The following is a 40,429-nucleotide window of genomic DNA, read 5'->3' on the forward strand; positions in this document are numbered from 1 at the left end:
GCCGCTGCCGCGCGCGCGGGCGAAGCAGCGGCCGCCCCGCGTGCGCCCGGCTCGAGCCGGCTGTCGATGAAGCGCTTCGCATCGGTACGCACGCGCCGCGCGTCCGCATGGCGCCACAGCGTCAACGCGGCCGCGATGCAAAGCAGCGCGACCGCGAGCAGCCAGAGCGCGGCGCTATACATTGAAGCCTCCGCCGCCGCGGCCGAAGCCACCGCCGCCGCCGAAACCGCCGCCGAAACCGCCGTCCCCGAACCCGCCGCTCGTCAGCGTCTGACGGAAGCGCGCGAGCTTCGGCGAATGCGGATGGATGCCGAGCGATTCCCAGTGATCGACCTCGTCGCCGTCCGGCGTCACGCGCGCGTCGTAGCGATACAGCTCCTGCGTCGCGATGATGTTGTCCGACAGCCCGGTGACTTCGGTGATCGACAGGATCCGGCGTCGCCCGTTCGACAGGCGGCCGATCTGCACGATGAAATCGATCGCGTTCGCGATCTGCCGCCGCAGGCTCGACTCGGTGCCCTGGAAGCCGGCGAAACCGGCGAGCATCTCGAGCCGGTACAGGCACTCGCGCGGCGAGCTCGCATGGACGGTGCCCATCGAGCCGTCGTGGCCGGTGTTCATCGCCTGCAGCATTTCGAGCACTTCGCCGCCGCGCACTTCGCCGACGATGATCCGGTCCGGCCGCATCCGCAGCGTGTTGCGCAGCAGGTCGCGGATCGTCACGACGCCGCTGCCGTCGAAGCCGCCCGGACGGCTCTCGAGCCGCACGACGTGCGGGTGGTTCAGCGACAGTTCCGCCGTGTCCTCGATCGTCACCACGCGTTCGGGCTCCGGGATGTGGAACGCGAGCGCGTTGAGCAGCGACGTCTTGCCGGAGCTCGTGCCGCCCGACACGAGGATGTTGCAGCGCGCCTCGACCGCCGCTTCGAGCAGCGCGCCGATCTCGTCGTTGTACGTACCGTTGCCGAGCAGGTCGGCCGGCTTCAGCGGATCCTTGCGGAACTTGCGGATCGACACGACCGGGCCGTCGATCGACAGCGGCTCGATGACGACGTTCACGCGCCCGCCGTCCGGCAGACGCGCGTCGACCATCGGATTCGACTCGTCGAGACGGCGGCCGATCGGCGCGAGGATGCGCCGCACGATCCGCAGCAGATGCGCGTTGTCGGTAAAGCGCACCGGCAGCTTCGACAGGATCCCGTGACGCGACACGTACACGTCGTTGTAGCCGTTGATCAGGATGTCCTCGACGGCCGGGTCGGCGAGCAGGTCCTCGATCGGCCCGAAGCCGGCGAGCTCCTTCGTCAGCGCGTCGGCGATCGTCCGCACTTCCGTCTCGTTGAGCGGAATGCGGCGCAGGCGCACGAAGCTGTCGATCTCGAGATCGACGAACTGGTTGATCGCCTGGCGCGACCATCGGCCGAACTCGGCGCCGAGCTCCTCGATACGCGTCAGCAAATGCTCGTGTGCGGCATTCTTGATGTCGTGGAATTGCTGCGTCTGGGAGAACGGCGCTGCGCCGTCGGCGAATTGAATGTCGTGTGCCATCGGTTAGGACCGCTTGGACGAGGGTTGAATGAAACGCTTCAGCGCGGACAGGCCGGATACCGAGCGCGGCGCGCCCGCGCGCACCGATACGCCCGGCAGCCGCGCAGCGAGCGACTCGAGCGCGCGCACGTACGGGTCGCGCTCGGCCACGTCGACGATCAGCCGCCCCTGGTTCGCCGCCTGGCCGATCGCGACGCGCCGCGACGGCAGCGTGCCGACCAGCGACAGCCCGAGACGCGTCGCGATCTGCGCGGGCGTCAGCGTCAGCGCGGCGTCGTACTGGTTGACGACGAGCCGCACACGGTCGATATCGACGCCCGAGTCGCGCAGATCGGCAAGCAGGTCCGCCGCCGCCACGATCGACGCGACGCCCTGATCGCAGACGAGCCATGCTTCGTCGGCCAGCGCGACGATCTGCGCGACGAACTCGCGATTCGTAAAGCCGCCGAGATCGACGACCTGCTGATCGAAGAACGCACGAAACCGGTTCAGCAAACCCGCACACGACGCATACGACACGTCGCGCAGTCCGCCGAGGTCGGGCGGCAGCGTCGTCAGCGCGACGCCGCTCGCGTGCCGGGTCAGCGCGGTATTCACGAACGTGCGGTCGATGCGGCGCAGGTTGTGGACCGCATCGACGAAGTGGAATTCGCACCGCGTATTCAGGAACAGCGCGCCGTCGCCGGCCGGCAAGCCGAGATCGAGCAGCGCGGTCTGACGCGCGACCGGCGCCGCGCCGGCCGGCTCGGCGCCTTCGCCCGGCGCCGCCGCATGCTTCTGCAGCCAGACCGCGAGATTGGCCGCGAGCGTGCTCACGCCCATGCCCGCGCGCGCGCCCAGCAGCGCGACCAGCTTGCCGTGGCGGCTCGCCGGCTCGCCGACGTGCGCGAGCAGGCCGCGCGTCGTGCGCAGCGCATCCTCCGCGGGCGCCGACACGTCGATGAAGTCGCGCACGCCCGCACGCAATGCGGCGAGCGTGCTCTCCGGCTGCGCGAGCGAACCGAGCGCGACGATCGGCAATCCGGGGTGCGACGCGCGTACTGCGGCGGCCGCAATGCTCGCCGCCGTAGTACCGCCCGAAAAATCGATGAACACGAGCGACGGATTGAGCCCCGCGATGCGCTGTGCGAGCACCGCCGGGTCGAGCGTCGCGCGTTCGACCGCGCCGGCCGACACGAGCGTATCGGCGAGCCACCGGACGTGTGCCTCTTGTTGCGACGCGCAGACGAAATAGTCGGTCACGGCAGGTTCACACAATGATTGGGTTCGCGCATTCATGTTCGACATCCCCGATTACGCAACGCGTGCCGATGCATCGCGCCGCCCGACGCTGCGCACTCATTTCGAAAACCCCGGCGCGGCATCCGGCGACGCGGCGCCGCCCAGATACGAGCGCCAGACCGGCCCGTTGCGCTGCTCCGACAGCTCGCCCGGCGTCGCAGGCAGCACGGCGCCCTTCGCGATCGGCGCGACAAGATGCGGCGTCACGATGATCAGCAGTTCCTTGTCGTTCTGCTGGTAGTTCAGATTCTTGAAGAACGTGCCGATGATCGGCAGATCGCCGAGCAGCGGCACCTTGCTCACGTTCGACATCGTCTGCCGGTCGATCAGCCCGCCGATCACGAAGCTCTCGCCGTCGCCGAGCTCGACCGTCGTATCCGCGCGGCGCGTCGTGATGCCCGGCACCGCGACGCCGCTGATCGTCACGCTGTTCACGAAGTCGAGCTGGCTCGACTCGGGTGCGACCTTCAGCGCGATCCGGTTCGGGTTCAGCACCGTCGGCGTCAGCGTGAGGCCGACGCCGTACTGCTTCCACTGAATCGCGGTCGAGCCGAGCCCTTGCGGAGACGGCACCGGAATCTCGCCGCCCGCGAGGAAGCTCGCGCTCTGGCCGGACAGCGCGACGAGCGTCGGCTCCGCGAGCACGCGCGCGAGATTGTTCGCTTCGAGCAGCGACAGATCGGCGAAGATGCCGCGCCCGGCCGCGTTCACGACCAGATTGAATGCGGACGCGACCGGCGCGCCGAGCGTCGGCACGTAGCCGCCGGTGCCCGGGCCGTTTCCGCCGCTGTACGACTGCACGCCGCCCGGCGAGAACGAGCCGAACGAGAAGCCGTTGCTCTGCTTGAAGAAGTTGAATCCGACCTGCTTGAGCACCGAACGGCTGAATTCGACCACGCGTACGTCGACCTGCACGACGTTCTTGCCCGCGACCGTCGAGCGGTCGACGATCGCGCCTTTGGCGGCCGTGTTCTTGGCGACTGCCGCCGCGCGTTCGTGCGCGTCGAGCGACGCCGCGGTGCCGCGCAGCACGGCCGTCCCGCCGTACGCGTTCACGCGCGGCGTGGAACCGTCGAGCACCGCCTGCGCGGCTGCATCGACGACCTCGACGTTCCAGACCGTCGGCTCGTCGCGGCCGCGCTCCCACAGCATCACGTTCGTCGCGCCCGGCGCTTTCGCGACCAGCAGCACCGATCCCGAGCGGCTGCCCTTCATGATCAGCACGTCGGCGACCGCCGGATCGCCGACCGCGACGCGCTGCAACGCGCGGCCGGCCGAAATCTGCCGCTGCGCACCGACCGCGAGCTCGATCGTGCCGCTCGCGCCGGCGAGCGACGCGAACGTCATGGTCCAGACAGCAATCGCGAATGCAAGCAGTGTGTTTTTCATCGTGCGTTAGGCCGTGTCGCGGCCCGTTACGTGTCGTCGCCGATATCGAGCGCGTCGATATCGTTCAGTAAGCCACCGTTTCCGACCGGCCGCCGCGTATCACTTCAATGCTGCCGCCCGCGCTCGGCCCGGCCGCCGGCGGCAGTCGGGACGGCAGCGGCGGCACGCTCACGCTGGCCACCGGATTGCGCGGCGTGCCGGACAACTGCTGCAGCGATACGCCGGCCGCCGCGAGCGCCGACGGCGACCGCTTGTTGTCGGTGCGCACCGCGACCGTCTGCGTCGCGAGTTCGTCGTCGCGCGGATTGCGCAACGCGAGCGTCAGGCGGCCGCTCGCTTCGCCGAGCGTCAGCGCATCCACCTGCGCGGTCGGCACGGCGAGCACCGCGATGCGTACGCTCGACGGCTGGCCGTTGCTGCCGTTCGTACTGCTTCCGCTGTCGCGCTCGGGCGTCGCATCGCCGAACGACAGCACGCGCACTCTCGACAACAGCAGGCGCGCCTGCGTCTGCGAGATTTCGCCGTCGAGCATCGCGCCGCCGCCGTCGCGCTTCAGATTCAGGAATACGTCGACGAAGTTGCCGGGCCGCAACCGGTTCGCGACCGCGTTCGTCTCGTCGACGCGAATGGCGACCGCCCGCTCGCCCGGCTGCACGTCTTCGGCGAGCCCCGACACGAGCGCACCCGCGACGATCGGCGACGACGCGGCAATGTCCTTCGCCGGCACCCGTCCGACGACCTCGCCCGGATTGGCGAATGCGCCGGCGGGAATCGACGTCGTCGACTGCACCTTCAGCGCATCCGCCGCGATCGGCTGGCCGGCAGGCAGCGTGCGCGTCGCGATCACGAACGGCATCGGGTTCGCCGCGACGATCTGCGGGGCCGGCGCCGGAGCCGGCGAGCTGCGTCCGAGCATCCACGCATACGCGCCGAGCAGAACGGCGATCGCGATCAGTAGCCCCGCGATGATCTTCGTCAGGTTGTTGGCCATGTTTTCGTTGGGGTGCCGGAATGTGGGTGCAGGCGAGTCTTCGTCGTCGTGCGATGCGTATGATTCGTGCGATTCGCAGGGGAAAGCGGGCGGCTCGTCATGATGTCGGACTCATAGCATCGACTGCGGAATCTGCACGACCGCCGTGCTGGTCAGCGGCTGCGTGAGGATCGTGCCGACGAACGGCATCGTCGATACCCACGCGTCCGGCGAGTAGCTCACGGTGACGGTCAGGCAGTACGGCACCGGCGCCGAACCGTAATTGCACGGCGGCGCCGCGACGGTCGGCGCACCGACGTTCAGCCAGCCCACGACGTTGCGCGCAGTCGTGCGTGCGTTTGTCATGCGCGCATCGAGATCGGCGGCATAGCTGAGGCCCGCGCGCGCGCCTTCGGTCGCGGCGAACGTCAGGCTCTGCTGAATCACGAAGATCATCCCGAAACACAGGATCGCGTACGAAATGACGAAGAAGAGCGGAAAGATGATCGCGAACTCGACGGCGGTCGCGCCGCGCTGGCTTCGGTATCCGCGTCGCTGTGTTTGCCGTTTCATCGCACGCTCCCGGTTGCGACGAGATAGACGAGCCATGCCGCGGCCGGTACCGCGACGCACGCCGCATACGGTGTCGCCCGATAGCCGCCGAGCGTCAGTGCGGGCGCGCCACGTCGCCACAATGCACCGATCGGCGTGCGCGACAGCAGCATCACGACGAGTGCGTGAATGCCGGCCGCCACGCTCGCGGCAACCCAGAGCCACAGCAATGCATGCGCACCGCACCACGCGCCGAGCACCGCGAAAATCTTCACGTCTGCCGCGCCCATCACGCGCAGCAGGAAGAACGGGAAAAGGCCGACGAGCCCGGCCAGCATGCCGAGCGCCGCCTGCATCGCGGAGATGCCGAACGGATTCGCGCCGATGAATGCGCCCGCGAGCGCACCGGTCAGTCCCACCATGACCAGTGCATTGGAAATACGCCGAAAACGGATATCACTGGCCGCGACGAATGTCATCCAGGCCAGGAATGCCCCGCTGAAAACAAAATGTGCCATCGCATCGCACCCGATTGCGCATGCCGCGACGGGCGGATTGCCATAACGCAATCCGCCCGCTATCGATGAACGCGGCTTTTAATTGACGCCGCCGCAATCAAACTCAGGTGCTGGAGGCCGACTTGAAAATACTGGAGGTCGAGCAGTTATTGGCCGTCGAAGGCGAAGAAATACAGGTGCCCAGGTTCGTGAACATATTGCCGAGACTGCCCCCGATCGACGTCACCCCCGCCACGATGGCCACAGCGATCAGTCCCGCGATGAGGCCGTACTCGATCGCGGTCACCCCGTTTTCTTCCTTTATGAAACGCTTGATGATTGCTTTCATTTTATTCCTCGTGCCTGTATGTACGTTCTATGGCCTTTTATACGCCGTACATCCTCGCATATCCGGCCCTTGCCCCGCGTCGGCCGCTACATGCGCTGCAGCGACAACCAGGTGCGCTTTCTTTATAGGTCGCCCCGAAGGGCATGTCACATGATTTGATGCAAGTTAACATTCGCGATAGTGACCCTCCTCGAACGCCGTGTACCGGACCGTACAACGCTCACACCGCCGCCGATTCTATATCCGATCCAATTCAAGTTCCAACCTCTTTCACCACGTCGGACCGAAAAAACGACCGGCAGCCGACCTATTTGTACGGCGTTTCGGTACGGCTTACACATAGGATTTACGATAGGTTAGATGTGGACGCCTAATCCATCAGTAAAACAGTCCGATCGCGCTGCCGGCCCGCGTGTGCCCGACGTTACGCCGCGCGCGTAACGCCGATGTTCTGACGTTACGTTACGAAACCGCCCACACGATTCTCGCTTGGCCGGACTTAAACAGATTTAACAATCCTTCAATCGCACCGCTTTCCTTTTCCGACAAGGAATTGCGTCGTTTAAAGACGATCGTCGAAACGATGGGCATCAAGATGGCATGACAGTTGCAGAGTAGTCCGCGCAGCACTCAACACAACATGGTTTTAATGCGAGGACGAAATGAACACTCAGCTTATCCCTCATGGCGCGCTCCGGACGACTTTGATCGCGGCCACCGTGGCAGCCATGCTTTCCCTCTCCGCGTGCGGCGGTTCCGGCTCCATCAGCAAGGGGCTCGGCGGCGGCTCGAGCTCGGGCGGCGGCGATTCGATCTCCACGTCGGGCGGCGGGACGTCGGGCGGTACTTCCGGCACGTCCGGGTCGACGAGCGGCGGCACGTCCGGCGGCACCAGCGGCTCGACCAGCGGCAGCACGAGCGGTTCGACCAGCGGTTCGACGAGTGGAACGAGCAGCGGCACGAGCGGCACCTCGGGTGTGTCGTCGAACGCAGTGGGACAGGTCCTCGCAAGCGGCAGCAATCTCGTCACCGGCGTCGGCAATACGGTGTCGGGCCTCGGCAACGTGATCGCCGGGCAATCGCTGCCCGGCGTCAATCCGGCTACGACGCAGGCAGCCGGCGGCATCGTGCAGAACGTCGGCGGCGCAGTGACCGCGCTCGGCAACGGCCTGGGCAACGGCCTCGGACAGCTCGGCGCGACCAAGGACCCGGTCGGCACGACGGTCGCCAGCACGGGCGCGGTCGTCAATCAGATCGGCGGCGCGGTCACGCAGACCGGCAATCTCGTCACCAGTCTCGGCAGCGGCCCGCTGTCGCCGCTCGCGCCCGTCACGGGCGCCGTGGGCGGCCTCGTGTCGACCGTCGGCAACGCCGTGTCGAACGGCGGCACGACGCTGTCCAACGTGCTGTCGACGGGCCCGATCCAGCAGGTGACGCAGACCGTCAGCTCCGCGATCACGCCGATCACGACGATGGTCGGCCAGACGACGCAGACGGTCGGCACGGTCACCGGACTCGGCGCACCGGTCAACACGCTGCTCGGCACGCTCGGCAACGGCCTGAATCAGGCCGGCGCACTGATCGCATCCACCGGCGGCAATCCGGTCACGACCGGTCTCGGCAACACCGTGTCGTCGACGGGCAATACGGTGAAGGTCGTCGGCGGGCTGCTCACCGGCGGCACGGGCGGCGTGACGAATCCGCTCGCACCGCTCACGGGTCTGGTGTCGACGGTTACCGGCACGCTCGGCGGCGCGGCGGGCGGCGGCAGCGGCCCGCTCGCACCGGTCACGGGTCTCGTATCGACCGTCACCGGCGCGCTCGGCGGCGTGACGGGCGGCACAAACGGCGGCCCGCTCGCGCCCGTCACGGGCCTCGTATCCACCGTCACCGGCGCGCTCGGCGGCGTGACGGGCGGCACGAACGGCGGCCCGCTCGCGCCCGTCACCGGCCTCGTATCGGCCGTCACGGGCGCACTCGGCGGCGCGACCGGCGGTGCGGGCGGCAGCAATCCGCTCGCGCCCGTCACGGGCGCCGTCTCGACGGTCACCAACGCGGTCGGCGCACCGGCGCTGAGCGGCGGCACGGGTGCCGTCACGAACTCGGGCTCGTCGTCGAATCTGCTCTCGCCTGTCACGTCGCTGATCGGCGGCCTGCTCGGCGGTACGCGCGGCAAGTAATCCGATATCCATCCATCGACAAGACAGCGAGGAGTCCATCATGTCCCAGCAACATCCCCTGAAGACGGTCGCGCTGCGCCAGTGGCGCGTCCCCGTCACCGCGTTCGCCGCGGCCTGCCTGCTCGCCGCATGCGGCGGCAACAGCGTCAGCGCACCGCCGACCACCGACAACAGCGGGCACGGTACGAGCGGCACGTCGGGTACGAGCGGCACCAGCGGTACGAGCGGTACGTCGGCCGGCACCAAGGGCGTCGTCAGCACCGTCGGCCAGACGGCCAGCGATCTCGGCAGCACGGTCGGCAACATCAGCCTGCCGGGCGTCGGCGACGGCGTGACGAAGGGCGTCGGCAGCACGCTCGCGAGCACCGGCACGATCATCGGCGCGGCAGCGGACGCGCTGAGCAACGGCCTCGGCCAAACCGGCTCGACGAAGGATCCGGTCGGCACGACGGTCGCCGGCCTCGGCAACGTCGTCGGTGCAACGAGCAATACGGTGTCGGGCCTCAGCTCGACGGTCAAGGCGCTCGGCACCGGTCCGCTCGCACCGCTCGCGCCTGTGACGACGCCGGTCGGCACGGTGCTCGACACCGTCGCCAACGGACTATCGGCCGCCGGCACGACGGTCGGTTCGACGCTGTCGTCGGGCGCCGTGCAGCAAGTGACGCAACCGCTGAGCTCGGCGATCACGCCGCTCGTGATCACCGCCGGCCAGCTCACGCAGCAGGTCGGCACGACGACCGGTCTCGGCCAGCCCGTATCGGGGCTGCTCGGCCAGATCGGCGGCGCGATCAGCTCGGCCGGCAAGCAGGTCGCGAGCACGTCGAATCAGCCGCTCGTCGGCGACGTCGGCCAGCTCGTCACCGCGGTCGGCAACACCGTGACGAACGCAGGCGGCCTCGTCAACCCGAACGGCCCGAACGGAGCCGCGCCGATTCCCGGTCTGCTCACGAGCCTCGTCGGCGGGTCGACCGCAACGGTGCAGAACGGCACGTCGTCGGGTTCCGGCTCGACGAATCCGCTCGGCGGGCTGCTGTCGGGCCTCGGCTCGACGCCGCTCGGTTCGCTCACGGGCGCAGTCGGCGGCACGAGCGGCGGCCCGCTCGCGCCGGTCACGAACCTCGTGTCGACGGTCACGGGCACGCTCGGCGGCGCGACGGGCGGCGCAGGCGGCGCGAACCCGCTCGCGCCGGTCACCGGTTTGCTCAATACTGTCACCGGCACGGTGGGCAGCGCAGCGGGATCCGGGGGAACGTCGAGCCCGCTCGCGCCGATCACGTCGCTGGTCGGCGGCGTGTCGGGTTCGGCATCGTCGGGCAGTTCGACGGGCCTGCTTGCGCCGGTCACGGGGTTGCTGGGCACGCTGGGTAGCGTCGGCAAGTAAGAAGGACGGCCGCGCCTTCGCAGCCGGAGCGAATGGCGCGGCGGACGAGCACGGCCGGCAATGCGGTACGCGGCGCACGACACCGAGGTGTCGCGCGCCGACATTAGAAAGATGAGAAGCAAGGCCTACGAGGAAGAACAATGAAATCCAGACTCGACAGTTGGATGCTGCTGCTCGCCATCGCGGCAGCAGGCACGGCACACGCACAAACACGCGTCGCGGGCAACCCGCTCGACTCTCTCCCGCAGATCAACACGCCGAAGGCCGGCCCGAACGTCACCGTGCAGGTCGCGCCGCAGGCGCCGCAACTCCAGGAGCTGCTGTCGCGTCATCTGACGCCGGCCACGTTCCAGGTCGAAGGCGTGAAGTCCGTTCCGTTCGAAGAGATTTCGCGGCGCTTCACGCCGCTCGTCGGCAAGGACATCACGATCGGCGAACTGATCGAAACGGCCAACGGCGTGACGAAGCTGTACCAGGAGCGCGGCTATGCGCTGTCGTTCGCGTTCATTCCCGCGCAGACGTTCGAGAACGGCGTCGTGCGCGTGACGGTCGTCGAAGGCTACGTGTCCGACGTCAAGGTCACCGGCAAGCCGGGCGCGATGGAACCGAAGATCCGCGCGATCGCCGCGCACATCACGGCCGACCGACCGCTGCACCGCGCGACGTTCGAGCGCTACGTGAACACGTTCGGCCTGCTGCCGGGCGTCACGGTAAAGGCCAACGTGCCGCCGCCGCAGACGACCGACGGCGCGACCACGCTCGAACTGGCAGTCGATCGCAAGGCGTTCAACATCAGCACCGGCATCGACTTCAATCACCCGGGCGTGCAAGGTCTCATTACCGCGACCGAAAACGGCCTGACGTCGTTCGGCGAACAGCTGAGCATCTCGGCGCTCGCGCCGCCCGGACGCGACAAGCAGACCTACTTCGCATTCAGCGGTTCGGTGCCGGTCGGCAGCAGCGGCCTCATTACGCGGCTCGACGCGAGCACGTATCGCGGCAAGCCGACCGACAATCCGGGGCTGCCGTCGTACGTCGAACGCACGGTCAAGAACGAGAAGCTCGGTCTTTCGGCTTCGTATCCGCTGTTGCTGAACAACCAGCGCAGCCTGCTCGGCACCGTGTCCGGCTATGCGTCGCACAACGAGGACCGCTACCAGAACCAGATCACCGGCGCGACGCTCGATACCCGCTCGCAGGTCCGCGTGCTGCAGATGCAGCTCGACTACACGAGCGTTTCGCCGAAGCAGACGCAGAAGCTGAGCGTCAACGTCGCGAAGGGCTTCAATATCCTCGGCGCGTCGAAGGCGCAGGACGTCACGTCGGGCACGACGACGACGTCGATCGAGAGTCCGATCTCGCTGACGTTCGTGCGCACCGGCGCGACGTTCACGCAGACCAACGAATGGCCGTTCCGGATCGGTACGTCGGTGTCGCTGACGGGCCAGTACAGCCCCGACTCGCTGCCGACGTCCGAACAGATCTCGTTCGGCTCGACGCGCTACGCACTCGGCTATCAGCCGGGCGAAACGTCGGGCGACTCGGGATGGGGCATGTCGGTCGAAATCAATCGCGCATTCTCGCCGGGCTGGACGTACATGAAGTCGATCACGCCGTACATCGCATACGACATGGCACGCGTGTACCTGCACGCGGGCACGCCTTCGCCGAGCCGCCTGTCGTCGGTCGGCGTGGGCGTGCGGCTGACGGACAGCCGCTATTACAGCCTCGACCTGTCCGTCGCGAAGCCGATCGGCGACGCACCGGTCGAAAGCGCATCGCGCAGCCCCCGCGTGAACGCGGCTTTCTCGTATCAGCTCAACTGATCCGGCACCACAGACAGTGCGTTCGAACGGCACCTCGCGGTGCCGTTTCGATTAGAGTCCCCTCTATCAAACGCAGCGCACCGTTTCACGTATTCTGGCGAAGCCCGCAACATGCCACCGTCCTATGCAGACGGTCGTGCGGGCGAATCGATACGACATGCGAAACAAGGAGGACGACAATGATTCAACTGAATCGCCCGTTGCGCGCGATCGCCGTGGCCGGCGCACTGCTCGCCGGCGCTGCGTCTGCATACGCGCAGGCCGACAGCCCGGTCGGCATCTGGCAGACGATCGACGACAACACGCATCAGCCGAAGGCGCTCGTGCAGATCTCCGAGGACGGCGACGGCACGCTGTCCGGCAAGGTCGTCAAGGGGCTCGGCGCGAACGACACGCCCGATCGCCGCTGCACCGCTTGCACCGACGAACGCAAGGATCAGCTCATCAAGGGGATGACGATCATCAAGGCGATGAAGAAGGACGGCGACCATTGGGACGGCGGCAACATCCTCGATCCCGAAAACGGCAAGGTCTACAAGTGCAAGATGACGCTCGAAGACGGCGGCCAGAAGCTCGTCGTACGCGGCTACATCGGCGTATCGCTGCTCGGCCGCTCGCAGACCTGGATTCGCCAGCAATAACGCCGCGCGCGTCGGAACGCGCAGCTCAATGAAAATCGGCCTGACGACATCGTCGCAGGCCGATTTTCTTTTCGAGCGGACAAGGAGAAAGAGGACGCGTATCAGGCCGCATGCTTGAGCGCATCCGACGCGTAGGTGCCCGGCGCGCGATATGCGGGCGCCGCAGCGTGACGCGCATCGGCCGCCTTCGATTGCGTGTGCTTGCGCATGCGCGTGGCCAGCTCGTTGCACAGATTCACGCCGGCGTCCCCATACAGTTCGCGCATCACGTTCATCAACGCACCTGTGTCGTGCCAGATCTTGAAGCGGCGATGGCACGTCTGATACGACGGGTAGCGGCGCGGCATCGCGGACCACGTCGCGCCGCTGTAGATCACCCAAAGCACGCCGTTGAGCACGGCGCGTGTGTTGGCCAACGGACGGCCGCGCAACTCGGTGCGCGGCTGCATTTCGGGCAGAAGCGGCGCAACGCTGCGCCATTCATGGTCGGTCAGATCGCGGTACGGGGTCATGGGTATCTCCAGCCTTAGGAACCATGACGCAACGATATCGACCGACCTCCGCGATGAATATAAGACGAATCCGAAATTACTGAGACGATCGGTGGATTTGACCGGAATTGACGTTTGAATCGCGCCCGTTCCCGCGATCGCGATCAGGTCAGCGACGTATCGACGATGCGCCGCGGCGTTTCGAGATATTCCTTCGACTGCATCTCGACGATCCGCGATACCGTTCGCGCGAACTCGTTCGCCATCGGCCCTTCGACGTACAGTTGCTCGGCCGGCACCGCCGCCGACATCAGCAGCTTCACCTTGTGGTCATACAGCACGTCGATCAGCCACGTGAAGCGGCGTGCTTCGGACGCCATCCGCGGCGACATCTGCGGCACGTCGGACAGCACGATCGCATGGAAGCGGCTCGCGAGCTCGAGATAGTCGTTCTGCGAACGCGGACCGCCGCACAGCGTCGCGAAATCGAACCACACGACGCCGTCGGCCTTGCGCAGCGCCTTCAGCTCGCGTTTTTCGATATGCAGGATCGGACTTTCGTCGGGCACCGCCGCCAGTTTCGCGAATGCATGGCGCAGCTCGCGATCCGCTTCCGCACCGAGCGGCGTGTGATACATCTGCACCTGCGCGAGCGTGCGCTGGCGGTAGTCGATGCCCGCATCGACGTTGACCACGTCGAGCTTCTCCTTGATCAGCGCGATCGCCGGCAGCATACGGTCGCGATGCAGACCGTCCGGATACAGATCGTCCGGGTCGTAGTTGGACGTCATCACGAACTGCACGCCGTTCGTGAACAGGCGGTCGAGCAGCCGGTACAGAATCATCGCGTCCGCGATGTCGGACACGTGGAACTCGTCGAAGCAGATCAGCCGGTAGCGCTTCGCGACGCGCCGCGCGAGCTCGTCGAGCGGATCGGCCTGCCCTTTCAGCTCCTCGAGCTCGCGATGCACTTCGCGCATGAACTCGTGGAAATGCAGACGCGTCTTGCGCTGCACGGGCACCACCGCGTAGAAGCTGTCCATCAGGAAGCTCTTGCCGCGGCCGACGCCGCCCCACATGTAGACGCCGCGCGGCAGATCCGGATGGATGATGAGCTTCTTGAACGCGTTCGAGCGGCGCGCCTTGTACGCGACCCACTCGTCGTAGCAGCGCTGCAGGCGGTCGACGGCCGCGCGCTGCGCGGGATCGGACTGATAGCCGCGCGTGGTCAGTTCGCGCGCATAGTATTCGGTGACGTTCATCGGATAAACCGGAAAAAACGAAGGCGAGCGGGAAACCCCGCCCGCCTTCGTCATCAGACGGCTGCGCCGGCCGACGGCCGGCCGGCGCTAGACCGCGCTCAGCTGTTCAGCGAGCGCTTGTCGACGGCGAGCGCCGCTTCGCGCATCACTTCCGACATCGACGGGTGCGGATGGCAGATGCGGGCGATGTCTTCCGACGCCGCCTTGAACTCCATCGCGACCACGGCTTCCGCGATCAGGTCCGACGCGTTCGCCGCGATCACGTGCACGCCGAGCAACTCGTCGGTCTTCGCGTCCGCGATCATCTTCACGAAACCGTCGGGCGCGTTCATCCCGAGCGCGCGGCCGTTGATCGAGAACGGGAACTTGCCGGTCTTGATCTCGCGGCCTTCGGCCTTCAGCTGCTGTTCGGTCTTGCCGACCCACGCGATTTCCGGGTACGTGTAGATCACCCACGGAATGCAGTTGTAGTCGATGTGCGGCTTCTGGCCGTCGATCACTTCGGCGACCAGCACGCCCTCGTCTTCCGCCTTGTGCGCGAGCATCGGGCCGCGCACGACGTCGCCGATCGCGTACACGTTCGGCACGGCCGTGCGGCAGTGATCGTCGACGTCGATGAAGCCGCGCTCGTTCGTCTTCAGGCCGATCGCCTCGAGACCGAGGTTGTCGGTGTTCGGCACGCGGCCGACCGACACGATCAGGCGGTCGGCGTCGAGCGTCTGCGCGTTGCCGTCCTTGTCGGTGTAAGCGATCGACACGCCGTTCGCGGTCGTCTTCACTTCACCGATCTTCACGCCGAGGTGAATGTCGAGGCCCTGCTTCTTGAACAGCTTCGCCGCTTCCTTCGCGAGCGCTTCGTCGGCTGCGCCGAGGAACGCCGGCAGCGCTTCGAGCACCGTCACTTCGGCGCCGAGACGGCGCCACACCGAGCCGAGCTCGAGGCCGATCACGCCCGCGCCGATCACCGCGAGCTTCTTCGGCACCGAGTCGAACGTCAGCGCGCCTTCGTTGTCCGACACGATCTTGTTGTCGACCGGGATGCCCGGCAGATGACGCGCCTTCGAGCCCGTCGCGATGATCACGTTCTTCGCGGTGACGACTTCGGTTTCGCCCTCGCCGCTCACTTCGATCTGCACGCCGGCGTCGGTCTTGCCGGTGAACTTGCCGTGGCCCTTCAGCCACGTAATCTTGTTCTTCTTGAACAGGAATTCGATCCCGCTCGTCATCTTCTCGACGATCGCATCCTTGCGGCCGAGCATCTTCGCGATGTCGATCTTCACGCCGTCGACGCTGATGCCGTGGTCGGCGAGATGATGCTGCGCGTTCTCGAACTCTTCCGACGACGCGAGCAGCGCCTTCGACGGAATGCAGCCGACGTTCAGGCACGTGCCGCCGAGCTTCAGCGCGCCGGCCGGGTTCTTCCACTTCTCGATACAGGCAACGGTCTTGCCCAGCTGCGCGGCGCGGATCGCGGCGATGTAGCCGCCGGGGCCGGCGCCGATCACGACGATGTCAAATTCCTTGGACATGGCAATCCTTTCTACTGGTGCGTCCGCACGAGCGCGCGGTGGCGCGCGCGCGTGCGGAGCGGGTCAATGCGGTGAGACTCAGCTTACAGGTCGAGCAGCAGGCGGGCCGGATCTTCGAGCGCGTCCTTCATCGCGACGAGCGACAGCACGGCTTCGCGACCGTCGATGATCCGGTGGTCGTACGACAGCGCGAGATAGTTGATCGGACGGATCACGATCTGGCCGTTTTCGACGACCGGACGCTCCTTCGTCGCGTGCACGCCGAGGATTGCCGATTGCGGCGGGTTGATGATCGGGGTCGACAGCATCGAGCCGAACACGCCGCCGTTCGAGATCGAGAACGTACCGCCCGTCATTTCCTCGATCGACAGCTTGCCGTCCTTCGCCTTCTGGCCGAATTCGGCGATCTGCTTCTCGATCTCGGCGAGGCTCAGCTGATCCGCGTTGCGCAGGATCGGCACGACGAGGCCGCGCGGCGAACCGACCGCGATACCGATGTCGAAGTAGCCGTGATAGACGATGTCGTTACCGTCGATCGACGCGTTCACGAGCGGGAACTTCTTCAGCGCGTGCACGGCCGCCTTCACGAAGAACGACATGAAGCCGAGCTTCACGCCGTGTTCCTTCTCGAACTTGTCCTTGTACTTCGCGCGCAGGTCCATGACCGGCTGCATGTTCACTTCGTTGAACGTCGTCAGGATCGCGTTGGTCTGCTGCGATTCGAGCAGACGCTCGGCGATACGCGCACGCAGACGCGACATCGGCACGCGCTGTTCCGGACGATCGTTGAGCCACGTCGTCGCCGATGCCGGCACCTTCACTTCCGGCAGCGCCGGCTTCGCGGCGGCCTTCGCCGGTGCGGCGGCCGGAGCGGCCTTCGGCGCGCTGCCTGCGGCCAGCGCGTCGCCCTTCGTGACGCGGCCGTCGCGGCCCGAGCCTGCGACGTCGGCCGTGGACAGGCCCTTCTCGGCGAGCAGCTTCGCTGCCGCCGGCGATGCGGCGGTCGACGATGCGCTCGCTGCGGCAGCCGGCTGCGCAGCCGGTGCCGGTGCGGCGGCCGGCGCGACCGCCGGCTTGACTTCGGCGGCGCCGGCCGCTGCTTCGGCCGCGCCCGCCTTCGCTTCGGTGTCGATCGTCGCGATCACCTGATCGGCGACGACCGTGTCACCGTCGTTCTGCAGCACTTGCGCGAGCACGCCCGCGGCCGGTGCCGGCACTTCGAGCACGACCTTGTCGGTCTCGAGCTCGATCAGGATTTCGTCCTGCGCGACTGCTTCGCCCGGCTTCTTCTTCCACTGCAGCATGGTGGCTTCCGAAACCGACTCCGAAAGCTGGGGGACTTTGACTTCTACGATAGCCATGTGATTTTCCTGGATGCTTAATCTGGGTAATGACGAGGTTCGTGCGACGCGTTCGGCCGGCGCGCCGCGTCGAGCGCGCGGCGGGCCGAACGAAACGGGAAAGCGCGCCGCGCCTTCCCGTGTCGCTTGCGCCGGTTATTTCGCGATCGACGCGCTCTTCAGGCGGCCGAAAGCACCTTCGACGAGGGCCTTCTGCTGCTCGTAGTGCTTCGCGTAGTAGCCGACCGCCGGCGAGGCCGAAGCCGGACGGCCGCTGTATGCCAGCTTCTGCCCTTCCTTCATGCCTTCCTTCAGATGGTGCTCGACGTAGAACCAGGGACCCTGGTTCTGCGGCTCGTCCTGCACCCAGACCACTTCCGTCGCGTTTTCATACTTCTTCATTTCGGCTTCGAACTGCTTGTGCGCGAACGGGTACAGCTGTTCGATCCGGATGATCGCCACGTCGTTCGCCTTCGCTTCGCGGCGATGCGCGACGAGGTCGTAGTACACGCGGCCCGAGCAGACCAGCACGCGCTTGACCTTCTTCGCGTCGATGCCGCCGTCGATTTCGCCGAGCACCGGCTGGAACGAACCCTTCGCCAGTTCCGACAGATCCGACACGGCTTCCTTGTGACGCAGCAGCGACTTCGGCGTCGCGACGATCAGCGGCTTGCGGAACAGACGGATCATCTGGCGGCGCAGCAGGTGGAAGATCTGCGCCGGCGTCGTCGGCTGGACGACCTGCATGTTGTGATCCGCGCACAGCTGCAGGAAACGCTCGATGCGGGTCGACGAGTGTTCCGGACCCTGGCCTTCGTAGCCGTGCGGCAGCAGCATCGTGAGACCCGACACGCGGCCCCACTTCACTTCGCCCGACGAGATGAACTGGTCAATTACGACCTGCGCGCCGTTGACGAAGTCGCCGAACTGCGCTTCCCACAGCACGAGCGTGTTCGGCTCGGCGGTCGAGTAGCCGTATTCGAAGCCCAGCACGGCTTCTTCCGACAGCACCGAGTCGATCACCGTGAACTTCGCCTGGCCGTCGGCGATGTTCTGCAGCGGCACGTACGTGCCGTCGTTCCAGCGCTCGCGGTTCTGATCGTGCAGCACCGCGTGACGGTGCGTGAACGTGCCGCGGCCCGAGTCCTGGCCCGTCAGGCGCACTGCATAGCCCGATGCGACGAGCGATGCGAACGCGAGGTGCTCGGCCATGCCCCAGTCGAGCGGCTGGTCGCCGCGCGCCATGTTGCGGCGATCGTTGATCACGCGCTCGACGAGCGGGTGAACCTTGAAGTTTTCCGGAACCGTCGTGATGCGTTCGCCGAGACGCTTCAGCTCGGCGAGCGGCACGGCCGTGTCGGCTGCGTCCGTCCACTTGCGGTTCAGGAACGGCACCCAGTCGACTGCGTACTTGCTCTTGTAGTTCGACAGCACCGGATCGACGGTGTGGTGACCGTCGTCCATCGCCTTGCGGTACGCCTTCACGTAGTTGTCGGCGTCTTCCGCGGTGATCACGCCCTGCTGCACGAGCTTCTCGGCATACAGCGCACGGGTGCCCGGGTGCTGGGCGATCTTCTTGTACATCAGCGGCTGCGTGACGGCCGGCGTGTCCTGCTCGTTGTGACCCAGCTTGCGGAAGCAGACGATGTCGATCACGACATCCTTGTGGAACTGCATCCGGTAGTCGATCGCGATCTGCGTCGCCAGCACGACGGCTTCCGGATCGTCGCCGTTCACGTGCAGTACCGGCGCCTCGATCATCTTGACGACGTCGGTGCAGTACAGCGTCGAGCGCGCATCGCGCGGGTCGGACGTCGTGAAGCCGATCTGGTTGTTGATGACGATGTGCAGCGTGCCGTGCGTGCCGTAGCCGCGCGTCTGCGCGAGGTTCAGCGTTTCCATCACGACGCCCTGGCCCGCGAAGGCCGCGTCGCCGTGGATCTGCACCGGCAGTACCTGCGTGCCGTCTTCGTCGCCGCGGCGGTCCATCCGCGCCTTCGCGGAACCCTCGACCACCGGATTCACGATTTCGAGGTGCGACGGGTTGAACGCGAGCGACAGGTGAACCGGGCCGCCTTCCGTCGACACGTCCGACGAGAAGCCCTTGTGATACTTCACGTCGCCGGCCGGCAAGTCGTCGACGTGCTTGCCTTCGAATTCGGCGAACAGGTCGGCCGGCATCTTGCCGAGCGTGTTGACGAGCACGTTCAGACGGCCGCGGTGCGCCATGCCGATGACGATTTCCTGCACGCCCTTCTTGCCCGCGTGCTGAACCACTTCGTCCATCGCGGCGATGAAGCTTTCGCCGCCTTCGAGCGAGAAGCGCTTCTGGCCGACGTACTTGGTGTGCAGATAGCGCTCGAGGCCTTCGGCGGCCGTCAGGCGATTCAGGATGTGCTTCTTCTTGTCGGCCGAGAAATTCGGCGTCGCGCGGATCGATTCGAGCCGCTCCTGCCACCAGCGCTTCTGCTCCGGATCGCTGATGTACATGAACTCGGCGCCGATCGTGCCGCAATAGGTGTCGCGCAGGCCCTTGACGATGTCGCGCAGCGACGCCTGATCGAAACCGAAGTACAGGTTGCTCGCGCTGTAAGTCTGGTCGAGGTCGGCTTCGGAGAAGTCGTAGAACGCGGGTTCGAGCTCGGGAATGGCGGGACGTTCGCGGCGCTTCAGGGGATCGAGATTGGCCCATTGCGAGCCGAGGAAGCGATATGCGCTGATGAGGGACTGGACGTGGACTTGCTTGCGCGCAGTTGCCAGATTGGTGCCGCTTTCGCGCGGGATGAAGGCATTGGCCTTCGCGCGCTGGGCAAACGACTCGACGATCGGGTGATGCGCCACGTCGCTGGCATTCGAACCGTCCGTCGCAGGAACGTTCTGCAACGCGTCGAAATACTCTCGCCAGTTCTCGGGCACTGACGCCGGATTATCGAGATATGCTTCGTACAGTTCTTCTACGTACGAAGCATTGCCGCCGAACAGATAGGAGTTCAGCTGAAACTGCTTCATTACATCTGACATTTTACGCTCACCTTTCTTCGAGCTTCTCGAGAAATAGCGGGTTACTCAACCTTCCGCGACACGGCCTGACCGTTTAGCGGATTGCGCGAATCAAGTCTTGCTTGGAAGGACCTAAAACTTGCGTGCGCGCAGCATATCACAGAACCGATACCGAAGTTCACCGCGCACGTGCCTGAAAGCGCCGCGCGACGGGGTTTTGCCGGATTGCCGCGAGCCGCTGAAACATTGTTTTGCAGGCCCGCTGATGCACGTCGGCGCAGTAGCAAAAAAGCCGCCCGAAGGCGGCTTTCTTTCGTCATGCGATCGTGCGAGCGGCAATCAGTCGACCGACGCTTCGCGGCTTGCGCGACGACGCTCGTGCTCCTTCAGGAAGCGCTTGCGCAGACGGATCGACTGCGGCGTCACTTCGACGAGTTCGTCGTCGTCGATGAATTCGACCGCGTATTCGAGCGACATCTGGATCGGCGGCACGAGACGCACGGCCTCGTCGGTGCCCGACGCACGCACGTTGGTCAGCTGCTTGCCCTTGATCGGGTTCACGACGAGATCGTTGTCGCGGCTGTGGATCCCGATGATCATGCCCTCATACAGTGCATCGCCCGGCTTCACGAACATGCGGCCGCGGTCCTGCAGCTTCCACAGCGCATACGCGACCGCCGCGCCGTCATCCTGCGAGATCAGCACGCCGTTGCGGCGCTCGCCGACCGAGCCTTCCTTGACCGGCGCATACGAATCGAAAATGTGGCTCATCAGGCCCGTGCCGCGCGTGAGCGTCAGGAATTCGCTCTGGAAGCCGATCAGCCCGCGCGCGGGAATCCGGTATTCCAGACGCGTGCGGCCGCGGCCGTCCGACGCCATGTCGAGCATTTCGCCCTTACGGCGGCCGAGCTCCTCCATCACGCCGCCCTGATGCTCGTCTTCGACGTCGACGGTCAGCAATTCGTACGGCTCGTGCTTCACGCCGTCGATTTCCTGCATCACGACGCGCGGACGCGACACGGCCAGCTCGTACCCTTCGCGACGCATGTTCTCGACGAGGATGGTCAGGTGCAGCTCGCCGCGACCGGACACTTCGAACACCGTTTCGTCGCCCGTGTCGCGCACGCGCAGCGCGACGTTGTGGTTCAGCTCCTTCATCAGGCGGTCGCGGATCTGGCGGCTCGTCACGAACTTGCCTTCGCGGCCCGCGAGCGGCGACGAATTGACGAGGAAGTTCATCGTCAGCGTCGGCTCGTCGACGGTGATCATCGGCAGCGCTTCAGGCGCTTCGACCGCGCAGATCGTCGCGCCGATGCCGACGTCTTCGATGCCGTTGATCAGCACGATGTCGCCGGCTTCGGCCGACTCGACCTGCACGCGCTCGAGCCCCTTGAACGACAGCACCTGGTTGATCTTGCGGTTCAGCACCTCGCCTTCCGGACCGAAGCGCATCACGACCTGCTGGCCCGGCTTGATGCGGCCGCGCGTGATGCGGCCCACGCCGATCCGGCCGACGTACGTCGAATAATCGAGCGACGTGATCTGCAGCTGGAGCGGCGCGTCGGGATCGGCCGGGCGAACCGGCACGTGCGCGAGGATCGCCTCGAACAGCGGGCGCATGTCGCCTTCGCGCGCAGCCGGATCGAGCGATGCGTAGCCGTTCAGGCCCGATGCGTAGACGATCGGGAAATCGAGCTGCTCCTCGGTCGCGCCGAGCTTGTCGAACAGGTCGAACGTCTGGTTGATGACCCAGTCGATCCGCGCGCCCGGACGATCGATCTTGTTGACGACGACGATCGGCTTCAGGCCGAGTGCGAGCGCCTTCTTCGTGACGAAGCGCGTCTGCGGCATCGGACCCTCGACCGCGTCGACCAGCAGCAGCACCGAGTCGACCATCGACAGCACGCGCTCCACCTCGCCGCCGAAATCCGCGTGCCCCGGCGTGTCCACGATGTTGATGTGCGTACCTTCGTATTCGACCGCGCAGTTCTTCGCGAGAATCGTGATCCCGCGCTCCTTTTCGATGTCGTTCGAGTCCATCACCCGTTCGGCAACCTGCTGGTTCTCGCGGAAGGTGCCGGACTGGCGGAGCAGTTGGTCGACGAGCGTGGTCTTGCCGTGGTCGACGTGGGCGATGATGGCGATGTTGCGAAGGGCGCGGGTCATAGAAACCTGAAAATCGTGTGAACGCGCAAACGCGCACGCTCGTTCTTCACGTGCGTGCGCGTTGCAGCTTGGAAAGCCTCAAATTATAGCACGCAAGGATGTCGAGAGCCGCGCGCACCGTGCGACGCAGCATATCGACCGAATCTGCCGCCCTGCTTCGCGCGATTCCCGCCGGCCGCGCTCTGCTACGCTCCCGCGCCGCACGCGCGCCTGCGCCAAAGACCCTTATCTCCATAAGGAAATTCCGGCGTGCAAAGCGCGCCGACACCCGTTCGATTAACATTTGCCGCGGCAAGCAATTGTGCCTATACTGCTGCCTAGTCAACTATTGCAGTCTCAGGGTTTTATGTCGGATTCTTCTTCCCAGTCGCCCGTTTCGCCGCTGTCGTCGTATCAGATGAACGACAGCGTCGGCTATCTGATGTCGCGCGTGAAGTCGCTGATGACGAATCTCGTCACGCAGCGCACGCAGGAAGAGCTCGGCATCACGGGTACGCAGGCGAGCATGCTGTTCATGATCGCGGTCGGCAAATGCTCGACGGCCGCAGAGCTCGCGCGCGAATACGCGATCGACGCGAGCGCGGTCACGCGGCTGCTCGACCGGGTCGAGAAACGCGGCCTGCTGTGCCGCGTACGCAGCATCGAGGACCGTCGCGTCGTGCGCCTCGAGCTGACCGACGAAGGCCGCGCACTGGCCGAGCGGCTGCCCGCGATCTTCCGCAGCGTGCTGGACCAGTTGCTGGACGGCTTTACGCCGGAGGAAGTCGGGTTCCTCAAGAGCATGCTGCGGCGGATTCTCGGCAACTATTGCGAGACCGCCTGCACCGCCAACGCGCAATAGTTGCCATAACAATCACTTTTGACAGATTAATGTAAGGAAATCCTTGCAGTGTCCATCATTCATTCCGAGTCAGGGGTCAGCGCGATGAAAACCTCCCCGTTGTCCGTGCGCGCCGGATCGTGCCGCGCCGCCGTCGCCGCGGCGGTCGCCGCGCTCGCACTGGCCGGCTGCGCAAACTACATCGGCATCAAGAGCGACAAGCAGATCGCGCCCGCGTCGCAATTCGAGACCGCACAGAGTCTTCCCGCCCAAGGCGGTCAATGGCCGTCGCTCGACTGGGCAAGCCAGTTCGGCGATCCGCAGCTGCCGAAGCTGATCGACGAAGCGCTCGCCGGCAATCCGTCGATCGCGCAGGCGCAGGCGCAGGCGCGCATTGCGAAAGCGTCGTCGTATATCGAATCGTCGCGCTCGAACCTGCTGCCGAAGGCGGAAGCGAGCTACTCGTGGACGCGCGAGCTGTATTCGTCGAACGCGCTGTTTCCGCCGCCGTACGGCGGCCAGTGGTACAGCGAGAACAACGTGCTCGCCAGCGCGTCGTGGGAACTCGATCTGTGGGGCAAGAACCGCGAGCGGCTGCGCACCGCCGTGTCGCAGGAGAAAGCCGCCGAAGCCGACATGCAGCAGGCACGCATCACGCTCGCGTCGTCGGTCGCGCGCACCTACAACTCGCTCGCGCAGCTCTATGCGCTGCGCGACATCGCGCAACGCGAAATCTCGAACCGCGAGACGGTCGGCAAGATCACCGAAGGCCGCGTGTCGGCCGGTCTCGATACGAACGTCGAACGCCAGACCGCGCGCGGCAACATCGCGACCACGCAGGCGTCGCTGTCCGATCTCGACGGCCAGATCACGACGGTGCGCTACCAGCTCGCCGCGCTGCTCGGCAAGGGCCCCGACCGCGGGCTGCAGATCGCCGCACCGGTGCTGGATCCGACCGGCGCGGTCGCGCTGCCCGACAATCTGCCGGCGGATCTCGTGTCACGCCGCCCGGACATCGTCGCCGCGCGCTGGCAGGTCGAGGCCGCGATGCACGACGTGAAGGAAGCGAAGGCCGAGTTCTTCCCCGACGTGAACCTCGCGGCCGGCTTCGGCTTCGATGCGTTCGGCTGGGGCAAATTCCTGAACTTCGCAAGCCGTCAGGCGCAGTTCGGCCCGGCGATCCACCTGCCGATCTTCGACGCCGGTGCGCTGCGCGCGCAGTTGAAGGGTCGTTATGCGGACTTCGACCTGTCGGTCGCGAACTACAACCAGACGCTGATCAGCGCGCTGAACGACGTCGCCACGCAGGTCGCGTCGATCCGCGCGATCGACCGCCAGATGAGCGACGCGCAGCGTGCGCTCGACGCGGCCACGCGCGCGTACGACCTCGCGGTGATCCGCTACAAGGCCGGCCTGTCCCCGCAGCTGCAGGTATTGACCGCGGACAGCAACCGCCTCGCATCCGAGCAGACGGTGACCAACCTGAAGATGCGCCGGCGCGACATGCAGCTCGCACTGATCAAGGCGCTCGGCGGCGGCTTCGACGCGACCGGCACGCGCCTCGCCGCGCCCGACGCAGCCGCGCCGGCCAAGCAAGCCGCCAACTGAGCCGGCGCCACCACTACGCAGACACTCGAAATAACGGACGGAGAAAATCGCCATGAGCGACCCTCAACAAAACGCCGCCAGCGCCCAGCCGCAGAACAACGGCAAGCGCAAGCGAATGATGATGCTGCTCGTCGCGGTCATCGTGATCGCGGCGATCGCATACGGGCTGTACTACTTCCTCGTCGCGCGCTTCCATGAGGAGACCGACGACGCATACGTGAACGGCAACGTCGTGCAGATCACGCCGCAGGTCACCGGCACCGTGATCGCGGTGAAGGCCGACGACACGCAGACGGTCAAGGCCGGCGATCCGCTCGTCGTGCTCGACCCGGCCGATTCGCAGGTCGCGCTGCAGCAGGCCGAAGCGAATCTCGCGCAGACGGTGCGCCAGGTGCGCGGCCTGTTCGTCAACGACGATCAGTACCGTGCGCAAGTCGCGCTGCGCCAGTCCGACCTGTCGAAGGCACAGGACGACCTGCGCCGCCGCCTCGCCGTCGCGCAGACAGGTGCCGTGTCGCAGGAAGAAATCTCGCATGCGCGCGATGCCGTGCGCGCCGCGCAGGCTTCGCTCGACGCCGCGCAGCAGCAGCTCGCGTCGAACCGCGCGCTGACCGCGAATACGACGATCGCATCGCACCCGAACGTACTCGCCGCGGCGGCGAAGGTGCGCGACGCCTACCTCGCGAATGCGCGCAACGTGCTGCCCGCGCCGGTCACCGGCTACGTCGCGAAGCGCTCGGTGCAGGTCGGCCAGCGCGTGTCGCCGGGCAATCCGCTGATGTCGGTCGTGCCGCTGAATGCGGTGTGGGTGGACGCGAACTTCAAGGAAGTGCAGCTCAAGCACATGCGCGTCGGGCAGCCGGTCGAGCTGACGGCCGACATCTACGGCTCGTCGGTCGTCTATCACGGCAAGGTGGTCGGCTTCTCGGCCGGCACGGGCTCGGCGTTCTCGCTGCTGCCCGCGCAGAACGCGACCGGCAACTGGATCAAGGTCGTGCAGCGCCTGCCGGTGCGCATCGAGCTCGATCCGAAGGAGCTCGACAAGCATCCGCTGCGCATCGGTCTGTCGATGCAGGTCGACGTGAACATCAAGGACGAACGCGGCGATCAGCTCGTCAACGTGCCGAATACCGTCTACGAAACCAACGTGTTCGCGAAGTACGGCGACGAAGCCGACGCCGAAATCGCACGAATCATCGCCGAGAACGCGGGCGGCAACGCGCCGGCGCCGGCCGCGGCGAAGTCGAACGCCGCCGCGAAGATGATGTAACCGCTCCGCTCCCGGAAATCTACCGACATGGCACAGGCTCCTGTCTCGCACCCGCCCTTGCAGGGCGGGCAACTCGTGATCGGCACGATCGCGGTGTCGCTCGCGGTGTTCATGAACGTGCTCGACACGTCGATCGCGAACGTCGCGATCCCGACCATCTCGGGCGACCTCGGCGTGTCGTCCGATCAGGGCACGTGGGTCATCACGTCGTTCGCGGTCGCGAACGCGATCTCCGTGCCGCTGACCGGCTGGCTGACCGACCGCTTCGGGCAGGTGCGCCTGTTCCTCGCATCGATCATCCTGTTCGTGATCTCGTCGTGGATGTGCGGGCTGTCGCCGAACCTGCCGTTCCTGCTCGCGTCGCGCGTGATCCAGGGCGCGGTCGCGGGGCCGATGATTCCGCTGTCGCAATCGCTGCTGCTCGCGAGCTATCCGCGCGCGAAAGCGCCGATGGCGCTCGCGCTATGGTCGATGACCACGCTGATCGCGCCGGTCGCCGGGCCGATCCTCGGCGGATGGATCTCGGACAACTACTCGTGGCCGTGGATCTTCTACGTGAACATCCCGGTCGGCATCGCGGCCGCGCTGGCGACGTGGACGATCTATCGCCAGCGCGAATCAGTCGTACGCCGCGCACCGATCGACGGCGTCGGTCTTGCGCTGCTCGTGCTGTGGGTCGGCTCGCTGCAGATCATGCTCGACAAGGGCAAGGATCTCGACTGGTTCGCGTCGACGACGATCGTCGCGCTCGCGCTGATCGCGATCGTCGCGTTCGCGTTCTTCGTGATCTGGGAGCTGACGGCCGAACATCCGGTCGTCGATCTGTCGCTGTTCCGCATCCGGAACTTCACGGGCGGCACGATTGCGCTGGCGGTCGGCTACGGGCTCTACTTCGGCAACCTCGTGCTGCTGCCGCTGTGGCTGCAGACGCAGATCGGCTACACCGCGACCGACGCCGGTCTCGTGATGGCGCCGGTCGGACTGTTCGCGATTCTGCTGTCGCCGCTGACCGGCAAATTCCTGCCGCGCACCGACCCGCGCTATATCGCGACCGCGGCGTTCCTGACGTTCGCGCTGTGCTTCTGGATGCGTTCGCGCTATACAACCGGCGTCGACGAATGGTCGCTGACGCTGCCGACGCTCGTGCAGGGCATCGCGATGGCCGGGTTCTTCATCCCGCTCGTGTCGATCACGCTGTCCGGCTTGCCCGGCCATCGGATCCCGGCGGCGTCCGGACTGTCGAACTTCGTGCGGATCATGTGCGGCGGTATCGGCACGTCGATCTTCCAGACGGCGTGGGATCACCGGAACAACTTCCACCACGCGCAATTGGTCGAGCAGGCCAATCCGTACAACCCGACGTTCAACCAGGCCGTCACGCAGATGGGCAATCTCGGGCTCACGCGCGAGCAGGCGCATGGGCTGATCAACAACATGGCCACGCAGCAGGCCGCGCAACTCGGCGTGAACGATCTGTTCTACATTTCGGCGGCGATCTTCGTGCTGCTGATCGCGCTGATCTGGATCACGAAGCCCGAACGTGCGGGCGGCGGCGATGCGGGTGCAGCGGCGTCGGCCGCGCACTGACGCAGCGCGCTCGTGCGCGCGCCCAAACGAAAAATCCCGGTCGAATCGACCGGGATTTTTTTCGTTCCGATGAAACGCGCCGCGCGATCAGGCCGCCGTCACGACGAGCCGCTCCGGCGCGAGCACGCCGTTCGCCTTGCGCGCGACGCCGAGCAGCCGCGTCGCGTCGTACACACGCACGCGCTCGCCGTCGGCCGCGTCGATCGTTGGCAGCGCCGACAGCGGCAAGCGCTGGCCGTGCAGAAACCGCTTCGCACTCGTTTCGTCGAGGCGAACGAGCTCGAGCGTCGACAGCAATGCATCGACCGGCTGCAGCCACGCGTCGCGCGCGACTTCGTCGGCATCGGAAAGCGCGTCGAGCGTCACCGCATGCTCGAGCGTCAGCGCGCCGACGCCGGTTCGGCGCAGCATCGTCAGATGCGCGCCGCAGCCGAGCGCCTCGCCGATATCCTCGGCCAACGTGCGCACGTACGTGCCCTTGCTGCACGTCACGCGAAACGTCACGTCCGGCAGCGTACACGCGAGCAGGTCCAGCGCATGGATCGTCACGGTGCGGCCTTCGCGCTCGACGGTCTGGCCCGCGCGCGCATATTCGTACAACGGCTTGCCGTCGCGCTTGAGTGCCGAGTACATCGGCGGCACCTGCACGATCTCGCCGGTGAAGCGCGCGAGCGCCGCTTCGACGGCCGCGCGATCGCACTCGACGCGCCGCGTGTCGAGCACTTCGCCCTCCGCGTCGCCGGTGGCCGTGCGCACGCCGAGACGCATCGTTGCTTCGTAGGTCTTGTCCGCATCGAGCAAGTCCTGCGAAAACTTCGTCGCCTCGCCGAAGCACAGCGGCAACAAGCCGGAGGCCAGCGGATCGAGCGTGCCGGTGTGGCCGGCCTTCTTCGCGAGAAGCAGGCGCTTCGCGCGGATCAGCGCATCGTTGCTCGACAGGCCGACCGGCTTGTCGAGCAGAAGCACGCCGTCGAGCGCGCGCCGCGGCACGCGCGGACGCGGGGTTGCTGCAGTCGTCATAGGCCGGTCGAGCTCAGTCGTCCTTGGCGGCCGCGTCGGCCTCGTCGTCGTCCTTCGCACGCGTCGAGTTCGCTTCCTTGATCAGCCGCGACATCTCGACGGCCTTCTCGATCGTCCGGTCGTAATGGAAGTGCAGCGTCGGCACCGTGTGGATGTGCAGGCGCTTGAACAGCAGGTTGTGCAGATGACCTGACGCGTGATTCAGCGCATCCTGCGTCGATGCGGGATCGCCGGTCAGCGCGGTGAAATACACTTTCGCGTGCGCGTAGTCCGGCGTGAGCTCCACGCTCTGGATGGTCACGATGCCGATGCGCGGATCCTTGACCTCGCGCATGATGAGTTCGGACAGATCGCGCTGAATCTGGTCGGCGATCTGAACGTTGCGATTCGGGGAAGTACGTTTCCTGGACATGATCGATCCGTGATCTGCTTATCAGGATGAAGCGGCGAGCCTGCGGCACACCGCCATGAAAATGGGCGGGACAGGCCCAAGCCTGCCCCGCCCCATGAGCCGCTGCGCGACGATTACAGCGTCCGCGCGACTTCGGTCACTTCGAAGACTTCGAACTGGTCGCCTTCGACGATGTCGTTGAAATTCTTCACCGACATGCCGCACTCGAAGCCTTGCTTCACTTCCTTCACGTCGTCCTTGAAGCGCTTCAGCGATTCGAGCTCGCCCGTGAAGATCACGACGTTGTTGCGCAGCACGCGAACCGAAGACGAGCGCTTGACCACACCGTCGGTGACCATACAGCCGGCAACCGTACCGATCTTCGGCACCTTGAACACCTGGCGCACCTCGACCATGCCGGTCACGACTTCGCGCTTCTCCGGCGCCAGCATGCCGGACATCGCCGCCTTCACCTCATCCACTGCGTCGTAGATGATGTTGTAGTAGCGGATGTCGATGCCGTTCGCCTCGGCCAGCTTGCGCGCCTGTGCATCCGCACGCGTGTTGAAGCCGATGATGACCGCCTTCGATGCCGTCGCGAGGTTGACGTCGTTTTCGCTGATGCCGCCCACTGCGCTGTGCACGATCTGCACGCGCACTTCGTCGGTCGACAGCTTGAGCAGCGACTGCACGAGCGCTTCCTGCGAACCCTGTACGTCTGCCTTGATGATGAGCGGCAGGTTCTGCACTTCGCCTTCGCCCATCTGCTCGAGCATGCTTTCGAGCTTCGCGGCCTGCTGCTTGGCCAGCTTGACGTCGCGGAACTTGCCCTGGCGGAACAGCGCGATTTCGCGCGCCTTGCGCTCGTCCGGCAGCACGATCACTTCCTCGCCTGCGCCCGGCACTTCCGACAGACCCTGGATTTCGACCGGGATCGACGGGCCGGCTTCCTTCGTCGGCTTGCCGTTCTCGTCGAGCATCGCCCGCACGCGGCCGTACGCCGTGCCGGCAAGCACGATGTCGCCGCGGTTCAGCGTGCCCGACTGCACGAGGATCGTCGCGACCGGGCCCTTGCCCTTGTCGAGCTTCGCTTCGATCACGATGCCCTTCGCCGGCGCTTCGACCGGCGCCTTCAGCTCGAGCACTTCGGCCTGCAGCAGCACGTTTTCGAGCAGATCGTCGATACCGGCACCCGTCTTCGCCGACACCGGCACGAACGGCGAATCGCCGCCGTACTCTTCCGGCACGACGCCTTCGGCGACGAGCTCCTGCTTCACGCGATCCGGATTCGCTTCCGGCTTGTCGATCTTGTTGATCGCCACGACGATCGGCACGCCGCCCGCCTTCGCGTGGGCGATCGCTTCCTTCGTCTGCGGCATCACGCCGTCGTCGGCCGCGACCACCAGCACCACGATATCGGTGGCCTTCGCACCGCGTGCCCGCATTGCCGTGAACGCCTCGTGACCCGGCGTATCGAGGAACGTGATCACGCCGCGCGGCGTTTCGACGTGGTAAGCGCCGATGTGCTGCGTAATGCCGCCCGCTTCGCCGGCCGCCACCTTCGCGCGGCGGATGTAGTCGAGCAGCGAGGTCTTGCCGTGGTCGACGTGGCCCATCACCGTGACGACCGGCGGACGCGGCAGTTGCTCCGCATCGGTGCCCGTCTCGCCTTCGACGAGCAGCGCTTCCGGATCGTCCAGCTTCGCGGCGAGCGCGCGGTGGCCCAGTTCCTCGACGACGATCATCGCCGTTTCCTGGTCGAGCACCTGGTTGATCGTCACCATCTGGCCCATCTTCATCATCACCTTGATGACTTCGGAGGCCTTGATCGACATCTTGTGCGCGAGATCGGCAACCGAAATGGTTTCCGGCACGTGCACTTCACGGACGATCGGCTCGGTCGGCGCCTGGAACGTCGATGCGCTGTCCTGGTGCCGGCCGCGACCCTTCGGGCCGCCGCGCCAGCCGCGGTCGACGCCGCCGCTCGAATCGCCGCGCGTCTTGATGCCGCGGCGCTTCGCCGCGTCGTCCTGCCAGCCGCCCTTGCCGCCGCCCGGCTTCTTGTTGCGGTCGCCCGCGCCAGCCGGCGCCTGCGTCGCCGCCGGCGCCGCGCCGGCCGGCTTCTTCACGGCCGGACGCGCCTGCGCGGTCGCACCCGCCGGCTTCGCCGGCTTGTGCAGCGTGCCCTTCGCTTCCGCGGGCTTCGGTGCCTCGGCCGGCTTCGGCGGTTCGGGTGCCTTGACGACGGCCTTGCGCGGCGTGTTCATCATCTCGCGGATCGCACGCGCTTCGGCCTCGGCCGCCTCGCGGCGCTTGCGGATTTCTTCCTGCTCGGCGCGCGCCTTGTCCGCCGCCTCGCGGGCAGCATCTTCGGCCTTCTTCGCCGCTTCGCGCTGCGCCGCACGTTCGGCGGCCGCACGCGCTTCGTCCTGCGCATTCGGCGCTTCCTGCTTCGCCTCGGCGGCCTGCTGCGCAGCCGCCTGCCGAGCGGCCGCTTCGGTCGCCGCGCGCTTCGCCGCCGCTTCTTCCTCGGCGCGACGACGTTCGGCTTCGGCCGCTTCCTCACGGGCACGGCGCTCCGCTTCCTCGCGCTCGAGGCGCTCCTGACGCTCGCGCAGTTCCTGCGCCTGCTTTTCGAGCAGCTCGGCCTCGCGGCGCGCCTCTTCCTCACGACGCTTCAGATCTGCATCGTCGTCCGCTTCGGCGACCTGAGCCTGACCCGGTTCCGCGACATCGCTCACGTCGTCACGCTTGACGAACGTGCGCTTCTTGCGCACCTCGACCTGAATGGTGCGAGCCTTGCCCGTCGCGTCAGACTGCTTGATCTCCGACGTATGCTTGCGGGTCAGCGTGATCTTGCGCTTGTCGCCGTCGGTTGCGCCGTGCGACTTGCGCAAATGATCGAGCAGACGCGCCTTGTCCGACTCGGACAGCGCATCGTCTTCACTCGCTTTCTGGACGCCCGCTGCCTGCAGCTGTTCGAGCAGCACACCAGCAGGCATTTTCAGTTCCGCGGCAAATTGGGCTACGTTGTTACTCGCCATTCATTCCTCTTAGTGCAAGGACCGATTCCTTGCGGTTAGCATCGGGTCAGGCCATACGGCCGCCATCAAATCAGTGCGCCATGGTCATTTCTCACTGGAACCAGTGTTCACGTGCTTTCATGATCAACGCCTTAGCGGCATCCTCTTCCATCCCGGTCATGTCGACCAGTTCATCCACTGCCAGCTCGGCGAGATCGTCGCGCGTCTGCACACCGTGTTCGGCCAGTTTCGCGAGCAGCTCCGGCGTCACGCCGTCGAGGCTCTTCAGATCCAGCGCAGCATTCTCGACCTTTTCTTCGTTCGCGATCGCCATCGTCAGCAACGCGTCGCGTGCGCGATTGCGCAGCTCGTGCACGGTGTCCTCGTCGAACGCCTCGATTTCGAGCATTTCGTTGAGCGGCACGTAGGCGATCTCTTCGAGGCTCGTGAAGCCTTCGTCGATCAGGATGTCGGCAACTTCTTCGTCGACGTCGAGACGCGTCATGAACAGCGTGCGCAGCCGGTCGCGTTCTTCGCCCTGCTTCAGCGCGGATTCGTCCGGCGTCATGATGTTGATCTGCCAGCCGGTCAGCTCGCTGGCAAGGCGAACGTTCTGACCGCTGCGGCCGATCGCGACAGCCAGCTCGTTCTCGTCGACGACGACGTCCATCGAATGTTTTTCTTCATCGACGACGATCGACTGGACGGCTGCCGGCGCGAGCGCGCCGATCACGAACTGGGCGGGATCTTCCGACCATAGCACGATGTCGATGTTTTCGCCACCGAGCTCATTGCGCACTGCCTGCACGCGCGAACCGCGAATGCCGACGCAGGTGCCGATCGGATCGATCCGCTTGTCGTACGCGATGACGCCGATCTTCGCGCGCACGCCCGGATCGCGGGCGGCAGCCTTGATCTCGAGCAGGCCCTGCTCGATCTCCGGCACTTCCATCTCGAACAGCTTCATCAGGAATTCGGGCGCGGTGCGCGACAGTTCGATCTGCGGGCCGCGCGCGGTGCGGTCGACCTTCGCGATGTACGCGCGCACGCGGTCGCCCACGCGCAGGTTTTCCTTCGGAATCAGCTGGTCGCGGCGCAGCAGCGCTTCGACGCGCCCCGATTCGACGATGAAGTTGCCCTTGTCGAGACGCTTCACCGTGCCGGTCATGATCTTTTCGCCGCGCTCGAGATAGTCGTTCAGGATCTGCTCGCGCTCCGCGTCGCGCACCTTCTGCAGGATCACCTGCTTCGCGGCCTGCGCACCGATCCGGCCGAATTCGATCGACGGGACGGGTTCCTCGATGTACTCGCCGACTTCGACGTCGGGCTTCTGCTCGCGTGCCTCGAACAGCAGGATCTCGCGATCCGGCTCTTGCAAGCCTGCCTCGTCCGGCACGACGAGCCAGCGACGGAAGGTTTCGTGCTCACCGCTCTCGCGATCGATATGGACGCGGATTTCGGCGCCTTCGTCGAACAGCTTCTTGGACGCGGACGCGAGCGCAGCCTCGAGGGCGCCCAGCACCACATCCTTGTCGACGTTTTTCTCGCGCGCCAGCGCATCCACCAGCATCAACACTTCGCGACTCATTATTTGCGGCTCCTAAAGTCAACTTGCGGAATCAGGCGGGCTTTGTCGATATCGGCCAGCGTGAAATCCAGCATGGCCGCCTCGCCCTTCTTCCTCTCAAATTCCAAACCGATCGTTTCGCCGTTCGGCGCGTGCAGAATGCCCCGGTACGTCTTGCGCCCGTCCAGCGGCTTTTTCAAGGTCACGGAAACTTCGCTGCCGGCGAAGCGCTCGAAGTCGGCCAGCTTCTTCAACGGGCGGTCGAGCCCCGGGGACGAGACTTCGAGCCGTTCGTAATCGATGTTTTCGACCGTCAAGACGTGCTGGAGCTGACGCGTAACCTTTTCGCAGTCGTCGAGCGAGATGCCGGCAGGCTGATCGATATAGATGCACAGCATGCCGCGCCCGGTGCGCTCGAGATCCACCAGCTCGTAGCCGAGCCCGGTGACCGTGGTTTCTATCAGTTCCGTCAGTTGCACAGTGTCCTCTCAGGTGTTCGCGCCCGCCGCTCGCGATTCACCCGCGGGCGCGCGCCTTAGCCGGCGCAGGAAGCGCTACCCGAGATGCCTAACCGTTTCAGCAAAAAAAAATGGGCGGAACGCCCATCTTCTTACTGGTGGTCGCACCTGAGCCGCACATTGAATCCGTACGCCCAGCGACTCTGCGATTATAGCGATTTTTGACGCAGACGCCAAGCCAGGCGCTAAAACCGGCGCCCGGCGCGCAGCTTCAGGCCGAACATGAAAAAGCACGGAGGTCGCACCGCGATGCGACTTGGCCGGCCGCACAAAATATCGGAAATAATCCCGGCCGCGCAAAAGCATGCAACCTAAATGCAGCCGAACGCGCGAAATGCAAGGCGCCGAATCGGGGAAACCGGACGGCGCCGCGTTCGCCCGACGCGTCGGCGGCTTGGTCGCCGCGCGTCGGAATGCTCAGCGACCGCGCGAGCGATTGCGCTGAGGGCGCTGACCGCCTCGTGCCCCGCCGTTACCGGCGCCGTCGGCGCGATTGCCGTTCGGGTTGCGATTGCCGCCCTTGCCGCCCCGCTTGCCGCCCGCGCCGTCGCGTTTCGGGCCCGCGCCATACGACGCGCGATTGCCGTCGACATCGCGACCGCCGATGCGGTTGCCGTAGGACGGCGCCACCGGCAGGCTGCCGTAGCCGCTCAGGCCCGGCATGCCGGGCCCGCCGCGCCGGCCGCCGCGACGCGGCTGGTCGAGCTGGCCGTGCGTCGTCAGCACCGGCTCGCGATTGATGAAACCCATCGACGTCTGCATCGGATCGGGCTGCCGGCGCTCGGACTGCCCGGCGCCGCCGCGCTTGCCCTTGTCGTCGGACGGCGCCTTCAGGCCGACCGTCGCCATCAGCTTGCGGACCTGCGCCTCGTCGAGCTCCTCCCAACGACCGCGCTTCAGCCCGCGCGGCAGTGCGATCGGGCCGTGCCGCGTACGAATCAGGCGGCTCACCATCAGGCCGACCGCCTCGAACATCCGGCGCACTTCGCGATTGCGGCCTTCCGCAAGCGCGACGTGATACCAATGATTCGTCCCTTCGCCGCCGCCATCGCGGATGCGCAGGAAGTTCGCCGGGCCGTCGTCCAGCTCGATGCCGTGCAGCAGTTTCTGGCGCGCGCTTTCGGTCAGTTCGCCGACCACGCGCACAGCGTATTCACGCTCCACGCTGTAGCGCGGGTGCATGAAGCGGTTCGCGAGGTCGCCCGACGTCGTCAGCATCAGCAAGCCTTCGGTGTTGAAATCGAGACGGCCTACCGCGAGCCATTTCGCCGTCTTCATCGGCGGCAGACGATCGAACACCGACGGACGGCCTTCCGGATCCGCGTGACTGACGATCTCGCCGGTCGGCTTGTGGTAGAGCAGCACGCGCGGCGGCTTGTTCGGCAGCTTGCGCTTCACCGGCTTGCCGTTGATCCGCACCTGGTCGGTCGGCATGATGCGCTGGCCGATGTGCGCAGGTTCGCCGTTGACCGACACGCGGCCCGCGATGATCAGCTCTTCCATTTCGCGGCGCGAGCCCATGCCGGCTTCCGCGAGCACCTTGTGGAGCTTCGGCGCGTCGTCGTCCGGCGACAGCACGCGCTTGTTGGCCGGCTGATTGCGGCCGCGACGCAGCATCGGCGCACGCACGCCGCTGCCGCCGGCCGCGTTGTCGGCATCGAATGCCGGCGACGTCACGTACGCGAACAGGTCGTCCTGGCCCGCATCGGCATCGACCTTCGGGCTGTCGGCCTTCGGCGCGCCGCCGCGGCGGCCCTGACCGCCCTTCGCCGCGCCTTCGCGCTTGCCGGCCGGCTTGCGACCACCCTTGGCCGCGCCTTCCTTGCGAGGCGGGCGCGCCGGCTGCGCTTCCGCGGCGTCGGCCGGCGGCGGCGCATCCGCGCCCTCGGTGCCTTGCGGCTCGCCTTCCGCGCCCTTCGATTTGGCCGCTGCGCGACGACGCGCAATCAGGCTGCGCGGGCCGCGCCGCAGGCCGCGGCGGGGGCGTTCGTCGCCGCCGGCGGCCGGAGCGTCCTGCTCCGGCGCATCGTCGGCACGCGCTGCCTGCACGGCAGGCGCGGACGATTCAATATCGTGGATATCTGTCAAAACAACCTCAAAATGTCAGGTCTCGCGCCCGGCACGGGCGCGGCAAGAAGTTGGCCGCGATCAGGCGCGACGCTGTTCGGGTTCTGCTTCGTCGTCCGGCAGCGCGTCGGCGCCGATAGGCGCGCTGGCGCTTCGTACGGCGTCGGCAAGACTGTCGGACGTGTTGTCCGGCATCTCGCCTTCCGCGGCACGGGAGGCGTCGGCCTGGCCGGCCTCGCCCGGCATGTCGCCGGCCGCTTCCGCTGCGTGTCCGGCAACCGTTTCGGCGGCCGGCTTGCGATCTTCCTCGTTCCATTGCGCGCGCAGCGGCTCGGGCTGCACGCCGGCCGGCGCTGCTTCGGCGCTGGCCTGTTCGGTTTCCCCGCGATCAGCATCGAGCGTATCGCGGTTCGGTGTTTCCTGCGTCGACGCGACGTCCGTCGCCGTGTCGTCCGGGGCGTCGGTCGACGCTCCCGAAGATTCGTCACCGGGCCCCGCGTGCGCGCCGTCGGCGTTCGCTGCAGCGCCGCCGGCGTCAGGCACCGCTTCGCCGACCGGCGCATCGCCTTCGAAATCCATCGCCTGCTGCGCGAGCAGCGCGGCTTCGATGTTCGCTGCGGGCTCCTCGAGCGCGGGCAGATCGTCGAGCGCCTTCAGTCCGAGGTCGTCGAGGAACTGCTTGGTCGTCGCATAAAGCGCCGGCCGTCCCGGCACGTCGCGATGCCCGATCACCTCGATCCAGCCGCGATCTTCGAGCTGCTTGACTACCTGCGTATTCACCGTGACGCCGCGAATCTCTTCGATGTCGCCCCGCGTGACCGGCTGCCGGTACGCAATGATCGCGAGCGTTTCGAGCACCGCGCGCGAATATTTCGGCGGCTTCTCGGGATGCAGGCGATCCAGAAAATGGCGCATCGCCGGCTTGCTCTGGAAGCGCCATCCGCTCGCGAGCGCGACCAGTTCGACGCCCCGGCCGGACCAATCCTGTTTCAGATCTTCGAGCAACGTGCGGACCGTGTCAGCCGACACGCCGTCGGCAAAGAGCTTGCGCAAGTCGCCGAGCTTCAGCGGTTCCTGCGCACAGATCAAAGCAGTCTCGAGGACGATCTTCGCCTCTTGGGTATTCATGCAGCTAGGCCAGACCCTGTGGTCAAACGAACCGGATCAACAAACAGACGAAAGGAACGGAAGACGCGCTCGCCCGATTCTGATCGGTCATATTGATGGGAGCACGAACCGGGGGCAGCGAACCAACTTCAAGCCAGGCCCAAACCGGACGGAACAGCACGATTCAACGACGGAACCGCGTGACTGAGCGCCATATTACGCAAAATTGCCCGGTGCGTAAAGATAAGCCGAACGGGCCGCCGACCGCGCGTCCCGCACGCTTGCGCCCCACTTCAACGAACGGCGGCGCGGCGCGCGAGAAAGCGCTGCAGCCGCTCGACGCCTGCATCGAGCCGCGCCGGATCGCACGCGTAACACCAGCGGACGAACCCTTCTCCTTCAGGGCCGAACGCGCGTCCGGGCGCGAGGCCGAGGCCCGCGTCGCGCACCAGCGCCTTGCAGAACGCGAGGCTGTCGTCGGCGCCCGGCACGCGCAGAAACACGTACATCGCGCCCGACGGAGGCCGCACGTCGACACCCGGCAACGTCCGCAGCGCGTCGACCAGGTGGTCGCGCGCGTCGTGCAGCGACGCGACGAAGGACTGCACGAACGGCTCGCCGTCGCGCAGCGCCGCGACGCCCGCCGCCTGTACGAAGCCCGGCGCGCACGACGTGTTGTACTCGACGAGCTTCGACAGGTCGTCGATGACCGCGGCAGGCGCGACGAGCCAGCCGAGCCGCCAGCCGGTCATCGCCCACGCCTTCGAGAACGAATTCATGACGATGACGCGCTCGTCGCGCGACGCGATATCGAGGAACGACGGCGCGCCATCCGCGCCGAACGCGAGACGCTCGTACACCTCGTCGGCGACCAGCCAGATTCCGTGCCGCCGGCAATGCGCGAGCACCGCGCGCCGGTCGTCGCGCGACATCGTCCAACCGGTCGGATTGTTCGGCGAATTGATCAGCAGCAGCCGCGTGTCGGGCGTCAACGCGGCGAGCAGGCGATCGACGTCGAGCTGCCAGCCGGCGTCACCGTAGCGTAGCGGCACGCATTCGACGCGCGCGCCGAGGATCTTCGGAATCTCGACGAGATTCGGCCACAACGGCGTGACCGCAACCACCCGCTCGCCCGGACCGACCACCAATTGCGCGGCCAGCATCAGCGCACTCACGCCCGAACTCGTCACGGCGATCGTATCGGCCGCCGTCGCGCCGTGACGGGCGCTCACGTACGCGGCGATCGCGTCGCGCAGCGGCATCGTGCCGAGATTGTGCGTATAGAAGGTTGCGCCGTCGCGCAGCGCGGCGGCGGCCGCATCGCGGATGAATCCCGGCGTCACGCGATCGGATTCGCCGAACCAGAACGGCAGCACGTCCGGCACGCCGAAGCCCGCGTTCGCGACCTCGCGGATCAGCGACGGACGCAGTTCGCGCACTGCTCGGCGGGCAATCGGCTCATCCGTCGCCGGGAAGATGTCTGCGGAATGCGTCATCGGAGACCGCCGCTGAGAAATGCGATCCGCGTAGTGTACCGGCCGGCCGCGCGCAGGCGCGCGTCAGTCGAGATCCTCGGCGCGCGCCGGCATCTGTCGCAGGAGCTCCCAGATCGCCTGGGCGGCCGGCGACAGCGACCGGTCGCGGCGGCGCACCAGTTCGACGGTGCGCTCGGTACGCGGCACGAGCGGCCGAGCGACGAGCGTCGATCCGGCCGGCAGCGGCAGCGACAGCCACGGCTGCACGCTGACGCCGATGCCGGCCTCGACGAGCCCGAATACCGTCGCCGAATGCCCGAGCTCCTGCATGACCGTCGCGCTGACCTGATGAGCGGCGAGCGCGGCGTCGATCAGCGGCCGGCTTCCCGACGCATGGTCGAGCAGCACGAGACGCTCGCCGTTCAGCGCGGACCACGGCACCTCCGCGCGCGCGGCGAGCGGATGATCGGCGCGCGCGACCAGGCAGAACGAATCGGTCATCAACGGCTCGCAGACGAGGTCGGCGGCCATGAGCGGGCCGATCACGACGCCGAAATCGGCTTCGCTCGACTTCACCTTGCGCAATACGTCGCTCTGCACGTCGTCGCGCAGGCCGAGCGTCACGAACGGGAACTGGCGCTCGCACGATGCGACGACGCGCGGCATCAGCCGGCAGGCGATCGTCGGGCTGGCGGCAACGATCACGCGTCCGCGACGCTGCTCGCCGATTTCGCGAATCTCGCGCAGCGTGTCGTCGAGATCGTCGATCAGCCGCGACACGCTCGCGATCAGATTCCCGCCGACGTCGGTCAGCTGCACGTCCCGCGTCGTGCGATCGATCAGCTTCAGTCCGAGCTCGGCCTCGAGCTCGCGCACGCAGCGGCTGACCGCGGACTGTGTGAGCCCGATCTCGTCGCCCGCCCGGCTGAAGCTCTTCAGCCGCGCCACCTCGATGAATACGCGAAGCTGCCGCAGCGTGACGTTCATCCCTCGCCCTCATCAATCGTCGATATGGATGCGCGATTCTAATTTCTAATCCGGCATTCGGCTCCGAAGACGAACGCGGCACGGCTCGCCGATGTTTCGCTGCGGTGCAGTAATCGTGCGAACGCACGTGGCGCGGGCGAACTGCACAAGATTGGTGATTGTCCCGATTTGCCCGCGGGTTATTTTGGCGTCTTATACGCCCCTAGCTGACCTAGCCGTCAGCTCGCTGCCAAGCGGCTCTCGAAGGAATCGCCCCCGACGTGGCACGCTTCGTGCATTACCTGGCGCACAGGGCGCAGGGTCTTGTCGGAAGGCATGCAGGAACGCCGCTGCCGGCTAGCCGGACGCCCCCACCCGGCACTCGATGAGCGAGTGCTTGAAGAGTGCGCGGCGCAGGGCAGCGCACCGGAGTTAGCTTCGCTGAGGTGAGGACATGATGCTGTTCGACGATTTGAGAGATAACGAGTGGGCGCTGGTGGAAGGTCTGTTTTGCTCGGAACCCGCACGCAGGAACCTGTCCGCATTTTTGTGGGCGAGGCGGTTGAACAGCACGTTATCCACGCGCCTGCATAAATCGCTCGCCGAAC

General features: G+C 66.3%; 30 protein-coding genes and 1 pseudogene. 8 read left to right on the forward strand and 23 right to left on the reverse strand.

What is annotated here, in order from left to right; all coding sequences use genetic code 11:
- The 8 genes and pseudogenes from BUB20358_RS21005 to BUB20358_RS21040 form a co-directional block, all read right to left on the reverse strand.
- A pseudogene (locus BUB20358_RS21005) lies at positions 1-182 on the reverse strand (type II secretion system F family protein); the annotation flags it as partial.
- The gene (locus BUB20358_RS21010; protein ID WP_006764472.1) at positions 175-1,548 is read right to left on the reverse strand and encodes a TadA family conjugal transfer-associated ATPase; all 1,374 of its coding nucleotides are present in this window, start codon (positions 1,546-1,548) and stop codon (positions 175-177) included. The gene BUB20358_RS21010 and the pseudogene BUB20358_RS21005, both read right to left, overlap by 8 nt.
- A gap of 3 nt (positions 1,549-1,551) precedes the next feature.
- A complete protein-coding gene (locus BUB20358_RS21015; protein WP_035973363.1) occupies positions 1,552-2,826 on the reverse strand; it encodes a fimbrial protein in 1,275 nt (424 codons plus the stop codon).
- A 60-nt stretch (positions 2,827-2,886) separates the two neighbouring features.
- Positions 2,887-4,218, reverse strand: coding sequence for a type II and III secretion system protein family protein (locus BUB20358_RS21020; protein WP_035972473.1), 1,332 nt, complete (start codon positions 4,216-4,218; stop codon positions 2,887-2,889).
- A gap of 64 nt (positions 4,219-4,282) precedes the next feature.
- Positions 4,283-5,209: a Flp pilus assembly protein CpaB gene (gene cpaB, locus BUB20358_RS21025; RefSeq protein ID WP_006764475.1), complete on the reverse strand. Its 927-nt coding sequence runs from the start codon at positions 5,207-5,209 to the stop codon at positions 4,283-4,285.
- A gap of 111 nt (positions 5,210-5,320) precedes the next feature.
- Complete coding sequence (locus BUB20358_RS21030; protein WP_035972475.1) at positions 5,321-5,761, reverse strand: TadE/TadG family type IV pilus assembly protein; 441 nt, start codon at positions 5,759-5,761, stop codon at positions 5,321-5,323.
- On the reverse strand, positions 5,758-6,258 hold the full coding sequence (locus BUB20358_RS21035) for an A24 family peptidase (RefSeq protein WP_035973364.1): 501 nt from the start codon (positions 6,256-6,258) through the stop codon (positions 5,758-5,760). Before BUB20358_RS21035 ends, BUB20358_RS21030 begins: the two co-directional genes overlap by 4 nt.
- A gap of 103 nt (positions 6,259-6,361) precedes the next feature.
- Positions 6,362-6,586, reverse strand: coding sequence for a Flp family type IVb pilin (locus BUB20358_RS21040; RefSeq protein WP_035972479.1), 225 nt, complete (start codon positions 6,584-6,586; stop codon positions 6,362-6,364).
- A gap of 662 nt (positions 6,587-7,248) precedes the next feature.
- Here BUB20358_RS21040 and BUB20358_RS21045 point away from each other — a divergent pair.
- The 4 genes from BUB20358_RS21045 (at position 7,249) to BUB20358_RS21060 (ending at position 12,614) form a co-directional block, all read left to right on the forward strand.
- On the forward strand, positions 7,249-8,766 hold the full coding sequence (locus BUB20358_RS21045) for a collagen-like triple helix repeat-containing protein (RefSeq protein WP_035972481.1): 1,518 nt from the start codon (positions 7,249-7,251) through the stop codon (positions 8,764-8,766).
- Positions 8,767-8,806: 40 nt separating this feature from the next.
- Positions 8,807-10,147 (forward strand): collagen-like triple helix repeat-containing protein, encoded by a 1,341-nt coding sequence (locus tag BUB20358_RS21050; RefSeq protein ID WP_035972483.1) that lies wholly within the window; start codon positions 8,807-8,809, stop codon positions 10,145-10,147.
- A gap of 140 nt (positions 10,148-10,287) precedes the next feature.
- A complete protein-coding gene (locus tag BUB20358_RS21055; RefSeq protein ID WP_006764477.1) occupies positions 10,288-11,973 on the forward strand; it encodes a ShlB/FhaC/HecB family hemolysin secretion/activation protein in 1,686 nt (561 codons plus the stop codon).
- Between the two features lie 179 nt (positions 11,974-12,152).
- A complete protein-coding gene (locus BUB20358_RS21060; RefSeq protein WP_035972485.1) occupies positions 12,153-12,614 on the forward strand; it encodes a DUF2147 domain-containing protein in 462 nt (153 codons plus the stop codon).
- A 101-nt stretch (positions 12,615-12,715) separates the two neighbouring features.
- Here BUB20358_RS21060 and BUB20358_RS21065 read toward each other — a convergent pair whose 3' ends face one another.
- The 6 genes from BUB20358_RS21065 to typA all read right to left on the reverse strand — a co-directional run bounded on the left by BUB20358_RS21065 (position 12,716) and on the right by typA (position 22,402).
- Positions 12,716-13,126, reverse strand: coding sequence for a transposase (locus BUB20358_RS21065; protein WP_006764479.1), 411 nt, complete (start codon positions 13,124-13,126; stop codon positions 12,716-12,718).
- 143 nt (positions 13,127-13,269) lie between these two features.
- Complete coding sequence (zapE, locus tag BUB20358_RS21070; protein WP_006764480.1) at positions 13,270-14,367, reverse strand: cell division protein ZapE; 1,098 nt, start codon at positions 14,365-14,367, stop codon at positions 13,270-13,272.
- Between the two features lie 98 nt (positions 14,368-14,465).
- Positions 14,466-15,896 (reverse strand): dihydrolipoyl dehydrogenase, encoded by a 1,431-nt coding sequence (gene lpdA / locus BUB20358_RS21075; RefSeq protein WP_006764481.1) that lies wholly within the window; start codon positions 15,894-15,896, stop codon positions 14,466-14,468.
- Positions 15,897-15,979: 83 nt separating this feature from the next.
- Positions 15,980-17,257, reverse strand: coding sequence for a 2-oxoglutarate dehydrogenase complex dihydrolipoyllysine-residue succinyltransferase (gene odhB / locus BUB20358_RS21080; RefSeq protein WP_035972487.1), 1,278 nt, complete (start codon positions 17,255-17,257; stop codon positions 15,980-15,982).
- Positions 17,258-17,392: 135 nt separating this feature from the next.
- A complete protein-coding gene (locus BUB20358_RS21085; protein WP_006764483.1) occupies positions 17,393-20,257 on the reverse strand; it encodes a 2-oxoglutarate dehydrogenase E1 component in 2,865 nt (954 codons plus the stop codon).
- Positions 20,258-20,575: 318 nt separating this feature from the next.
- Complete coding sequence (gene typA, locus BUB20358_RS21090) at positions 20,576-22,402, reverse strand: translational GTPase TypA (RefSeq protein WP_006764484.1); 1,827 nt, start codon at positions 22,400-22,402, stop codon at positions 20,576-20,578.
- A gap of 346 nt (positions 22,403-22,748) precedes the next feature.
- Here typA and BUB20358_RS21095 point away from each other — a divergent pair, with 346 nt between their 5' ends.
- The 4 genes from BUB20358_RS21095 (at position 22,749) to BUB20358_RS21110 (ending at position 27,687) form a co-directional block, all read left to right on the forward strand.
- A complete protein-coding gene (locus BUB20358_RS21095) occupies positions 22,749-23,243 on the forward strand; it encodes a MarR family winged helix-turn-helix transcriptional regulator (RefSeq protein ID WP_035972489.1) in 495 nt (164 codons plus the stop codon).
- 84 nt (positions 23,244-23,327) lie between these two features.
- A complete protein-coding gene (locus tag BUB20358_RS21100) occupies positions 23,328-24,830 on the forward strand; it encodes an efflux transporter outer membrane subunit (protein WP_035972491.1) in 1,503 nt (500 codons plus the stop codon).
- Between the two features lie 52 nt (positions 24,831-24,882).
- Entirely contained in the window at positions 24,883-26,100 is a 1,218-nt protein-coding gene (locus BUB20358_RS21105) for an EmrA/EmrK family multidrug efflux transporter periplasmic adaptor subunit (RefSeq protein ID WP_006764487.1), read from the forward strand.
- 27 nt (positions 26,101-26,127) lie between these two features.
- A complete protein-coding gene (locus tag BUB20358_RS21110; RefSeq protein WP_006764488.1) occupies positions 26,128-27,687 on the forward strand; it encodes a DHA2 family efflux MFS transporter permease subunit in 1,560 nt (519 codons plus the stop codon).
- 87 nt (positions 27,688-27,774) lie between these two features.
- Here the strand turns inward: BUB20358_RS21110 and truB are convergent, their stop codons facing one another.
- The 9 genes from truB to BUB20358_RS21155 all read right to left on the reverse strand — a co-directional run bounded on the left by truB (position 27,775) and on the right by BUB20358_RS21155 (position 39,842).
- Positions 27,775-28,707, reverse strand: coding sequence for a tRNA pseudouridine(55) synthase TruB (truB, locus tag BUB20358_RS21115; protein ID WP_035972493.1), 933 nt, complete (start codon positions 28,705-28,707; stop codon positions 27,775-27,777).
- A 13-nt stretch (positions 28,708-28,720) separates the two neighbouring features.
- On the reverse strand, positions 28,721-29,119 hold the full coding sequence (rbfA, locus tag BUB20358_RS21120) for a 30S ribosome-binding factor RbfA (RefSeq protein WP_006764490.1): 399 nt from the start codon (positions 29,117-29,119) through the stop codon (positions 28,721-28,723).
- 113 nt (positions 29,120-29,232) lie between these two features.
- Positions 29,233-32,142, reverse strand: coding sequence for a translation initiation factor IF-2 (gene infB, locus BUB20358_RS21125; protein WP_035972495.1), 2,910 nt, complete (start codon positions 32,140-32,142; stop codon positions 29,233-29,235).
- Between the two features lie 91 nt (positions 32,143-32,233).
- Entirely contained in the window at positions 32,234-33,709 is a 1,476-nt protein-coding gene (gene nusA / locus BUB20358_RS21130) for a transcription termination factor NusA (protein WP_006764491.1), read from the reverse strand.
- Entirely contained in the window at positions 33,709-34,167 is a 459-nt protein-coding gene (gene rimP, locus BUB20358_RS21135) for a ribosome maturation factor RimP (protein WP_006764492.1), read from the reverse strand. The genes nusA and rimP overlap by 1 nt, the downstream gene beginning before the upstream one ends.
- Positions 34,168-34,623: 456 nt before the next feature.
- Positions 34,624-36,294: a 23S rRNA pseudouridine(2605) synthase RluB gene (gene rluB, locus BUB20358_RS21140; RefSeq protein ID WP_035972497.1), complete on the reverse strand. Its 1,671-nt coding sequence runs from the start codon at positions 36,292-36,294 to the stop codon at positions 34,624-34,626.
- Between the two features lie 60 nt (positions 36,295-36,354).
- Entirely contained in the window at positions 36,355-37,401 is a 1,047-nt protein-coding gene (scpB, locus tag BUB20358_RS21145; RefSeq protein WP_035972499.1) for an SMC-Scp complex subunit ScpB, read from the reverse strand.
- A gap of 272 nt (positions 37,402-37,673) precedes the next feature.
- On the reverse strand, positions 37,674-38,876 hold the full coding sequence (locus BUB20358_RS21150) for a pyridoxal phosphate-dependent aminotransferase (protein WP_006764494.1): 1,203 nt from the start codon (positions 38,874-38,876) through the stop codon (positions 37,674-37,676).
- Positions 38,877-38,939: 63 nt separating this feature from the next.
- Positions 38,940-39,842 carry a LysR family transcriptional regulator gene (locus BUB20358_RS21155; protein WP_006764495.1) on the reverse strand — a complete coding sequence of 301 codons (903 nt, stop codon included), beginning with the start codon at positions 39,840-39,842 and terminating at the stop codon, positions 38,940-38,942.
- Positions 39,843-40,429: the final 587 nt, after the last annotated feature.

Source organism: Burkholderia dolosa (assembly GCF_902499135.1).
Classification (GTDB): Bacteria; Pseudomonadota; Gammaproteobacteria; order Burkholderiales; family Burkholderiaceae; genus Burkholderia; species Burkholderia dolosa.

Coding starts and splice junctions, on each gene's coding strand:
- BUB20358_RS21010 (WP_006764472.1), bottom strand. CDS start 1,548: ATGGCACACGACATTCAATTCGCCGACGGCGCAGCGCCGTTCTCCCAG.
- BUB20358_RS21015 (WP_035973363.1), bottom strand. CDS start 2,826: ATGAATGCGCGAACCCAATCATTGTGTGAACCTGCCGTGACCGACTAT.
- BUB20358_RS21020 (WP_035972473.1), bottom strand. CDS start 4,218: ATGAAAAACACACTGCTTGCATTCGCGATTGCTGTCTGGACCATGACG.
- cpaB (WP_006764475.1), bottom strand. CDS start 5,209: ATGGCCAACAACCTGACGAAGATCATCGCGGGGCTACTGATCGCGATC.
- BUB20358_RS21030 (WP_035972475.1), bottom strand. CDS start 5,761: ATGAAACGGCAAACACAGCGACGCGGATACCGAAGCCAGCGCGGCGCG.
- BUB20358_RS21035 (WP_035973364.1), bottom strand. CDS start 6,258: ATGGCACATTTTGTTTTCAGCGGGGCATTCCTGGCCTGGATGACATTC.
- BUB20358_RS21040 (WP_035972479.1), bottom strand. CDS start 6,586: ATGAAAGCAATCATCAAGCGTTTCATAAAGGAAGAAAACGGGGTGACC.
- BUB20358_RS21045 (WP_035972481.1), top strand. CDS start 7,249: ATGAACACTCAGCTTATCCCTCATGGCGCGCTCCGGACGACTTTGATC.
- BUB20358_RS21050 (WP_035972483.1), top strand. CDS start 8,807: ATGTCCCAGCAACATCCCCTGAAGACGGTCGCGCTGCGCCAGTGGCGC.
- BUB20358_RS21055 (WP_006764477.1), top strand. CDS start 10,288: ATGAAATCCAGACTCGACAGTTGGATGCTGCTGCTCGCCATCGCGGCA.
- BUB20358_RS21060 (WP_035972485.1), top strand. CDS start 12,153: ATGATTCAACTGAATCGCCCGTTGCGCGCGATCGCCGTGGCCGGCGCA.
- BUB20358_RS21065 (WP_006764479.1), bottom strand. CDS start 13,126: ATGACCCCGTACCGCGATCTGACCGACCATGAATGGCGCAGCGTTGCG.
- zapE (WP_006764480.1), bottom strand. CDS start 14,367: ATGAACGTCACCGAATACTATGCGCGCGAACTGACCACGCGCGGCTAT.
- lpdA (WP_006764481.1), bottom strand. CDS start 15,896: ATGTCCAAGGAATTTGACATCGTCGTGATCGGCGCCGGCCCCGGCGGC.
- odhB (WP_035972487.1), bottom strand. CDS start 17,257: ATGGCTATCGTAGAAGTCAAAGTCCCCCAGCTTTCGGAGTCGGTTTCG.
- BUB20358_RS21085 (WP_006764483.1), bottom strand. CDS start 20,257: ATGTCAGATGTAATGAAGCAGTTTCAGCTGAACTCCTATCTGTTCGGC.
- typA (WP_006764484.1), bottom strand. CDS start 22,402: ATGACCCGCGCCCTTCGCAACATCGCCATCATCGCCCACGTCGACCAC.
- BUB20358_RS21095 (WP_035972489.1), top strand. CDS start 22,749: ATGTCGGATTCTTCTTCCCAGTCGCCCGTTTCGCCGCTGTCGTCGTAT.
- BUB20358_RS21100 (WP_035972491.1), top strand. CDS start 23,328: ATGAAAACCTCCCCGTTGTCCGTGCGCGCCGGATCGTGCCGCGCCGCC.
- BUB20358_RS21105 (WP_006764487.1), top strand. CDS start 24,883: ATGAGCGACCCTCAACAAAACGCCGCCAGCGCCCAGCCGCAGAACAAC.
- BUB20358_RS21110 (WP_006764488.1), top strand. CDS start 26,128: ATGGCACAGGCTCCTGTCTCGCACCCGCCCTTGCAGGGCGGGCAACTC.
- truB (WP_035972493.1), bottom strand. CDS start 28,707: ATGACGACTGCAGCAACCCCGCGTCCGCGCGTGCCGCGGCGCGCGCTC.
- rbfA (WP_006764490.1), bottom strand. CDS start 29,119: ATGTCCAGGAAACGTACTTCCCCGAATCGCAACGTTCAGATCGCCGAC.
- infB (WP_035972495.1), bottom strand. CDS start 32,142: ATGGCGAGTAACAACGTAGCCCAATTTGCCGCGGAACTGAAAATGCCT.
- nusA (WP_006764491.1), bottom strand. CDS start 33,709: ATGAGTCGCGAAGTGTTGATGCTGGTGGATGCGCTGGCGCGCGAGAAA.
- scpB (WP_035972499.1), bottom strand. CDS start 37,401: ATGAATACCCAAGAGGCGAAGATCGTCCTCGAGACTGCTTTGATCTGT.
- BUB20358_RS21150 (WP_006764494.1), bottom strand. CDS start 38,876: ATGACGCATTCCGCAGACATCTTCCCGGCGACGGATGAGCCGATTGCC.
- BUB20358_RS21155 (WP_006764495.1), bottom strand. CDS start 39,842: ATGAACGTCACGCTGCGGCAGCTTCGCGTATTCATCGAGGTGGCGCGG.